This is a genomic window from Pedobacter cryophilus (assembly GCF_005116455.1).
GTDB classification, from domain to species: Bacteria; Bacteroidota; Bacteroidia; order Sphingobacteriales; family Sphingobacteriaceae; genus Pseudopedobacter; species Pseudopedobacter cryophilum.
In genome coordinates, this window is record NZ_SWBP01000005.1 from 230,686 (window position 1) to 288,356 (window position 57,671).

General features: G+C 33.3%; 49 protein-coding genes and 1 tRNA gene (2 of these 50 only partly in view). 20 read left to right on the top strand and 30 right to left on the bottom strand.

Going from position 1 to position 57,671, the window contains the following annotated elements; all coding sequences use genetic code 11:
* From FA046_RS14215 to recJ, 3 genes are all read right to left on the bottom strand, one after another.
* Positions 1-1,195, bottom strand: the 5' portion of a protein-coding gene (locus tag FA046_RS14215; protein WP_136827202.1) for a GH3 auxin-responsive promoter family protein. The gene continues 320 nt to the left of window position 1, outside the view; only the first 1,195 of its 1,515 coding nucleotides appear in the window; its start codon is at positions 1,193-1,195; its stop codon lies off the left edge, out of view.
* Between the two features lie 86 nt (positions 1,196-1,281).
* Positions 1,282-2,016, bottom strand: a complete 735-nt coding sequence (gene lptB / locus FA046_RS14220) for an LPS export ABC transporter ATP-binding protein (protein WP_136827203.1) — start codon at positions 2,014-2,016, stop codon at positions 1,282-1,284.
* A 6-nt stretch (positions 2,017-2,022) separates the two neighbouring features.
* Positions 2,023-3,723, bottom strand: coding sequence for a single-stranded-DNA-specific exonuclease RecJ (gene recJ / locus FA046_RS14225; RefSeq protein WP_136827204.1), 1,701 nt, complete (start codon positions 3,721-3,723; stop codon positions 2,023-2,025).
* Between the two features lie 104 nt (positions 3,724-3,827).
* Here recJ and FA046_RS14230 point away from each other — a divergent pair, with 104 nt between their 5' ends.
* Positions 3,828-4,601, top strand: a complete 774-nt coding sequence (locus tag FA046_RS14230; protein ID WP_136827205.1) for an MBL fold metallo-hydrolase — start codon at positions 3,828-3,830, stop codon at positions 4,599-4,601.
* Positions 4,602-4,603: 2 nt separating this feature from the next.
* On the opposite strand, the gene FA046_RS14235 is transcribed toward FA046_RS14230, so the two are convergent.
* The 16 genes from FA046_RS14235 to FA046_RS14310 all read right to left on the bottom strand — a co-directional run bounded on the left by FA046_RS14235 (position 4,604) and on the right by FA046_RS14310 (position 19,271).
* Positions 4,604-5,011, bottom strand: a complete 408-nt coding sequence (locus FA046_RS14235; protein ID WP_136827206.1) for a response regulator — start codon at positions 5,009-5,011, stop codon at positions 4,604-4,606.
* Positions 5,012-5,366: 355 nt separating this feature from the next.
* Positions 5,367-5,954 carry a YceI family protein gene (locus FA046_RS14240; RefSeq protein WP_136827207.1) on the bottom strand — a complete coding sequence of 196 codons (588 nt, stop codon included), beginning with the start codon at positions 5,952-5,954 and terminating at the stop codon, positions 5,367-5,369.
* A 110-nt stretch (positions 5,955-6,064) separates the two neighbouring features.
* Entirely contained in the window at positions 6,065-8,284 is a 2,220-nt protein-coding gene (locus FA046_RS14245) for an ABC transporter substrate-binding protein (RefSeq protein ID WP_136827208.1), read from the bottom strand.
* A 178-nt stretch (positions 8,285-8,462) separates the two neighbouring features.
* Positions 8,463-11,348: an aminomethyl-transferring glycine dehydrogenase gene (gene gcvP, locus FA046_RS14250; RefSeq protein WP_136827209.1), complete on the bottom strand. Its 2,886-nt coding sequence runs from the start codon at positions 11,346-11,348 to the stop codon at positions 8,463-8,465.
* A gap of 309 nt (positions 11,349-11,657) precedes the next feature.
* Positions 11,658-11,939, bottom strand: a complete 282-nt coding sequence (locus tag FA046_RS14255) for a Txe/YoeB family addiction module toxin (RefSeq protein WP_136827210.1) — start codon at positions 11,937-11,939, stop codon at positions 11,658-11,660.
* On the bottom strand, positions 11,921-12,175 hold the full coding sequence (locus FA046_RS14260) for a type II toxin-antitoxin system Phd/YefM family antitoxin (protein WP_136827211.1): 255 nt from the start codon (positions 12,173-12,175) through the stop codon (positions 11,921-11,923). The genes FA046_RS14255 and FA046_RS14260 overlap by 19 nt, the downstream gene beginning before the upstream one ends.
* 72 nt (positions 12,176-12,247) lie before the next feature.
* Positions 12,248-13,291, bottom strand: a complete 1,044-nt coding sequence (gene selD, locus FA046_RS14265; RefSeq protein ID WP_136827212.1) for a selenide, water dikinase SelD — start codon at positions 13,289-13,291, stop codon at positions 12,248-12,250.
* Positions 13,292-13,573: 282 nt separating this feature from the next.
* Positions 13,574-14,596: a tRNA 2-selenouridine(34) synthase MnmH gene (mnmH, locus tag FA046_RS14270; protein ID WP_136827213.1), complete on the bottom strand. Its 1,023-nt coding sequence runs from the start codon at positions 14,594-14,596 to the stop codon at positions 13,574-13,576.
* A 5-nt stretch (positions 14,597-14,601) separates the two neighbouring features.
* The gene (locus FA046_RS14275; protein ID WP_136827214.1) at positions 14,602-14,895 is read right to left on the bottom strand and encodes a type II toxin-antitoxin system RelE/ParE family toxin; all 294 of its coding nucleotides are present in this window, start codon (positions 14,893-14,895) and stop codon (positions 14,602-14,604) included.
* On the bottom strand, positions 14,882-15,136 hold the full coding sequence (locus FA046_RS14280; protein ID WP_136827215.1) for a hypothetical protein: 255 nt from the start codon (positions 15,134-15,136) through the stop codon (positions 14,882-14,884). The genes FA046_RS14275 and FA046_RS14280 overlap by 14 nt, the downstream gene beginning before the upstream one ends.
* A 29-nt stretch (positions 15,137-15,165) precedes the next feature.
* Positions 15,166-15,888 carry a pyridoxine 5'-phosphate synthase gene (locus FA046_RS14285; RefSeq protein ID WP_136827216.1) on the bottom strand — a complete coding sequence of 241 codons (723 nt, stop codon included), beginning with the start codon at positions 15,886-15,888 and terminating at the stop codon, positions 15,166-15,168.
* 52 nt (positions 15,889-15,940) lie between these two features.
* On the bottom strand, positions 15,941-16,279 hold the full coding sequence (locus FA046_RS14290; RefSeq protein WP_205943662.1) for a DUF6370 family protein: 339 nt from the start codon (positions 16,277-16,279) through the stop codon (positions 15,941-15,943).
* 114 nt (positions 16,280-16,393) lie between these two features.
* Positions 16,394-16,840 (bottom strand): KTSC domain-containing protein, encoded by a 447-nt coding sequence (locus tag FA046_RS14295; RefSeq protein ID WP_136827217.1) that lies wholly within the window; start codon positions 16,838-16,840, stop codon positions 16,394-16,396.
* A gap of 331 nt (positions 16,841-17,171) precedes the next feature.
* Positions 17,172-18,488: an adenosylhomocysteinase gene (gene ahcY / locus FA046_RS14300; protein ID WP_136827218.1), complete on the bottom strand. Its 1,317-nt coding sequence runs from the start codon at positions 18,486-18,488 to the stop codon at positions 17,172-17,174.
* A 176-nt stretch (positions 18,489-18,664) separates the two neighbouring features.
* A complete protein-coding gene (locus FA046_RS14305; RefSeq protein WP_136827219.1) occupies positions 18,665-18,982 on the bottom strand; it encodes a HigA family addiction module antitoxin in 318 nt (105 codons plus the stop codon).
* 10 nt (positions 18,983-18,992) lie between these two features.
* Positions 18,993-19,271 carry a type II toxin-antitoxin system RelE/ParE family toxin gene (locus tag FA046_RS14310; RefSeq protein ID WP_136827220.1) on the bottom strand — a complete coding sequence of 93 codons (279 nt, stop codon included), beginning with the start codon at positions 19,269-19,271 and terminating at the stop codon, positions 18,993-18,995.
* A gap of 173 nt (positions 19,272-19,444) precedes the next feature.
* Between FA046_RS14310 and FA046_RS14315 the strand changes: the two genes are divergently transcribed.
* Positions 19,445-19,855, top strand: coding sequence for a BrxA/BrxB family bacilliredoxin (locus FA046_RS14315; protein ID WP_136827262.1), 411 nt, complete (start codon positions 19,445-19,447; stop codon positions 19,853-19,855).
* A 71-nt stretch (positions 19,856-19,926) separates the two neighbouring features.
* On the opposite strand, the gene FA046_RS14320 is transcribed toward FA046_RS14315, so the two are convergent.
* Positions 19,927-21,900: a tetratricopeptide repeat-containing sensor histidine kinase gene (locus FA046_RS14320; protein WP_136827221.1), complete on the bottom strand. Its 1,974-nt coding sequence runs from the start codon at positions 21,898-21,900 to the stop codon at positions 19,927-19,929.
* A gap of 303 nt (positions 21,901-22,203) precedes the next feature.
* On the opposite strand from FA046_RS14320, the gene FA046_RS14325 reads away from it, so the two are divergent.
* The 3 genes from FA046_RS14325 (at position 22,204) to FA046_RS14335 (ending at position 26,749) form a co-directional block, all read left to right on the top strand.
* Entirely contained in the window at positions 22,204-24,717 is a 2,514-nt protein-coding gene (locus FA046_RS14325; RefSeq protein ID WP_136827222.1) for a M1 family metallopeptidase, read from the top strand.
* A 432-nt stretch (positions 24,718-25,149) separates the two neighbouring features.
* Positions 25,150-25,644 (top strand): hypothetical protein, encoded by a 495-nt coding sequence (locus tag FA046_RS14330; RefSeq protein WP_136827223.1) that lies wholly within the window; start codon positions 25,150-25,152, stop codon positions 25,642-25,644.
* Between the two features lie 148 nt (positions 25,645-25,792).
* Positions 25,793-26,749 carry an acetyl-CoA carboxylase carboxyltransferase subunit alpha gene (locus FA046_RS14335; RefSeq protein ID WP_136827224.1) on the top strand — a complete coding sequence of 319 codons (957 nt, stop codon included), beginning with the start codon at positions 25,793-25,795 and terminating at the stop codon, positions 26,747-26,749.
* Between the two features lie 76 nt (positions 26,750-26,825).
* Here FA046_RS14335 and FA046_RS14340 read toward each other — a convergent pair whose 3' ends face one another.
* The gene (locus tag FA046_RS14340) at positions 26,826-29,855 is read right to left on the bottom strand and encodes a glycosyltransferase family 117 protein (protein WP_136827225.1); all 3,030 of its coding nucleotides are present in this window, start codon (positions 29,853-29,855) and stop codon (positions 26,826-26,828) included.
* Between the two features lie 259 nt (positions 29,856-30,114).
* Here FA046_RS14340 and FA046_RS14345 point away from each other — a divergent pair.
* From FA046_RS14345 to FA046_RS14355, 3 genes are all read left to right on the top strand, one after another.
* Positions 30,115-30,185: transfer RNA gene (locus FA046_RS14345), tRNA-Gln, on the top strand.
* 70 nt (positions 30,186-30,255) lie between these two features.
* Complete coding sequence (locus tag FA046_RS14350) at positions 30,256-31,197, top strand: ribose-phosphate pyrophosphokinase (protein ID WP_136827226.1); 942 nt, start codon at positions 30,256-30,258, stop codon at positions 31,195-31,197.
* A gap of 31 nt (positions 31,198-31,228) precedes the next feature.
* Entirely contained in the window at positions 31,229-31,807 is a 579-nt protein-coding gene (locus tag FA046_RS14355) for a 50S ribosomal protein L25/general stress protein Ctc (RefSeq protein WP_136827227.1), read from the top strand.
* 81 nt (positions 31,808-31,888) lie between these two features.
* On the opposite strand, the gene recA is transcribed toward FA046_RS14355, so the two are convergent.
* The 5 genes from recA to FA046_RS14380 form a co-directional block, all read right to left on the bottom strand.
* A complete protein-coding gene (recA, locus tag FA046_RS14360) occupies positions 31,889-32,905 on the bottom strand; it encodes a recombinase RecA (protein ID WP_136827228.1) in 1,017 nt (338 codons plus the stop codon).
* Positions 32,906-33,040: 135 nt separating this feature from the next.
* Positions 33,041-33,793 (bottom strand): endonuclease III, encoded by a 753-nt coding sequence (gene nth / locus FA046_RS14365; RefSeq protein WP_136827229.1) that lies wholly within the window; start codon positions 33,791-33,793, stop codon positions 33,041-33,043.
* An 18-nt stretch (positions 33,794-33,811) separates the two neighbouring features.
* A complete protein-coding gene (locus FA046_RS14370; protein WP_136827230.1) occupies positions 33,812-34,147 on the bottom strand; it encodes a HepT-like ribonuclease domain-containing protein in 336 nt (111 codons plus the stop codon).
* Positions 34,137-34,442, bottom strand: a complete 306-nt coding sequence (locus FA046_RS14375) for a nucleotidyltransferase family protein (protein ID WP_205943663.1) — start codon at positions 34,440-34,442, stop codon at positions 34,137-34,139. Before FA046_RS14375 ends, FA046_RS14370 begins: the two co-directional genes overlap by 11 nt.
* Positions 34,443-34,581: 139 nt before the next feature.
* On the bottom strand, positions 34,582-35,508 hold the full coding sequence (locus tag FA046_RS14380) for a cobalamin-binding protein (RefSeq protein WP_136827231.1): 927 nt from the start codon (positions 35,506-35,508) through the stop codon (positions 34,582-34,584).
* An 88-nt stretch (positions 35,509-35,596) separates the two neighbouring features.
* Between FA046_RS14380 and FA046_RS14385 the strand changes: the two genes are divergently transcribed.
* The 4 genes from FA046_RS14385 to FA046_RS14400 all read left to right on the top strand — a co-directional run bounded on the left by FA046_RS14385 (position 35,597) and on the right by FA046_RS14400 (position 39,680).
* Complete coding sequence (locus FA046_RS14385) at positions 35,597-37,210, top strand: ABC transporter substrate-binding protein (protein ID WP_136827232.1); 1,614 nt, start codon at positions 35,597-35,599, stop codon at positions 37,208-37,210.
* A 175-nt stretch (positions 37,211-37,385) separates the two neighbouring features.
* The gene (lipA, locus tag FA046_RS14390) at positions 37,386-38,264 is read left to right on the top strand and encodes a lipoyl synthase (RefSeq protein ID WP_136827233.1); all 879 of its coding nucleotides are present in this window, start codon (positions 37,386-37,388) and stop codon (positions 38,262-38,264) included.
* Positions 38,265-38,290: 26 nt separating this feature from the next.
* Positions 38,291-38,842 carry an RNA polymerase sigma factor gene (locus FA046_RS14395; RefSeq protein ID WP_136827234.1) on the top strand — a complete coding sequence of 184 codons (552 nt, stop codon included), beginning with the start codon at positions 38,291-38,293 and terminating at the stop codon, positions 38,840-38,842.
* Position 38,843: 1 nt separating this feature from the next.
* On the top strand, positions 38,844-39,680 hold the full coding sequence (locus FA046_RS14400) for an anti-sigma factor (RefSeq protein WP_136827235.1): 837 nt from the start codon (positions 38,844-38,846) through the stop codon (positions 39,678-39,680).
* On the opposite strand, the gene FA046_RS14405 is transcribed toward FA046_RS14400, so the two are convergent.
* Together FA046_RS14405 and FA046_RS14410 are read right to left on the bottom strand one after the other, a co-directional pair.
* Positions 39,677-40,297 carry a PNPOx family protein gene (locus FA046_RS14405; RefSeq protein WP_136827236.1) on the bottom strand — a complete coding sequence of 207 codons (621 nt, stop codon included), beginning with the start codon at positions 40,295-40,297 and terminating at the stop codon, positions 39,677-39,679. The genes FA046_RS14400 and FA046_RS14405 overlap by 4 nt on opposite strands.
* 170 nt (positions 40,298-40,467) lie before the next feature.
* Positions 40,468-41,961 carry an NAD(P)H-hydrate dehydratase gene (locus tag FA046_RS14410; protein WP_136827237.1) on the bottom strand — a complete coding sequence of 498 codons (1,494 nt, stop codon included), beginning with the start codon at positions 41,959-41,961 and terminating at the stop codon, positions 40,468-40,470.
* A gap of 386 nt (positions 41,962-42,347) precedes the next feature.
* On the opposite strand from FA046_RS14410, the gene FA046_RS14415 reads away from it, so the two are divergent.
* The gene (locus FA046_RS14415) at positions 42,348-45,908 is read left to right on the top strand and encodes a PAS domain S-box protein (protein WP_136827238.1); all 3,561 of its coding nucleotides are present in this window, start codon (positions 42,348-42,350) and stop codon (positions 45,906-45,908) included.
* 45 nt (positions 45,909-45,953) lie between these two features.
* On the opposite strand, the gene ftsH is transcribed toward FA046_RS14415, so the two are convergent.
* The gene (ftsH, locus tag FA046_RS14420) at positions 45,954-47,906 is read right to left on the bottom strand and encodes an ATP-dependent zinc metalloprotease FtsH (RefSeq protein ID WP_136827239.1); all 1,953 of its coding nucleotides are present in this window, start codon (positions 47,904-47,906) and stop codon (positions 45,954-45,956) included.
* A gap of 180 nt (positions 47,907-48,086) precedes the next feature.
* Between ftsH and FA046_RS17305 the strand changes: the two genes are divergently transcribed.
* The 3 genes from FA046_RS17305 (at position 48,087) to FA046_RS14430 (ending at position 50,825) form a co-directional block, all read left to right on the top strand.
* A complete protein-coding gene (locus FA046_RS17305) occupies positions 48,087-48,263 on the top strand; it encodes a hypothetical protein (protein WP_169303379.1) in 177 nt (58 codons plus the stop codon).
* Positions 48,264-48,455: 192 nt separating this feature from the next.
* On the top strand, positions 48,456-48,923 hold the full coding sequence (locus tag FA046_RS14425; protein ID WP_136827240.1) for a hypothetical protein: 468 nt from the start codon (positions 48,456-48,458) through the stop codon (positions 48,921-48,923).
* A 489-nt stretch (positions 48,924-49,412) separates the two neighbouring features.
* Entirely contained in the window at positions 49,413-50,825 is a 1,413-nt protein-coding gene (locus tag FA046_RS14430; RefSeq protein WP_136827241.1) for a sugar MFS transporter, read from the top strand.
* Between the two features lie 61 nt (positions 50,826-50,886).
* Here the strand turns inward: FA046_RS14430 and FA046_RS14435 are convergent, their stop codons facing one another.
* The gene (locus tag FA046_RS14435) at positions 50,887-51,603 is read right to left on the bottom strand and encodes a GntR family transcriptional regulator (RefSeq protein ID WP_136827242.1); all 717 of its coding nucleotides are present in this window, start codon (positions 51,601-51,603) and stop codon (positions 50,887-50,889) included.
* Between the two features lie 176 nt (positions 51,604-51,779).
* Here FA046_RS14435 and FA046_RS14440 point away from each other — a divergent pair, with 176 nt between their 5' ends.
* The 4 genes from FA046_RS14440 to FA046_RS14455 all read left to right on the top strand — a co-directional run.
* Positions 51,780-52,898 carry a T9SS type A sorting domain-containing protein gene (locus tag FA046_RS14440; RefSeq protein ID WP_136827243.1) on the top strand — a complete coding sequence of 373 codons (1,119 nt, stop codon included), beginning with the start codon at positions 51,780-51,782 and terminating at the stop codon, positions 52,896-52,898.
* 69 nt (positions 52,899-52,967) lie between these two features.
* Positions 52,968-56,042 carry a SusC/RagA family TonB-linked outer membrane protein gene (locus FA046_RS14445; protein WP_169303380.1) on the top strand — a complete coding sequence of 1,025 codons (3,075 nt, stop codon included), beginning with the start codon at positions 52,968-52,970 and terminating at the stop codon, positions 56,040-56,042.
* A 10-nt stretch (positions 56,043-56,052) separates the two neighbouring features.
* Positions 56,053-57,582 (top strand): RagB/SusD family nutrient uptake outer membrane protein, encoded by a 1,530-nt coding sequence (locus FA046_RS14450; protein WP_136827245.1) that lies wholly within the window; start codon positions 56,053-56,055, stop codon positions 57,580-57,582.
* 9 nt (positions 57,583-57,591) lie between these two features.
* Positions 57,592-57,671, top strand: partial view of a hypothetical protein gene (locus tag FA046_RS14455; protein ID WP_136827246.1) — the 5' end (the start) only. It continues 1,357 nt past the right edge of the window; 80 of the gene's 1,437 nt are visible here — the first part of the coding sequence; it begins with the start codon at positions 57,592-57,594; its stop codon lies beyond the right edge, outside the window.

The following is a 57,671-nucleotide window of genomic DNA, read 5'->3' on the forward strand; positions in this document are numbered from 1 at the left end:
CTTTTATAAGCGCTCCAGTATCGGCGCAAGCCTTATTTAAAGCTTTTTCGGCATTGTCTATAATTACTTCTTCGCCAAAGGCATTAATAAAATGTTTGGTTCGGCCGGTAATTTTTAAACGGTAGGGGTTAAGTGAGGTGAATTTAACAGTATCACCAATCATGTATCGCCATAGGCCTGCATTGGTACTAATTACCATGGCGTAGTTTTTATCTAATTCTACTTCATGTAAAGAAAGGGTATCTGGAAATTCTTTATCCACTTCCTCCATCGGTATAAATTCATAGTAAATGCCGTAATCTAGCATCAATAATAAATCACTGCTATCACTTTGATCTTGTATTCCAAAAAAACCTTCAGATGCGTTATAAGTTTCTAAATAATACATTTCCTTATTAGGAATTAGTTTTTTAAACTGCTCTCTATAAGGGTCAAAATTTACAGCGCCATGTACGTATAACTCTAAATGTGGCCAAACTTCCATTAAGTTTTTTTTGCCGGTAAGTTCTAAAACACGTTTGGCTAAAACGATGGTCCAAGTGGGTACACCAGCAATATTAGTCACATTAATATCCATGGTGGCCCTAGCCATTTTTTCTATTTTTTCCTCATAATTATCCATAAGGGCAATAGACATATCTGGCGTACGCAGCATCTCGGCCCAAAAAGGCAGGTTTTTAAGAATTACTGCTGAAAGATCACCGTAAAAAGAATCGGGGCTGAGTTGATTAATTTGATGGCTGCCACCTAAAACTAAACTTTTGCCAGTAAACATTTTTGCATCAGGTCTATTATTACAATAGATGGCTAACATGTCTTTTCCGCCTTTAAAATGGCATTCTTCTAACGCCTCTTCACTAACCGGGATAAACTTACTACGGTCATTGGTGGTACCAGATGATTTTGCAAACCATTTAATTTCTGAAGGCCAAAGTATATTTTGTTCGCCATTGAGCATTTTTTCAATGTATGGCTTAAGTGAATCGTAGTTTTGTACCGGTACTCGTTCTTTAAACTGACGAATATTTTCTATAGACCTGTAATCGTGTTTCTTCCCCCATTCTGTACCAACAGCATCGCTAATGAGCGAGGAAAACCACTCTTCTTGTACCTCATTAGGATATTTCATAAAAAGCTCTATCTGGTGCATTCGCTTTTTCATGTACCAGTTAAGGAAAGAGTTTACTATGGTCATTTATTTAGTTTGTTAGGTTTTTGGTTGGTTAGTTTGTTAGCCTATAAATCTTCAAATCAAGACATCTTCAAATCAATAAATAGAGCTTAAAACCTTTTAATTTTTAATTCAAAATGCTGACCTAAATAAAATTTACGAGCCATTTCATCATCTGCAATTTGTTGGGGTGTGCCAGTTAGCATAATGTTTCCTTCTGCCAGTAAATAAGCCCTATCTGTGATAGATAAGGTTTCGTTCACATTATGATCGGTAATTAAAATGCCTATGTTTCTATGTTTTAAGCGGGCTACAATCATTTGAATTTCTTCTACCGCAATTGGATCTACTCCTGCAAAAGGTTCATCCAATAAAATAAATTTAGGATCGGCAGCTAAAGCCCTTGCTATCTCTGTTCTTCTTCTCTCGCCTCCTGAAAGTAAATCTCCTCTGTTTTTTCTTACTTTATGTAAGCTAAATTCATCTATAAGGGTTTCTAATTTCTCTCTTTGTTCGTCTTTTTTTAAGGTAGACATTTCTAGCACTGCTTTAATATTGTCTTCTACGCTTAATTTTCTAAATACCGAAGCTTCTTGTGCTAAATAGCCAATGCCTTTTTTTGCTCGGCGATACATAGGGTCAGCCGTAATGTCTTCATCATCTAAAAAAACTTTTCCTTCATTGGGTCTAATTAAACCTACAATCATGTAAAAAGAAGTGGTTTTTCCGGCTCCATTGGGGCCTAATAAACCTACAATTTCTCCTTGGTTTACATGGAAAGACACATTGTTTACAACAACTCTTTGCTTGTATTTTTTAATGAGGTTTTCTGCCTTTAAAATCATGAGCGATTAATATGTTTTTATGCCTTTAATATTTAACTGAATGTTTCTTTTTTCTTTCCAAACGTTTTCTTCTATGGTATAACAAATGTCAAATGGTTTTCCAATATTAATTTGCTCTAAGTGATTTCCAAAACCAAAACCAATGCAATCAAAAGTTGGACTATTTTGCTGTTTAATAGTCATTTTTAAATGATTGTTACCAACCATAGTGCCATAACCGTACGAAGATACATTTCTGCTCATAAACACAGGTGACATATTTTGTGGCCCAAAGGGTGCAAATTGATTTAATATTCTAAAAAATTTAGGATTAATTTGATTCAATTCTATTTCTGCTTCCATAGAAATTTCCTGTATCAGCAAATCATCTGTAATGGTTGCGCAAACTACTTCTTCAAATCGTTGGCTAAATGCGGCTACATTTTCTGTTTTCATGGTTAAACCTGCTGCATATTTATGGCCACCAAATTGCTCCAATAAATCACTGCATTCGCACAAAGCTTCATATAAATCATATCCTATAACAGATCTGGCAGAGCCTGCTACATGTCCGTTAGATTGAGTTAACACAATGGTTGGTCTGTAATATTTCTCGGTTAACCTTGAAGCTACAATTCCTATTACACCTTTATGCCAGCTTTCATGATAAACTACGGTAGATTTTCTGTGCTCCATTTCAGGGGAGTTTAAAATCATGTTTAAGGCTTGTTCGGTAATATTACTATCAAACTCTTTACGTTCGGCATTTTTTAGGTTGATGATAAAGCCTGCATCTTCGGCAATTTCTGTAGAAGCGGCAATTAATAATTGAACTGCTTTTTTTGCATCATCTATTCTGCCAGCGGCATTAATTCTTGGTCCAATGGCAAAAACAATATCGGTGATAGAAAAGTCATCGGTTTTACCAGAAAGTTCTATCAAAGCTTGTAAACCTTTGCATGGATTTTCGTTTAGTTTTTTTAATCCAAAATAGGCCAATGTTCTATTTTCGCCAGTAATAGGCACAATATCAGAGGCAATACTTACAGCTACTAAATCTAAATATTCTTCAACTGATGAAAATGGCAGGTTATTTTTATCGGCGTAAGCCTGAATTAATTTAAACCCTAAACCACAGCCCGAAAGTTCTTTATATGGATATTCGCAATCTTTTCTTTTTGGATCTAAAACAGCAACGGCAGCCGGAATTTCATCTCCCGGCAAATGGTGATCACAAATGATAAAATCTATTCCTTTTTCTGTTGCATAAGCAACTTTATCTACTGATTTAATGCCGCAATCTAAAGCGATAATAAGCGTATAATTATTTTCTGCGGCATATTCTATCCCTTGTGTAGATATTCCATAACCTTCTTTATACCTATCTGGTATGTAGTAATTTATATTGGGATGGATTTGCTTAAAAAACGAATAAGTTAAGGCTACCGAGGTGGTTCCATCAACATCATAATCTCCGTAAACTAGTATATGTTCTTCATTTTTGAGAGCCCTTTCTATTCTTTCAATAGCTTGTGGCATATCTTTCATTAAAAAAGGATCGTGAAGTAGACGTAAATCTGGTCTGAAAAAATCTTTTGCCTCTTCAAAAGAATGGATTCCTCTTTTTGCCATCATATTAGACAAAATCATATCTACATTTAATTCTTTTGAGAGTTTTTCAACTATTTGTGCATCAGCTTTTTCCTGCGCTACCCACCTTTTTTCCATATATTTGCTTCGTCTAACCCGTAAATATACATTTTATCAGTTTTGTTGTTATAACTAGCTAGGTAAAATATATTGGGTATTATTTATTCACAAATCTATTAAATTTGAAAGCTATTGCTCTGTACGAGGGGTCTTATTCTGTAGATGCTTCTAAAAAATTTATTCCGTTTGATCCTTCTGTTGATAAAGTTAGCGACCGACCAGCCTCCTTGTTTATTTTTATTCAGCCTTTTCTGATAAAAACAGATCGAGATTTAATATTGATTGATACCGGCTTAGGCTATAATGATGCGGATGGGAATTTAATTTTGCATGAAAACATTAAGAGAGCGGGTTATTTACCTGGTGATGTGACCAAGGTTTTGATGTCTCATTTGCATTTTGACCATAGCGGTGGAATGGTTTGGACAAAAGACGGTAAAATGGAGGTGAGTTTCCCAAATGCAGAATATTATATTCAACGTGGGGAATGGGAAACAGCTTATAGTAATATATCTAAATCCTATAAAACAGAAATATTTGATGTGGTTCAAAGATCAGGGCAAATTGTTTTTTTAGAGGGTGATGGATTTATTAATGATGAGATTAGTTATGAAATTACTGGCGGACATTGTGAATTTCACCAAGTCTTTCATATTCAAACAGGCGGAGAATATTATTTTTTTGGTGGCGATATTGTACCCGAACCAGAACAACTGCAAAGAAAGTTTATTGCTAAATATGATTTAGACGGTAAAAAAGCGATGGAACTTAGGGCAGTTTACGGAGAGAAAGCTGCTGAAAATAATTGGATTTGTTTATTTTATCACGCAAAATCAAGAGCTATAGGAAGAGTGAAAAAACAAGATCAAAACTTTTCTATTGATGCTATAGTTTAATTTTATATTTCTAAAGTTTGATATAAATCTTTTATTTTTTCTACTGTTAATGGTTTAGAAATAAATTTATTGACAGTAGTAAAAGTTTCTGCTTTACTAATGTCATCATTATAAACAGATGAGGATAGCATATTAATAACCACTTTCTTTTTTATGCTGTCTTTTATTAGCTCGTACTCTTCTAAAAAATCCCATCCATTCATTAAAGGCATATTAATGTCTAAGAATATGATATCAGGAAACTCATCTTGATTGGTAAGCTTAGATTTTACGTAATTTATGCCCTCCTGACCATTTAAACAAGTGTTTACTTTTGCTTGTGGCGGAATTTTGTCTATTAATTTAGCGGCTATAAAATTATTGATTTCATCATCATCAATAATTAAAATATGGAGCGGTTCCTTTATCATCTAAAACTTTTACGAATTAATATTTTTTAAGTTTCCAAAATTCCGAATTAAATTATTTTTTAATATTCGAGAATTTTTACGGTAATTAATAGCCTTATCTAATATCAATACGACTTTTTATGTTGCTTTGTGGGATAAAATTTATGATGTGCTTTTCTTATAATGTTGTATTACAATGATCTAATAAATTAGATTACCTCTAACGTGTTTTTGTTACTTTAAATATAAAATAAAAAAAAGAAAGATTGTAATTTTAAATAAAGAAGGGAGAATTGTATTTAAATAAAACAAACCTGAATACTTAGTATTCAGGTTTGTTTTATTTATCTCGGAAAATAAATACGAGTTTTAGAAATTATTTTTTTGCAACCAAATTGATATTTAATTCAAATTCATCATCAATAGCTTTGTCTCCAATACCAGCAATAAAGCTTTTTGAACCGTATTTAATATCAAATTGAGTTCTGTTAATTTTAACCCCTTTTGCTACTGCAACTATAAAGCTTCCTTGTTGTTTAACTGACGCTGGAAAAGAAACTGAATTTGTAATTCCTTTGATGGTTAAATCTCCAGTGATAGTTGCTTTTTCTGCACCGGCAGCTGTAATTTTGGTGATTACAAATTTAGAAGTTGGGTTTTTTTGAACAGAGAAAAAGTCGTCAGATTTTAAATGACCTAATAATTTTCCGCCATTTGTAGCGTCAAGATCTGTACAAGTCATGCTGGTCATATCCATTGCAAAAGTACCGCTAGCTAAAGCTTTTCCATTTGCATTTAAATTGCCCGAAGCAATTTTTATTTCTCCTGTATGTTGACCTGTCACTTTACGACCAATCCATTCAATTTTTGATTTAGCAACGTCTACCGTGTAAACATCTGCTTTTGGTTTAAATGCAAACAGTATCCCTGTTAATGCTAACAATACTAATAAATTCTTTTTCATAATTGAGTTTAAATTAACAATGCAAATGTATAACTAAATTTTAGATGTTTAAACACTTAATTAAATTATTAAATACTGTTACTTTAATATGACAGTTTGTGAAGTAAAATTTAAGCTTTATTTAGATTTTTAGAAAAATAGATGGTAAAAGTGGTGCTTTCATCCAGTTTACTGTCTACTTCAATTTTACCATTCATAGATTCTATGTGAGATTTAATGATAAATAAACCAATTCCTTTTCCATCTAAATGAGGCGTAAAACGCTGGTAAAGGCCAAATATTTTTGATTTATTTTTATCTAAATCAATTCCAATTCCATTGTCTTTTACTTTTAAAATAACATATTCATCGTTTTCTGATGTACTAATATGAATAGTTGAAGCCCTGTGCGGAGATTTATATTTTAAAGCGTTGGTAATTAAATTAATCAAAATACTTTCAAAGTATTTTTTAGAATAAATCATTGTTCTAACATCAAAAAGAGTAGTTATTTTAGCACCTGATGATACAAACTGATACTCTATAGAGGCAATAATTTGTTTTAATTCTGATTCAAAATCTATAACGGTTAAAGATTTATTTTCTGGCTTTTGGTGTGAAACAATTTCTATTAAATCATTTAATGTTTCCTCCAACTTATTTACTGATATTCCAATTTTATCACAAAAGATTTTGTTGTCATCAGACATGCTATCATGTTCAATCATATTAAAAAGGCTGGAAATGTTTACCACAGGGCCTCTTAAATTATGGGAAATGATGTAGGCAAATTTCTTTAATTCACTATTACTTTGCATCAATTCTTCTGAAATTTTTATTAATTCTTGTTCCTTTTTCTTGATTTCATTAATATCAATAATAACGCCTGATAGCTTTATAACTTTTTCGTTTTCTATGATAACTTTTGAGGATGATAAAATATAAATATATTCTCCATTGGCTTTAGCTATTCTAAATTGTAAAAGGTCATTTCCTCTTCCGCCACCCATATTTTGCTTAAATATTTTTCTTGATTTTTCCAAATCATCTGGATGGATAGCACTAAACGGATCAAAATCTAAACCTAAATTTTGAGGGTTAACTCCCAGCAAATTATACCACTGTTTACTAAAAGATTTTTGATTGGTTTTTAAATCCCAGTCCCATAAACAAATATTGGCACTTTGTAATATGAGTTCTATTTGTTCTTTACTTTCGTTAGCCACTGCTTCGGCTGTTTTACGTTGTTCTATTTCGTTTAAAAGGGCTTTAGTTTTTGTGTTAACAATTTTTCTAAGACGCCAGTTTAAAAACACCGTAACAATAAAAAGCAAGAAAATAATACCTAAAACAATAAGTGAGATGAAGATAATTCTTTGCCATTCATATTTGGTAGGTTTAAATATCAAACCATCAATGTTAGCATTTTGAGGAACTAATTTTAATTCTTTATAAACAGCTAGCATTTGTTGAAACCTACCTAGGTTAACATGCCCAACTTCTACAATATTAGATAAAACTAGTTTTTCTGTTTCATCTGCTTCAAAAAGCAAATTATTTTCAGTAATCCCTCTTTTTTTTACACCAGGTAACTTTAAAATATAGTTTATAATTTCTTGTTTATGACTGAGCGCATATTCCCAGCCTTCTATGCTTGCTTTATTAAATGCTTCTACGGTTTCAGAATTTTCTTGAGCGTAAGTTTCAGAAGTAAATATAAGATCGCCGTAAAAATCTAAACCATAATCAGAAGGTTTAATTAAAGAGGTTTGATAACCTAATTGTCTTAATTGTTCTGGTTCGGCAGTACTGTAAGCCGTAAATGCATCGGCTTTACCATTAATTAAATCTTCATTATTCCACGAGTGAGGAAGCAGTTGTGTAGATGCCAAGTCAATACCTTCTCTAAAAAACAAGGCTCTTAAAAGTAACCATCCTTGGTCCTCAGAAACCATTATTCTTTTTCCTACCAAGTCTGAAAGGGTACGAATATTACTTGTTTTAAGCGTCATTAAAACATAAGGAGAGTGTTGGAAAATTACAGACGTAACTTTCACTTTTTTACCTTTAATGTATTCGTATAAAATGTCTGAACCTGTTACTCCAAAATCTGCACTGCCACTTAAAACCTGTTTTAAAGGTGGTTTATTTATCCCACCTTCTATAATGTTTACATCTAAACCGTGTTTTTTATAAAATCCTTTAATTTGGGCAGCATAAAAACCGGCAAATTGAAATTGATGATGCCATTTTAGCTGTAAATTAATAGGTTTTAAATCTTCAGACTTAGCTATGCTTCGATTTGAAAAAAATAAAGAGAATACAAGAAAAGGTAAACATAGAAACCTCATTAAAGCTGTTTTTTCTAGAAGTTAAACAGTAAAATTAATTATTTTCACAATATAGCTATTTTTTTGAAAAATAATTACTCCGTTTAGGGTATTCAAAATGAGGTTAAATGATCCTAAAATTCAAAAAGTCTTGAACAAGAATGTCAAGACTTTTTGAATTGAAAATATAATGGAAATTTTAATTTACGGCATCCATTTCATATTCTTCTATTGGCGGACAGCTACAAATTAAAGTTCTATCACCAAAAGTATCATTTACTCTTCCTACTGAAGGCCAAAATTTATGTTCGGCAACGTAAGGTAAAGGAAAACCTGCTTTTTGACGGGTATAAGGTTTATCCCATTCGTTTCCGGTAATTACAGCGGCAGTATGAGGTGCATTTTTTAATGGATTATTTACTTTGTCTAATAAACCTGTTTCTACATCAGAAATTTCATTTCTGATGGCAATCATCGCATCGCAAAAACGGTCTAACTCATGTTTTGGTTCAGATTCTGTTGGTTCAACCATCAAAGTACCAGCAACCGGGAAAGAAACTGTTGGTGCATGGAAACCATAATCCATCAATCGTTTAGCAATATCTGTAACTTCTACACCAAAGTTTTTGAAACTTCTGCAATCTAAAATCATCTCATGCGCACATCTACCATTTGCACCGGCATATAACACTGGGTAATGGGCTTCTAATCTGGCCTTAATATAATTGGCATTTAAAATAGCAATTTTAGTAGCATTGGTTAATCCTTCTGCGCCCATCATAGCAATATAAGCATGAGAGATGAGTAGGATAGAGGCAGAACCCCAAGGCGCTGCCGAAACTGCTGATATTGATTTTTCTCCACCAATTTGTACAACTGTGTGGCCTGGTAAATAAGGTACTAAATGTTTTGCAACTCCAATTGGACCCATTCCGGGGCCACCACCACCGTGTGGAATACAAAAAGTCTTGTGTAAATTTAAATGACAAACATCAGCACCAATATTAGCTGGCGATGTTAAACCAACTTGTGCATTCATGTTAGCGCCATCCATATAAACTTGTCCACCATGTTGGTGAATGATATCACAAATCTCAATAATAGATTCTTCAAAAACACCATGTGTAGATGGATAAGTAACCATTAAGCAACTTAAATTTGCAGAGTGTTCTTCGGCTTTAGCCTTCAAATCTGCAACATCTATATTCCCTTTTTCATCACATTTGGTCACAATAATTTTCATTCCGGCCATTGCTGCCGAAGCTGGATTGGTGCCATGAGCAGATGAAGGAATTAAAGCAATATTTCTGTGGGAATCTCCTCTATCATGATGGTAAGCTCTAATTACCATTAAGCCAGTATATTCGCCTTGCGCACCTGCATTAGGTTGTAAACTCATAGCTGCAAAACCTGTAATTTCGCTTAACCAATCATTTAACTCGGCCATAATTTGCATGTAACCACCAGTCTGATCAACCGGAGCAAATGGATGTAAGTTTCCAAATTCTGGCCAAGTTACCGGAACCATTTCTGTGGTGGCATTCAATTTCATGGTGCAAGAACCCAAAGCAATCATAGAATGACAAAGCGATAAATCTTTTGCTTCTAATGATTTAATGTAACGCAACATTTCATGTTCTGAATGATGCTTGTTAAATATAGGGTGCGTTAAATAAGCTGATTGTCTTTGTAAAGAAGCCGGAATAACAGTTTCGATATTGCTTTTTAAAGAGTCAACATTAACATCATTTAAGTTTTTACCTTTTACTTTTCCAAAAACACGCACTAAAGTTTTAATATCTTCAACAGTGGTAGTTTCATTTAAAGAAATGGTAATAGACTCTCCATTATAGTGCAAATTCACTTCTTGGTTTAATGCTTCGGCATGAATAGGGTTTACCAAATTACCTACATTAAATCTTACGGTATCAAAAAATGTTTTGTTTTCCTGAGTAAAACCTAACTCAGCTAAAGATTTTGCTAACAATATAGCCTGACCATGAATTCTTTCGGCAATAGCTTTAATGCCTTTTGGACCATGATAAGTAGCATACATACCAGCCATAATAGCCAATAATGCTTGTGCTGTACAAATATTTGAAGTTGCTTTATCTCTACGGATATGTTGTTCTCTGGTTTGTAAAGCCATACGCAAAGCATAGTTTTCATGCGCATCTATGGTTACCCCAATAATTCTACCCGGCATAGAGCGTTTGTACTCTTCTTTTGTAGCAAAAAAAGCAGCATGTGGACCGCCAAATCCCATCGGAATTCCAAAACGTTGCGTGGTTCCAACTACAATATCAGCTCCCCACTCTCCCGGAGGAGTTAACAATGCTAAGCTCATAATATCAGCAGCAACCGTTAATTTGATGTTTTTTTGATGAGCAGCATCGGCGAAAGCCTGATAATTATAAACCTCTCCACTGCCAGCAGGGTATTGCACCAAAGCACCAAACATATTTTCGGTGAGTTCAATGGTTTCGTGGTTTCCAATCACCAAATCAATGCCGTAAGGTTGCGCTCTGGTTTTTAAAATATCTATAGTTTGAGGGAAAACTTCTTCAGAAACAAAATAGGTTTTAGCATTATCGTTTTTACGCAAACTGTATTGTAAAAACATGGCTTCGGCAGCAGCGGTTCCTTCGTCTAATAAAGAAGCATTGGCAATTTGCATTCCTGTTAAATCCAAAACCATAGTTTGAAAATTTAACAAAGCTTGTAAACGTCCTTGTGCAATTTCGGCCTGATAAGGCGTATATTGAGTGTACCAGCCTGGGTTTTCTAAAATATTTCTTTGAATTACACCCGGTACAATTACCCCATGATAACCCTGCCCGATGTATGATTTAAAAACTTTGTTTTTAGAAGCAACCTGTTTCAGATCATTTAAATACTGAAACTCACTTTTTGCAACAGGCAAATCCATTGGTTTGGCTAATCTGATGTTTTGTGGCACCGTTTGCGCAATCAATTCATCTAAAGAATTTACACCAACTGTTTTCAACATGGCTTGCGTATCCTGCTCATTTGGTGCGATATGCCTTTGCTCAAATTGCTCTTGATAATCTACATTTAATCTCATTCGGGGGCTATATTTTAAATCTTTATAATCGAATTTAAATGGCATTAACTCGATGGTTAATCAAGCGGCAAAAGTACTAAAATCAAACCGCTTCTTAAAGGTTTAACAAAGGGAATATTGTAAAGTTTTTGGGGTAAAAGAAATTGTTTTTTTGGGAAGGGTTTTGAAGCTTGTAAAATGAGTAAATGGTATGAAATTTTGGGCGTATCCCCGAAGAAAAATCGGGGTCGGGCTTTTTTGTTGCAATCTTTTTGTGAAAAACAAAAAGGATTTTCACGTCAATCCCTTACGCAGTAGAAACGAGTACAGCTATTTATCATCATAATGCCCTTTGGCAGAAATCACAAAAACAGTTACAATACTTTCTTCAATTTTATAAATTAATCTATCTCTTTGGTTGATTCTTCTTGACCATAGACCAGCATATTTATATTTCAACAATTCAGGTTTGCCAATTCCTTGAGCTGGTGTTTCGGATAATTCGTTAAAAATTTGCTCTACTTTTTGAATACTATTTTTATCCCCTGATTTTTGAATTGCCTTTAAATCTCTTTTGGTTTTTTCTGATAGATTTAAAGAATATTTTCCCATAAAGTTTTATCTGGGTCTAAAGTGGTAAATCTTCCAGCTTTTATATCTGCCAATCCTTCTTCTATAGCTTCAATATTTTTTGGATTATCAAAGTAATCATCTTCACTAATGCGTTCCTGCTTTCTCAATTCAAACATTTCAGATTTTCCTCGCTGAATAATAATTCTTTCTTTATCGGCTAAATCTAAATACTTTTTTAAATTCCCTCTTAACTCACTTGGACTAATCACTATCATGACAATTTTATTTAGTACATATAAATGTACACAATAATGTATTTAATTGTAAAATAAAAATGATTTTAAATTTTATTTCACCTCAATCCACTTACCATCACCTTTTACTTTCAACTCACCAAAACTCACACAATTCTCATCAGGAATTCCATTTTCTTTCAATAATGCTTCAAATTCTGTTACAAATTGAGGTTCTACGGCAACCAATAAACCTCCACTGGTTTGTGGGTCGGCGAGGATGTGTTTTTGTCTTTCGGTAATTTTACCAATTTTATGTCCGTAGCTTGCCCAATTTCTTAGGGTTCCGCCGGGGATTGATTTCTGTTCTAAATATTCATCAATTACGTTGAGTTTTGGAACTTTATCAAAATCAATGGTCGCTTGTAAATTACTGCCTTCGCACATTTCAGAAAGGTGACCAAGCAATCCAAAACCAGTAACATCTGTCATTGCGGTGATATAATCTAAATTGCCAAAAACTTCCCCAATTTTATTGAGTTTTGCCATAGATTTTGGAGCAATATCAGTATGTTCAGCTTTTAAAATTCCTTTCTTTTGAGCGGTGGTTAAAATACCAACTCCCAAAGCTTTAGTGAGGTATAATTTGCATCCCGCTTTAGCGGTAGAATTTTGTTTTAGGTTTTTGATGTCCACCATTCCGTTAACAGACAAACCAAAAACGGGTTCGGGGCAATCAATACTATGACCACCTGCAAGCGTTATTCCCGCTTCAGCACATATTGAACGAGCGCCTTCTAAAACTTTTTGTGCTACTTCTGGAGCGAGTTTATCAATTGGCCAACCCAGTATCGCAATCGCTAAAACTGGTTTCCCGCCCATGGCATACACATCAGAAATAGCATTTGCCGATGCAATTCTTCCAAAATCAAAAGCATCATCTACAATAGGCATAAAGAAATCGGTGGTAGAAATTAAAGCCATTCCGTTGCCTAAATCGTAAGCTGCGGCATCATCTCGGGTATCGTTACCAACTAATAGATTTTTATCTGCTTCATATTTGGTAGTGCTATGTAGAATTTTATCTAAAACGGCAGGAGAGATTTTACATCCGCAACCAGCGCCATGAGAATATTGAGTGAGTTTTATGTTTTCCATTTTATATTTTTTTTGTTGTCTCGAATACACGAAACATGCGGTTATTCTTTTGTTTTCATTAGTGCGTTGTTGGCGTTTTATAGTTCGTTTTTTGCCGCGAATACACGAATTTTCACGAATCTGTTCGTGTTGATTACATTGCTTTTATGTTTATTGTTGCGTAAGAGCTATTTTTTAAAATTATCTCGTTCAGATTTGTGCATTCGTGGCATTTCATTTTTATCACAATTTTTTTCCACGAATACACGAATTCTAAATTGAGAAATTTTGTTATTGGTGATTTTACTTGTCTATAAATTTCAAAATTGCTTTCGCATTTTCTTTTGGATTGATCTTTTCTAAACCTATTGTTTGAAGGTTTAAAACGGCTCTATTATTCAATCCCTTTTGATAAGTTTTATCATAGTAAACCAATACTTGATTAATGAAATCTTTCATTCTTCCTTCATCAATAGCCTGTAAAGTGAGTTTGGTTTCTAACGGACCTAATCTTTTAGCAATTCTTAAAACAGATTCTTTTAAGAAGTCTTTATCTAAACTTCCGTAATCTTCATTTAAAAAATTGACTCTTTCTTCTTTTGGAATCTCCATTTTAATAATAGGAGCTTTTCTCATTTGCTCCCAAATTGGCTTTGGAATTACTCTTTTTCCAATGGTTACGCTTTCATCTTCTAACCAAATTGGTTTAGATAAATCCATTCTTTGAAGTTCTAAACCCAATAAGTTTTCAAATTGTTCTTGTGAGGGCTGAATCATTTTTCCCATTGAGCCAAAAGAAGAACCTTGATGTTGCGCCAGATCTTCTAAGTCGATCACCTGCTCGCCCAATGCTTTCATTTCTTGCAAAGTTTTGGTTTTAGCACAACCAGTGCTTCCGCTCAAAATTGTAAAAGGGTAATTGTTAGAAAAAGCATCTATTCCTGATCTTCTGAAAGTTTTGTAGCCTCCTTTTAGCGTATAAACTTCAAAACCATATAAATCAAAAGCCCAAGCCATGGCGCCACTTCGCATTCCGCCTCGCCAACAATGAACCATTATTTTTTTATCAGGCGCTAATTTTTCGGCTTCTTTGATGAATTCAGCCCATTTTGGCCCGGTTAATTCAAAGCCTAATAATATGGCTGGTTGCCTGCCTTGTTGTTTATAGGCTGTTCCTACAATCACTCTTTCTTCGTTGGTGAAAATTGGAATGTTTAATGCTCCTGGAATATGACCTTGTTGGAATTCTAAAGGAGTACGGACATCTACAACTATAGTGGTTTTTGCTTTTTCTAAGAATTCTGAAAGGGAGAGTTGTTTGACCATTAATCCTATTTGAGTTTTGGATTTCTTTTTTCGTGGAAGATTGATGCAATTAGGATTTCATTATTTACTTCATCAATCTCATAAATAATCAAATATGGATAGTTTTTCATCACAAACTCTCTATACTTCGATGCCTTATTTGGATAGTGTTTAGGGTTTTTAGCAATGACTTGAAAATCAAGTTTTACTTGATTAATAAATTTCTCTCCAAGACCACTTTTTTGTTTTTCATACCATTCATAGGACTTTGATAATTCTCTTTGTGCCTTTAAGTATAAAACAGTTTTATAAGTGATCATTTTTTTGGGCTTTTAATTTTAGGATTTCTTCTTTTGCTTCTTCAAAAGTAAAACCTCTATCAAGTCCCTCTTTGTAACGTCTTCCTCTTTCATCCAATTCAGCTACAAATTCTTTATCCTCCCACCAATCTAAACTTTTATCAATATCACTTTCTACCAAAGTAAAAATGGCTTTAATCTTTTTATCATCAGCAGTCTTGATGTAATCTTGCAGTTTTTTTCTGATTGCTGTTATGGTCATGATCACTAATTTTTCTTATTCAAATATAATTATTTCAACTGGTACAAATAACGTTGAATAGTGTTTTCTAAACCTAAATATAAAGCATCACAAATTAAAGCATGGCCAATGCTTACTTCTAATAAACCCGGTATATTTTGGGCAAAATATTGGAGATTATGCAAATCTAAATCATGACCGGCATTAATTCCTAAGCCTACTTTATTAGCGGTTTGTACGGCTAAAATATAAGGTGCAATTGCTTTTTCTTTGTCTTGATGAAAGGTAGAGGCATATGCTTCTGTGTAGAGTTCAATTCTGTCTGTTCCGGTGGTTTTTGCAGCTTCTACCATTTCTGGGTTTGGATCTACAAATATGGAAACACGAATTTCATTTTCTTTAAAAACAGCAATGATATCTTGTAAATAGTTTTGGTTTTTGATGGTGTCCCAACCATGATTAGAAGTGATTTGCCCTAAAACATCTGGTACTAAAGTAACTTGAGCAGGTTGATTAGCTAAAACTAATTCAACAAATTTTTGCTCTTCGCAGTTTCCTTCAATGTTAAATTCTGTTTTAATGACTGATTTTAAATCGAAAGTGTCTTGATAGCGGATGTGTCTTTCATCTGGGCGAGGATGTACGGTGATTCCTTGTGCTCCAAAGCGTTCGCAATCTAAAGCGGTTTTTACTAAATCAGGATTGTTGCCGCCACGAGAATTACGTAATGTGGCTATTTTATTAATGTTGACAGATAATTTTGCTTGAGACATATACAAATATAGAAATGCTCAAAGGTTTAATTTAGTTTTAGACCGAAGAATATTATTCTTTCAATAATTTAAAACTAGTGGCTTTAAATCTGCCTTTCACAATTGTTCCTTTTACTTGAGCTTTTTTTATGGCATTACAAAAACCATCATCAGCATGGGCATCGCCGTGATCATCTATTTTTGTGCCGTCAACAAAGTAGGCTTTGCCATCAATTCTTACGGCTAAATCACAACCTTTTTGAGTTTTTAATTGGAAATTACATTGACCGCAAGAGACTTCTGCTACTTGGTTAATTTCTTTTTCTTTTGTTTTTTCTTGAGCAAATAAAAAGCTGGTGCTTAAAAAGAAAAGGAAGAATAATGTGGAAAAGATCTTGTTTGAAATAGTCATGATTAGTATCATTTAATATAGTTACTAAACTACATTTTTAACAAGGAAATTAGGAGAGAAATTTCAAAATATTCTATTTTTTCATTTGAAAAAATAGAATATTTTAGATTTTATTTAAGCTGTAGCCACTAATTTGCTGGTGCTTCTGTAAACGAAAGAGCTAAAAATGTGTCTTCTGGCAAATCTTCCTCTAGAATCAGCATTTACTAATTTAACGTAAACTGCTTTAGGCACATCAAAGTATTCGTAAATGTTGCCATCTAAAAATTCTACTTTTAAGACTTGAGATTTATACTCAAAATCTTGAATATTTGAATTAGTAATGGTTTCTGTATATTCTGGTAATGATTGCTGACGAGTTTCTGGCGCAATACTTACTAAAAAATGGTAAGCTTCAATCATTTTGGTAGTATTGGTTTCGGCATTGTGTTTTTCTACAGCATCCTGAAACTTATCTGGATGCCAAGTTTTCATTAAACTACGGTAAACCGATTTTAATTCAGCTAAAGTAGCATCTTCTGTAACCTCTAATAATTTTCTGTAATCAACAATTTTCTTCATAACATTTAATTTTATTGTTGAGCAGATGAGGACATTCTAAACATCTTTTCAAAATAATTTGGCGCAAAGGTAGGTTTTTAAAAATAAAAATCATCATGGAGGTGACTAATAGCTTTTTAAGTTTAACTTTTTTCGCACTGTACTGAATTTATAAACCCGATGGGAGCATTTGTTTGAGCTCTTTTTAATGCTTTTTTGGAGCATTAAAAAAGCGAGTGCGGACAGCGGGACTACCGGAACGGCAGAGCACAGAAACCTGCTTTTCTAAAATAAAAAAAAACCGCCCTGATAAACAGAGCGGTCTTGATACTTGATACTAATATCTTGATACTTAGTAACGGTAAGCGTCGTTTTTAAACGGACCCTCTACAGTTACGCCTATGTATTCTGCTTGATCTGATCTTAATGTTTCTAATTCTACACCAATTTTGGCTAAGTGTAAACGAGCAACTTTCTCATCTAAAGTTTTTGGCAATACATAAACCTTATTTTCATAAGCTGCAGTATTGGTCCATAATTCTAGTTGAGCCAAAGTTTGGTTAGTGAATGAGTTAGACATTACAAAACTTGGGTGACCAGTTGCGCAACCTAAATTCACTAAACGGCCTTCTGCCAATACAATTACATCGTTTCCATCAATAGTATATTTATCTACTTGAGGTTTGATTTCGATTTTAGTATCGCCATAAGTTGAATTTAACCAAGCCATATCAATTTCGTTATCAAAGTGACCGATGTTACAAACGATGGCTTTGTCTTTTAACGATTTAAAATGCTCGCCTCTTACGATGTCTTTATTACCAGTTGCGGTAACTACAATATCGGCTTCTTTAATGGCGGTATTTAATCTTTTTACTTCATAACCTTCCATTGCTGCTTGTAAAGCGCAAATTGGGTCAATTTCTGTGACAATAACTCTTACGCCTGCTCTACTTAAAGATTCTGCAGAACCTTTACCCACATCGCCATAACCACAAACAACGGCTACTTTACCAGCCATCATAATATCTGTTGCTCTACGAATTGCGTCAACTAAAGACTCACGACAACCGTATTTGTTATCAAATTTAGATTTTGTTACAGAATCGTTGATGTTGATTGCAGGCATTAATAAAGTTCCTTTTTTAACACGATCGTGTAAACGTAGAACGCCTGTAGTGGTTTCTTCTGAAATTCCTTTGATGCCAGCGGCTAATTCTGGGTATCTGTCTAAAACCATATTGGTTAAATCGCCACCATCATCTAAAATCATGTTTAATGGTTCGCGGTTTTCTCCGAAGAATAAAGTTTGCTCAATACACCAATCAAATTCTTCTTCGTTTAAGCCTTTCCAAGCGTAAACGGGAACACCAGCAGCAGCAATTGCAGCAGCAGCGTGATCTTGTGTGGAGAAAATGTTACAAGAAGACCAGGTTACATCTGCACCTAATTCTACCAAAGTTTCAATTAAAACTGCGGTTTGAATGGTCATGTGTAAACAGCCTGCAATTCTAGCTCCTTTTAAAGGTTTGCTTGCGCCAAACTCTTCTCTAAGTGCCATTAAACCTGGCATTTCTGCTTCGGCTAATCCAATTTCTTTTCTTCCCCATTCGGCTAGGGAAATGTCCTTTACTTTAAAAGGAACGTAATTTGTCTCTACTGATGACATAGTTTGTTTTTTAAGTGAGCTGCAAAGGTAGGGAATAGGGGTGTGAATTTCAAATGGTTAACAGTAAGTTAATGGGAGGGTTGATTTATGACAAACCCTTGATACGCTTTTTTATTAGTAAGCAGTTAAAAGCTTAATTCAATTTAGAAATAGAATTTTTCTTGATAATAGAAATGCTACAAAACTGCCACCGCTTTACGCCAAAACACTTTAACGTTATCAATATTGATTTTTTTTCTGGCCAAAGCTAAATCATAATTTTCTTGCGCCCTTAACCAAAAATCAGGACTCGTATCAAAAGCCTTAGCTAATTTTAAAGCCATTTCTGGACTTATACCTTGCTTTTGATTAATAATAGCTGATAAAGTTTTACGGCTAATTTCTAAACCAGCAGCAACTTCTTCTAAAGTCAGCTTGCTTTGCGTTTCTTCTTTAATACCGTCAATAGTTTCTTTTATTAGCTCACCGGGGTGTGCTGGTGCAAACATTGCCATAATTCTAGTTTTAATGATAATCTAAATAGTCAACGTCTAAAACATTTTCCTTATCAAATCTAAATATGATTCGATAATTTTTGTCAACTTTTACACTCCAAAAGGGATATAAATCTCCTGAAAGTTGATGGAGATGATAGCCAGGAACGTTCATGTCTTCAGCACTTAAAGCTGCATCTAAACGAGTTAATATCAGCCTAATCTTGCTAATATGCATAGGCTGTAATTTTGAACTATCTCCTTTGAGGTAAAAGGCTTTTAATCCTTTATGTTTGATGTTAAGTATCAATAATCAAATATACAATGTAACCCTTTAAGTTACAAACTAAAAAATAAGGAAGAATCATATTTATGACAAACCCTTGATAAGCTTTTTTAGTAGTAAACAGTTAAAAGCTTAATTTTGCAGTGTTAATTTTAAAACTTTCAACTTATTACTTTGAACTTTTAACTCAAATAGAAATGTATCCAGAATATTTAGTTGCCCCAATGAGAACCGACTTAACAAGTGTTGGTTTTGAAGAATTAAAAAACGCTGAAGAAGTGAAAAATGCTATTGAAGCAGAAGGAACAACGTTTGTAGTGGTAAATTCTGTTTGTGGTTGTGCAGCAGCAAATGCTCGTCCGGCTGCAAAATTAGCAGCTACTACAGGTAAAAAACCTGATAGATTAGTGACTGTTTTTGCAGGAATGGAAAAAGATGCGGTTGATGCAGCTCGTAACCATATGTTGCCTTATCCTCCATCATCTCCATCAATGGCTTTATTTAAAGATGGTAAATTGGTACATATTATAGAACGTCACCAAATTGAAGGCAGACCAGCGCAAATGATTGCCGATAACTTAATGGGTGCTTTTGAACAATATTGCTAATCAATAATTTTGATTAGACACAAAAAAAGCCAATCTGAACCCTCAGATTGGCTTTTTTTGTTGGAGATACTTTATCCTTTATCTAACACAAAGCAAAATTTAGAGCCTTTGCCTAATTCACTTTCGGTCCATATTTTGCCGCCGTTTAATTCAATAAATTCTTTACTAAGCATTAAACCTAATCCAGTTCCTTTTTCTTTAGAAGTGCCTAAAGTGCTTTTGCTATCCGTATTAAATATTTGATTGATTTGTTCTTTTGTCATTCCTATGCCGGTATCGGCTACGCAAAATTTTTGTTGATTTTGACCGTAATCTGAACAGGAGATTTTTATCGAACCGTTTTCTGGAGTGAATTTAATGGCGTTTGATAAAAGGTTTCTAATCACAAAATCAAAATGATTGACATCGGCTTTTATAGGAACATTGCACTGGTCAGAAATTTCTATAGAAATTTGTTTTGCCAGAAATTGATCTTTAAGAAAGGCTATGTTTTTTTGAACTTCAACTCCGGCTTCAAAAACGGCAGTAGTTATTTTAGTTCCTTTTATTTGAGAGTGCCCCCACATTAATAAATTATCTAAAGTTTCTAAAGCAGATTGAGATTGAGTAATTACTTTACCAATAAATAATTCTTCTTCTTCTTTGTTTAAATCGCCATCTTTTAAAAGATTTAAAAATCCTAAGGTACTGTTATAGGCACTTCTAAGATCATGCCCTATAATAGAAAAAAGCTTGTTTTTAATTTCGTTGCTATCTATTAACAAGGTTCTTTGTAAAGAAATTTCATGATGTAGTTTCTTTATCCTAAAATAATAAAATGCAAAAACCGACATGGAAAGAAAGCCCAATACAGTTAGTAAAATCATTAATTCTCTCTGATCAATTGCTTCTTGATTCAACTGATCTAATAGTTTTACCTGTTCTTGTGCTTTTTTTAAATCGTAGGTAGATTGTAAATCAGCTATTTCTTTATCTCTTTGTGCGTTTTTTAGCTTGTTTTCTTCTGCAAAAAACTCTTCATTATACTTTAATGCATTTTTATAATCATTTAATGATTTGTAGTTATGAGTAATCAGATCTAAAGTTTCGGTGACTAAATCTTGGAAAGATGCTTTTTTTGCTGATACTAAAGTTTTTAATGCGATATCATTACTGGCTTCAAATTTATTTTGATCAGTGTAAAGCAATGCAATGTTTAATTGATTTCTAATACGTTCGTTTGGTAAATTGCCTTTTTCTGCTTCTTCTGCAGATTTTTGAAGGTATTCTAAAGCCTTTTCATATTGGCCTTTTTCTTTGTAAACCAAACCAATATTCATTAAGCAATTTACTTTGCTTGATATAAAACTTAAGCCTCCTTTTTCGGCAATATCATACCCAGCCTGAAACATTTTTAAAGCATTATCAAAATCACCTTGCATGGCATAAAGAATTGCTTTATTGTTTAAAATGTCAATCTGATAGGCTTTATCTTTTAACTTTTTATTTATTTGTTCTGCTTTATCATTATGCGAGAAAGCCAACTTAAGGTCTCCATTTAATCTGGATATTACGCCTAGTTTTATATAACTAGATGTTTGCCCATCATTATCTTTTAAGTCTTCAAAAATCTTCAAAGACATTAAAACATTTTTCATAGCTAATTCATAATCACCTCTTTTGCCATAAACTACCCCCAAGTTATTAAGGATATTAGCCTTAAGGGATTTATTTTTTTTCTGATCTACGGTTTTTAAGGCTGCTAACAAATAGGTTTCAGCTTTTGAAAGTTCACCATGATTAACCGAATACTTTCCGGCGTTAAAATTTACGAGTGTTTCTCCTTGGTTATAATTGTTTTGTTTGGTATAAGTGAGTGCTTTGTTAAAGTAATTGGCAATGGAATCTGTTTGATTGGGATTAAAACTTTTGATAATTTTTAAATAGGCATCAACTACTAATGAATCGTTTGTAGCTTTCTTAATAATGTCTCTTTCTATTCTAAAATTTGGTTGTTGAAATAAAAGAATAGGAGCTATTAAAAGTGCAAATAAAAAATTAAGCATTAATTTTTCTGTTTAATATGGGTTGAATAAGTTTCTTCTGATATCAGTTTTCAAAATTAAAATTGAAAATTAGCTTTAATAAAAGCCACACCTAATATTACAAAAAATAAGTTTAGCTAAAATATTTTTTTAGTTTTTAAGAAAACGTTTTTTTTTATTGCTAAAAATAGCGTTTTTGTTCTTTTAAATTTTTTAAGTACTGATAATAATTAAGCTTAAAACATAATTTTATTTCAAAACGTTACTTTTGTAAAATACAGTCCCAATAGTTAAACAATAAATTAGATCAAATAAATTTATTCTATGTTAAAATTTAAAAACTCAACATTATGTTTTGCAGCATTAATGTTGGCATCTTCTTATTTATTCTCACAAGAAAAAGCTTCAATTCTTGATAAAAACTTAGTTCAGGTTTACAGAGCAAGCACTACTAAAATCAACGATTTAGTACATACAAAATTAGATGTAAAGTTTGATTACGCTAAAACCTATTTGTATGGAAAAGCTTGGATAACCTTAAAACCTCATTTTTATCCAACAGACTCCTTAACCTTAGATGCAAAAGGAATGGATATCAACACGGTAGCTTTGTTTGATGGAGTGAAGAATATCCCATTAAAGTTTATCTACGATAGTTTGTTCCTAAAAATTAATTTAGGGAAAACCTACAAAGCTGATAACAAGTACACTGTTTATATAGGCTATACTTCAAAACCAAATGAGTTTAAATCTAAAGGAAGTGCGGCAATTACAGATGCCAAAGGATTGTATTTTATTAATCCAGATAGCAGTGTAAAAGGAAAACCCGTTCAAATTTGGACACAAGGAGAAACTGAAGGGTCTTCAGTTTGGTTTCCAACCATAGATCGTCCAAATCAAAAAACCACACAAGAAATCACCATGACGGTGCCCGCCAAATACGTTACCCTTTCTAATGGCGCATTAATTAGCCAAAGGAAAAATAACGATGGTACCAGAAGCGATACCTGGAAAATGGATAAACCTCATGCGCCTTATTTATTTATGATGGCTGTTGGAAATTTTAAAATCTATCGTGATAAATGGAAAAATACGCCAGTAGATTATTATTTAGAGCCTGCTTTTGCACCTTATGCAAAAGATGTTTTTGGTAAAACACCAGCTATGATGGATTTTTTCTCTAAAAAGTTAGGAGTAGATTACCCTTGGAATAAATATGCGCAAATAGTAGTAAGAGATTTTGTAAGTGGCGCTATGGAAAACACAACCGCCACCTTACACGGAGATTATGTGCAGCAAACTTCTCGTCAGCTTTTAGATGGCAGCGGAGATGGCGAACCCACCATTGCTCATGAATTGTTTCATCAATGGTTTGGAGATTATGTTACTACAGAAAGCTGGAGCAATTTATCGGTAAACGAATCTTTTGCTGATTTTAGCGAAACCCTTTGGATAGAACATGCTTACGGAAAGGACGCCGGTGATGCGCATAATAACGATGCAATGAACGCTTATTTGGCAGATCCTACTTCAAAAGCTAAAAACCTTATTCGTTTCAATTATAAAGATAAGGAAGACATGTTTGATGTAGTTACCTATCAAAAAGGAGGAAGAATATTAAACATGCTGAGAAATTATTTAGGAGAAGATGCTTTCTTTAAAGGTCTTAATCTTTACCTAAAAACTTATGCGTTAAGCAATGGGGAAGCTCATCAATTAAGATTAGCTTTTGAGCAAGTGAGCGGAAAAGATTTAAACTGGTTTTTTAATCAGTGGTATTTTGGAGCCGGCAACCCAGAGTTAAATATAGATTATAAATGGGATCAAGCATCTAAAACACAAACCATTTACTTCAATCAAACTCAAAAGGATGACGCTTTTAAACTTCCAATTAAAATAGAGATTTATGTTAACGGTAAAAAAGAAACACGCAACTATTGGATGACCTCTAAAACCGATTCTGTAAGTTATTCTGTAGCTTCTAAGCCAAACTTGGTTAATGTAGATGCAGATAAAATTTTGTTGATCAAGAAAACAGATAACAAGTCTTTAGAAGAATTTGCATTTCAATATAAAAATGCGCCTTTATTTTTAGATAGGTTAGAAGCAATAGAAGCAGCCGCAAAAAGTAAAGAAATTAGCGCCCAACAAATTATAATTGCAGCTTTACAAGACCAATATTTTGAGCTTCGCATTAAGGCTATTAACGAGCTTAAATTAGATGATGAAGCTATAGTTAAACAAGCACTCCCAATTATTTTGAATCTCGCCAAAACAGATCCAAAAACATTGGTAAAAGCAGCCGCTTTAGATGCTTTAGCATCTTTAAAAGATCAAACCTATTTGCCTTTGTTTAAAGATGCCGTTAAAAATCAATCTTATGCGGTTGCAGGTGCTGCATTAGGTGGTGTTGCAGCTTTAGACGATACTGAGGGTATGAAAATCGCTAAATCTTTAGAGAAAGAAAGCGAAGGTCCATTAGCATTAGCCATTATCAATCTTTACACTACAAACGGCACCGATGCTGATTTTCCTTACGTTTCTAAAGCCTTTGGAGAATTAACAGTAGGAGAGAAGTTCCAAATCATACCTGGTTTCGCCTCCATGTTGTTTAAAGTAAACCAAACTTCTTATTTAATAGACGGAGTAAATCAGCTTAAACAATTAGGGGTTCAGTACAAAACTTACGGCGTAGATAAATATGTAACTGTAATGCTTAATAATTTATTGGGGAATAAAAAAGGTCAGTTAGAAAAAGCAGATTTAGCTACCAAATCAAATTTAGAAACACAAATAGCGTATATCCAAAAAACTATAGACGAATTAAAAAAGCTATAAGTTTATTTCAGTTTGTCACAAAAGCTCCTTTAAATTAAAGGGGCTTTTTTTGTTTTGGAAAAGCAATTGCAGTACATTTTAGTTAAGATAGTCCCGTTTTACGTTACAAGTCCGCCCAATACCTAGCCCAATACACTTCGGGCTTTTCTCTTCACCCGGGTTTATTTTACATAATACAGTGCAAATCAATCAGGTTCTTATAAAATTCATCTAAAATTAACCTCGTTTTAAAGAAAAAAAAGCGTTAAGACTTCCAATAAATTAGAAGATTCTTAAATAGTGTATTATTTACACACTAAAAATTTAAATTAGTGATGAAAAAGCTATTTTAATATAAAATTTTTATAAAAATTAAATATTATTTAGTAAAAACGCAAAGTATATCTATTTTTGTTGTGTAAATAATTTTTTAACAATTAAAAAAGAAAAATCATGAAAAAGTTAATCATATCATCACTATTTATTTTTTTAGCCACATCTGCTTCTATTAAAGCAAACACAAAAGTGGTTATTAAAGACAATGGCATTGAAAGTATAGCTTCAGATGTTTTAAGGCAATTTGGCTATTCATTTTACAGAGCCACAAACGTAAACTGGACAATCAATAATACTTATCAAAAAGCCACATTCTTATTAAATGGAAAAGTTACTTATGCTCTTTACGATTTAAATAACAGGTTTTTAGTAGCTACTCAATTAACAAATGTAAGCGAATTACCAGAGAGAGTAAAAGCTAGCTTAACATCAGAATATGCAGCTTATAAAGTAACCAATGTTTTAAAAGTGATAGAAAGACCGTCAGACTTTCAATATGATGATGATACCAATTCTTATTGGTTGGATCTTGTGAGTGAAAAGCAGCATCTTGTAGCAATAGCGGTAACCAACTCATCAATAAATATTGTAAAAAAAGAAAACGTACAATAAAAACTATAAAGCACAAATCAAATCTTAGAAAAGAGCCTCTTTCAGGCTCTTTTTTTATGCAGTAAAAATCCAAATCACCACTTAAGAGATAAGATATTTTCATTTTTAATAAGTAAATAATAACTTAGTCCCCTCGTAAAAAAAAAATATGAAAACATCTTTCGACTTTGATAAGCCCATTGCAGATTTACAGCATCAGGTAGAAAAAGTAAAGCAGATAGCAGAAAAAACAAAAGTTGATATGTCTGCCACTTTGAAAGAACTGGACGAAAAAATCGAAAAAGCAAAGCTAGATATCTACAGTAATCTTACTGGATGGCAACAAGTTCAAATCTCCAGACATCCAGAACGTCCTTACACTTTACAATATATAGAATCTATTTGTGATGATTTTATAGAAATGCATGGCGACAGAACTGTAAAAGATGACAAAGCAATTGTAGGTGGTTTTGGTTCAATTAATGGTCAAACTGTGATGTTTATTGGTCATCAAAAGGGAATTAATACCAAGATGCGCCAATACAGAAATTTTGGCATGGCTAATCCAGAAGGATACAGAAAAGCTTTACGCTTGATGAAATTGGCCGAAAAATTCAACAAACCAGTAGTTACTTTTATTGATACTCCAGGCGCTTTTCCAGGTTTAGAAGCCGAGGAAAGAGGTCAGGGCGAAGCCATTGCAAGAAATTTACTAGAGATGTCTGTACTTCGAGTTCCTATTATTTGTATGATAGTAGGAGAGGGAGCATCAGGTGGAGCTTTAGGAATTGGAATTGGCGATAGAGTTTATATGTTAGAGCATACTTGGTATTCTGTAATCTCTCCCGAATCTTGCTCTTCTATATTATGGAGAAGTTGGGATTTTAAAGAAAAAGCTGCTGAGTGTTTGAAATTAACGGCTGATGATATGTTAGCTAATAAGTTAATTGACGGCATTATTAAAGAGCCTATGGGTGGTGCACATCAAGATCCAGAAGCGATGAGTGCAACCATTAAAGAAAAAATCATTGCAGATTTAGCCGAATTAAGAAGCAAAAAAGTAGATACTTTAATTACTGAAAGAATTGATAAATTTTGCGCCATGGGCGTGGTAGTAGAAGAATAAGAATTTCTAAACATCATAAAAAGAGCCTTATCAATTTTACTTGATAAGGCTCTTTCTTTTTACAAGGTATTTTTTATTAACGGGTCATTCCAAACTGACTTTCATAAACTTTTAGCTTACTACTCACTTCTTTGTTAAGTGCAGTTTCGCCATATTTTTTGGTCATTTCATCAAACTGTGTTAACACAAAAAGATTTAATTGAATATCTCTACTTCCTAAGTTCTCTTTGTTCTGAATTAAACTTTGGTGGTAATCTAATTCTTCGCAAATTAAAGTAGTGCTTTGTTTTAAGAGGTCATTAGCCTCGTTTTTCATGCCTATTTGATACATAATACTAATCATCTCATATTTGCCTAAAGCAAAATTAGGGTCGTAAGTAGTTTTTACTGGTATCACATTTAAACACTGTTTCATTACCTTTCTTGCACTATCAACTTTGCCTTCAAAAATCAGATTTTTAGCTAATTCGTTGAATTTATTCACCGATAGAAAAACCATTTTTTGAGATTCGGGGTCTAAATATTTTGCAGTTTTAAGGTTGTCCCAATTAAATTTAGTCATTAAATTGGTGTACATCACATCAGTATTTACAGCTTCAGTTTCATTTATTGGGCTATCAGATGGTATTTTGTCTTTAATTTTAGGAATCAGTCTTAAAGCAAATCCTTCATTAAATAGATACTTGTCTAAGCCCATAAAATTGCTGTTAGGAACCGTAAACGCAAAATAAATAGGACGTTCCCAATTATTATGTAAAAGCATATCTAAAATAGCTAGTTGGCCTTTAGTTAAATAACCATTGCTAAAGCTCCATTCCATTTCTTTAACAATTTTGAAACCTTCTTCTTTGGTAATGGTATTGGTTTTTAATAGCTGAAAAGGATCAACAGTTAGCTTAAAGTTTTTGGTAGGCAAGAAGTTTTCTTTTTTACCACTTTGGTATTCTACTTTGGCTTCTGGATTATCAGAAGTAACAAACTCAAAAATATCTTTAAGATCTTGTGGGCCTGTTAAATTAAAATCTTGATAAAAGATCACATCTCTAACTCCACTTACATATTGCTCTGGCTTAAGCGACATGGGTAAAGGAGCCGAACCATTAAAAGGCCTTCTTAACTGGTTAATATACCAGTCAGTATCAAATAAACTTAAGTTTACAATTCTAACATCGGGTCTAAAATTTTCTACTTCCTGAACATACCATAATGGATAGGTGTCGTTATCTCCGTAAGTAAACAAAATTGCATTTGGAGCGCAACTATTTAAATAGTTTTTAGCAAAATCTCTGGCTGTAGTTTTCTCAGAACGATTATGATCATCCCATTCTTGACTAGCCATTAATATAGGTGCAGCAAATAAACAAATGGCTGTTGCGCCAATAGCAGCTGTTTTTGGAGTAATTACTTTTCTTAACCAATCCGTTACTGCAAAAACACCTAAGCCAATCCAAATGGCAAAAGCGTAAAAAGAGCCTACATACGCATAATCTCTTTCTCTGGGTTGACTAGGGGTTTGATTCAAGTAAATTACGATAGCTAATCCTGTAAAGAAAAAAAGTAACCCTACTATTCCAGCATCTTTCTGGCTATTTTTAAAGTGCCAAAATGCACCTAACAATCCAATAATTAAGGGCAAAAAGAAAAGTTGATTATTCGCTTTATTTTTGGTGATGCTTGATGGTAGTTTAGATTGATCACCTAATCTCCAGGCATCTAAAAATTTAATTCCACTTATCCAGTTTCCATCTGTGTAGTTTCCAATTCCCTGAGTATCATTTTGTTTGCCTGCAAAATTCCATAAGAAATAACGCATATACATAAAGCCAATTTGGTAAGTACCAAACCAGCCTAAGTTGGTGGCAAAAGTTGGACTCTCTTCCGGACCTAAATCCATCCAGTCTCTGTAAACTGCCGGATGATTAGAATCATCACTATACATTCTTGGAAAAAGTGTGTTTTTATCATATACATAAGATTGCTTTTGCCCAGCTATCTCATATTTTTGCTCTCCTTTTCTATAAATATTTCCATTTTGTTTAGACTCTACCGGTTTAGAATCAAAATTCTGACCATACAATAATGGTCTGTCGCCATATTGTTCTCTGTTTAAATAACTTAAAAAAGAAAATGCATCTGAAGGATCACTGTTGTTTAATGTTGGATTTGCTTTGGCTCTAATCACCACAAAGGCATAAGAACTATAACCAAATAAGATTAAAACAAAAGACAACATGGCTAAATTTAGAATAGGTTTTTTCTTTTTGATAGAATACATAATCAACCAAATGGTTGTGGCTGTTAACAATATGCCAAAGAAAATAACCCCGCTTCCAAATCCTAAACCAAAAGTGTTAACAAACAATAAATCAAAATTGGCGGCAATTTTAATCATGTATTGAATGATGCCGTATTGCACAAAACCTAAAATAAGGATACCAACAAAAAGGGCTATGAAAACGCCTCCTGTTGTTGTGGTTTTAGCTCTTCTAAAGTAGTAAACCACAGCCATTGCTGGGATTGCTAATAAGTTTAACAAATGGACGCCAATAGATAAACCCATTACATAAGCAATAAATAAAATCCATTTATCGGCTCTTGGTTCATCTGCATGAGCATCCCATTTTAAAATGGCCCAAAAAACTACCGCAGTAGATAAGGAAGACATGGCGTAAACTTCGGCCTCAACAGCAGAAAACCAAAATGAATCTGAAAAGGCATAAGCCAAGGCTCCAACTAATCCAGCTCCCATGATGCTGATCATTCTAAATTGATCAGGGGTTTCACCATATTTTAAAACTGCTTTTCTTCCTAAAGCGGTGATGGTCCAAAACAAAAACATAATAGTAGCAGCGCTAGAAAGTGCCGAACTCATGTTTACGCAATAAGCAACCATCTTAGGGTCATTAGCAAACAAACTAAAAACTTTGCCAACAATAAGAAATAATGGAGCACCCGGTTGGTGAACAATTTGAAGTTTATAAGCGGCAGAAATAAATTCACCACAATCCCAATAGCTGGCAGTAGGTTCTAATGTTAAAATATAAACTGTAGATGCAATTAGAAACGTTAGCCAGCCTAACAGGTTGTTAATTTTAGTATAGGTCATTTTTATTTTGATCTTTTAAACGCCGAAAATAACTATTTGAAATTAAAATCAAGCCAATTTAACATTTATTAACCCTAGTAGTAAATTCTAATAGTGTGGTTTGATCTTGATGATGAATAGTTTAGCACTTATAATTAACTCATATTGAGATTTTAAAGATAGATTTAGTATTTATTTGTAAAATAAATTTGCATCGTTTATTTAATGCCCTATATTTGCATTCCATTTCAGGAAAAGAATATTTTTTTTGAAATAAGATTGCCCGATAGTATAAAGGTAGTACAACGGTTTTTGGTACCGTTTGTCTAGGTTCGAATCCTGGTCGGGCAACTTCAAAAATTCGGATAGTAAATATACCATCCGAATTTTTTTTTAATTTTCTATTCGAATTCGAAAGATCATGCCATCAGCTTTTAATACAGTAAAACTTTTCTCTGGCTCAGGCACTACTGCCTTATCAGAAAGAATTTCAAAATCTTATGGTAAAGAATTAGGAAAAATCACCCTATCTCGTTTTTCTGATGGGGAGTTTCAACCTTCTTATGACGAGTCTATCCGTGGTTGCGATGTTTTTTTAATCCAATCCACCTGTCAACCCAACGATAATTTATTAGAGCTTTTGATGATGATTGACGCTGCTAAAAGAGCATCGGCACATTATATTACAGCTGTTATTCCTTATTTTGGTTTAGCCAGACAGGATAGAAAAGACAAACCAAGAGTAGCTATTGGAGCAAAATTAGTAGCTAACTTATTAGTAGCCGCCGGAATCCACCGTATTATGACTATGGATTTACATGCAGCACAAATCCAAGGTTTTTTTGATATACCGGTAGATCACTTAGATGCTTCAGTAATATTTGTTCCCTACATTAAAAGTTTAGGATTAGAGAATTTAACTATTGCATCACCAGATATGGGCGGTTCTTACCGAGCCAGAACTTTTGCAAAGTATTTTAATGCAGAGGTGGTTATTTGTGATAAAAGAAGAAAAAGAGCCAACGAAATAGAATCTATGTCTATTATTGGAGATGTAACAGGGCAAGATATTGTATTAATAGATGATATTATTGATACAGCGGGTACACTATCAAAAGCAGCCGGATTAATTATGGAAAAAGGGGCCAGAAGTGTGAGAGCAGTTTGTACCCACGCCGTATTATCAGGCAAAGCTTATGAAACCATTGAAAATTCGGCTTTAACAGAGTTAATTGTAACAGATACAATTCCTTTGAAACACGAGAGTCCAAAAATTAGGGTTTTATCAACTTCAGATCTTTTTGCAAAAGCAATTGCCAACGTAAATGAGCATGCTTCAATAAGTGATCTTTTTAAAATTTAATTAATTAAACAATACATATAATAATAAAAGCATGAAAACATTCGCTATTAGCGGTTCTCCTAGAGAGAACGTAGGGAAACGCGACGCAAAGGAATTGCGTTACGAAGGTAAAGTACCAGCTGTTTTATACGGTGGTAAAACGCAAACTCATTTTGCAATTGATGCTCCGGCATTAAAAGGTTTGGTTTACACAGATGAAGTAAACTTTGTAGAGTTGAGTATTGATGGCAAAAAATCTAAGGCCATTATGCAGGCTATCCAGTTTCACCCATTAACAGAAAAAATCTTACATATTGATTTTCTTCAATTATTTGATGATAAAGCTGTAACTATTGAGATTCCAGTGAAATTAACCGGAACTTCTCCAGGTGTTAAAGAAGGTGGTAAACTAGTTCAAAAATTACGTAAACTAAAGGTAAATGCATTACCTAAAGATATGCCACAGTTTGTAGAGGTTTCTTTAGAGCCTTTAGAAGTTGGTAAATCTGTTAGAGTACGTGATTTACAAGCTAAAGGTTATACTATCACTAACGTAGCAGAAGATACAGTTGTTTCTGTAATTATGTCTAGAGCATTAAAGCAAGCAGAGCAAGTAGCTGGTAAAAAGTAATTTTTACTGATCTTGACAAACCAAAAAAGGCTTCGAATTTTCGAAGCCTTTTTTGGTTAAATATGATTTTAAGAATGTTATTTATTCCGGCTCTACTGGTAAAGTAACTCCAGAAACAGCATTTTTAATTTTTAATTCTATTTCATCACTTAACTCTGGGTTATCTTTTAATAAGTTTTTTACCCCATCTCTTCCCTGACCTAGTTTGGTATCGCCATAGCTAAACCAAGAACCTGCTTTTTTAACAATTCCGTATTCTACCCCTAAATCTATAATTTCTCCAACTTTAGAAATTCCTTCCCCAAACATAATGTCAAATTCGGCAATTCTAAAAGGTGGTGCTACTTTGTTTTTAACGATTTTTACTTTTACACGGTTACCAGAAACCTCATCGCTATCCTTAATTTGTGCAATTCTTCTAATATCCAAACGAACAGATGCGTAAAATTTTAATGCATTACCACCGGTTGTAGTTTCGGGGTTACCAAACATTACACCAATTTTCTCTCTCAACTGATTGATGAAAATACAAGTACAATTGGTTTTGCTAATGGTACCAGTCAATTTTCTTAAGGCTTGAGACATTAAACGAGCTTGTAAACCCATTTTAGAATCTCCCATTTCACCTTCAATCTCACTTTTTGGAACTAAAGCTGCAACAGAGTCAATAACGATGACATCTATGGCTCCAGAACGGATTAAATTATCTGCAATTTCTAAAGCTTGTTCGCCATTATCAGGTTGAGAGATTAATAAGTTTTCAATATCAACACCTAATTTTTTAGCGTAAAACTGATCAAAAGCATGTTCTGCATCAATAAATGCTGCAATTCCACCTTTTTTCTGAGCTTCAGCAATAATGTGAGTAGCTAAAGTAGTTTTACCAGAAGATTCTGGGCCGTAAATTTCAACCACTCTTCCTCTTGGCACACCACCAATACCTAAAGCAATATCTAAACCCAAAGAACCGGTAGAGATAAACTCCATAGCTTCAACAGGGGCATCGCCTAGTTTCATTACAGCACCTTTACCATAAGATTTTTCTAATTTATCTAAGGTTAATTGAAGGGCTTTTAGTTTTTCGTTACTTACGCTCATGTATAATATTTTTAGTATTTGGCTTTAAAATCAATTTCGAACTGCAAAAATTGCTAATATTTTTGGCATTTTAAAATTTATTATTTTAAACTTAATTAAGATGATTCAATTTTCAAATTAATGTGAGTAAAAAGCCTATTTAACGGCTCTTTTGTTTAATTCTTTAGCAATTTTATCTTTCTTTAATTTTTGTGCTTTTTGCTTTTTTAGTTTGATTTGTGCTTTTTCTGCTCTTTTTAAAGCTGCTGGAGTGTTTTGCGCTTCATAATATTTGCAAAAATGACTAATTGGGCAAATCTCACATTTTGGACTTCGGGCTAAACAAATATAGCGACCATGTAATATGAGCCAATGGTGCGCAATATGAATTTTCTCTTCAGGAAGATATTTTACCAATTGCTTTTCTACGGCTAATGGGGTTTTTGCAGCAGTGGTTAAGCCTAATCTGTTAGAAACTCTAAACACATGCGTATCTACCGCCATGGTAGGGGCGTTGTATATCACAGATGCAATCACATTAGCCGTTTTTCTGCCTACACCAGGCATTTTTTGTAAATCGTTAATGTCTTCTGGTACTATGCCTTTAAATTCTTCCACCAAAATTTTTGCCATGCCTACTAAATGCTTGGCTTTATTATTAGGATAACTTACTGAACGTATATAAGTGAAAACTTCATCAGAGGTTGCCGCAGCTAATGATTCTGGTGTTGGAAAGCGTTCGAATAGTTTAGGGGTAATTTGATTGATGCGTTTATCAGTGCATTGAGCCGAAAGAATAACTGCAATTAATAATTCAAACGGATTGGTATAATGTAATTCGGTTTCTGCTATTGGTTGATGGGTTGAAAAATAATCAACAAAGGCTTTGTAACGATCTGTTTTTAACATGAATAATTTTGTAAATGATTATTTGATTAACGCAATAATCTCGATTTTTAATTGAGGAATATGTTTTATAACTAATCCCCAAATTACATCATCAGAAACGGAATCATAACCATGAATTATTCTATTTCTTACATCTACCAGCTTTCTTGAGTTTGAAATTAAAATTAAAGAATCTTTTTTTAATATTCTATTCATTGCCTCTCCAATGATCTCTACATTTCTTTCTACAGCTCTTTTTGTTCTAATATCTGCTTGATAATTTTTAAAGATTTTTGGTTGGTTTAAGAAGAAAGAGTCTATTTCATCAATGGCATTTAACATATCATAAAGCCATGTATTTACATCATTGTCCATAAACAAGCTGTTTGTTTTGGTTTATTGATTGTCTTAGATAAGGGTTTTTAATGGCTTTTTCTTCCAACAGGTCAATTGGTCTTTTAAGTATATCTTGTAATGAGAACTTAAAATCAAAGTAATTATCTGCATAATCCTCTACCTCAATATTAGAGAAATCAACAATTAGGTCAATATCACTAGATTCGTTGAAGTTGTCATTTAAAACAGAGCCGAAAGCGTACAGACTTTTAACTTTATATTTTTTACAAAGATTTACAATATCCGCAGTATATTTTTCTAATCTATACATCATAATCAATTATAAATTTAAGAATTTTATTTTTTGACTAAACATATTTTAGTAATTATAAAGTTAAATAGTTGGTTAATTGATGTTTATTTCTTTTCAAATTCAACTTATTACTTTAAACTCTTTACTTTCAACTTTTAGCTTAACTCTCAAACTTAATCCAACCTTCCCCTTCATAACCAAAAACCAAATATTTAGGAGTAATCATCTCGGCAAGCATTTCTATGGTATCAACCACTCTTGGGCCGCTGCGATTAAAATAGGCGTTACCATCGGCAATGTAAATCATGTTGTTTTTTACGGCTGTTAAATCTCTCCAGCCGGGTAAGTTTATTAACAAATCAATTTCTCTTAATGTTCTGTCAATAGTAAAGCCGCAAGGTGAAACAACCATAACATCGGGGTTTTCATCATAAATTTGTTCCCAAGTTACAAAGGGAGAATGTTTGCCGTTTTCGGTTAATATGGGCATTCCGCCAGCTATTTCTATCAATTCTGGAATCCAATTGCCTGCTATCATCATCGGCGAAAGCCATTCTATACAAGCTACTTTAGGCTTACTTGGGAAAAATTTAAGCTTGTGTTTTACTAAATCAATTCGTTCTTGTAAGTCTTCTATAAGTTGATTCCCAGTTTCTTCAATCTCTAAAATTACGGCAGTTTCTTTTATTTCCCTAAAAATATCAGTTAAAGTATTGGGCTGTAAAGAAATTAATCGGGTGTTGTTTTTAAGTAAATCACTCAGGGCTTCTTCCACATCTTTTTCAGAAACCGCACACACTTCACATTGTGCTTGGGTGATGATAATATCTGGTTTTAAAGATTCTATGAGTGCTTTGTCAATTTTGTAGATAGATAAAGCGTCTGATAAAATTTCCTTCACTTGGCGGTCTATTTCTACACTGCTGTTGCCAGATACAAATTTAGCATCAGAACAAACAGGCAATTCTTTTACACTTAAAGGGAAATCACATTCGTGAGAACGGCCAACTAAGTTGTCTTCTAAACCTAAAGCACAAATAATTTCTGTAGCTGCAGGTAATAAGGAAATGATTCTTTTCTTGTGCATTTATGAGTATTTTGGCAAATATAAAAATTTGAATGGTCTAATGAGCTTATTCCGCTTTTCTAAATCCCTTTTTGGTATCCAAAATAACATGATTTGCTTTGTTATTGTTTCGTTTTTGATGGCTTGCCATTCGGGATCAAAAAAAGAAGATAAAAAAGTGTTTACCCTTAATTTAGATCAGGGTTTAACATCTTTAGATCCCGCTTTTGCTCGTAACCAAAATGTACTTTGGATGACCAACCAAATTTTTAATGGTTTGGTTCAAATTGATGATAGCTTACAAATAAAACCTTGTGTGGCTAAAAGTTGGGAAATATCAGCAGATGGAAAGCAATATATTTTTCATTTAAGAAACGATGTTTATTTTCATGATGATGCTTTGTTCCCAAACAAAAAAGGCAGAAAAGTAAATGCAGGTGATTTTAAATATAGTTTTTCTAGAATTATAGATCCCAAAACAGCTTCTTCCGGTTCTTGGATTTTTAGCGATAAAGTTGATGGAGAGGAAGCTTTTATTGCAACCAATGATTCTACCTTAATTATTCAATTAAATAAACCTTTTCCTCCATTTTTAGCGATGCTATCTGGGCAATATTGTTCGGTTATTCCATTTGAAGTGGCTGAACATTATGGTAAAGAGTTTAGAAATCATCCTATTGGTACAGGTCCGTTTAAATTTAAATACTGGAAAGAAGGCGAAGTTTTAGTCTTATTAAAGAATGAAAATTATTTTGAAAGGGATGCTGATGGGGTTCAATTACCTTATTTAGATGCCGTAAAAGCTACTTTTATTCCAGATAAGCAAACTGCTTTTATGGAATTTATTAAAAAGAAATTAGATTTTTTTAACAGTATAGATGGGAGCTATCGCGATGATATTCTCACTAAAAGTGGAAAAATGACGAGTAAGTATGAAGGAAAATTTCAGATGGTGAAAGGCCCTTATCTCAATACCGAGTATTTAGGCATTTTGGTAGACAGCAATTTAGCAATTGTGAAAAATTCGCCACTTAAATATAAAAAAATAAGACAGGCCATTAATTACGCTATTAATAAAGAGCGATTGGTTAAATACTTAAGAAACAGTATTGGAATACCAGGATCATCGGGTTTTATTCCCGCTGGAATGCCAGGTTTTGACGCTAAAGCGGTAAAAGGTTATAGTTATAATCCTGCAAAAGCGAGACAATTGTTGAAAGAGGCAGGTTTCCCAAATGGAAAAGGAATGAGCGAGATTACTTTAAGCACCACCACCACTTACAAAGATTTGATAGAATTTATTCAAGGCGAGTTAAACAATGTAGGCATTAAAACAAAAATTGAAGTAAACCAAAGCGCTTCATTAAGAGAAGTAATTGCCAAGCGCCAAGTGAATTTTTTTAGAGGAAGTTGGATTGCCGATTATGCTGATGGAGAAATTTATCTTTCTATGTTTTATTCTAAAAATTACGTTCCTATTGGTCCAAACTATACTAGTTTTAATCATAAGGAGTTTGATGTGCTTTTTGAGCAGTTAAATTTTGTGAAAGACGATGAAGAAAGGTTTAAACTTTATCAAAAAATGGATCAGTTGGTGATGGATGAAGCGCCTGTGGTGGTTTTGTTTTACGATGAATTTATTAATATGTATCAAAACAATATTAGTGGTTTTAGTAAGAATGCTCAAAATTTGGTAGTTTTAAAAAAGGTGAAAAAGGATTGAAAAATATGTTTATCTCCAAATTATTGGGATAAAAATCACAAAAAGATTAACCTTTATAATAGTAGAAATAAATGCAGGTTGACATTTTTAAACTATTTTGAATACTAGATGTTACCTTTAAACTTTACAGTATATCCACATAAAAATTAATTAAAGTATCTGTATTTTTGCGACTATGATAGACTTACCCGTAATTTCGGCAAGCCAGTTACAACGAAAACCCGATTGGTTAAGGGTTAAACTCCCAATTGGAAAAGAGTACGCACACGTACGTGGCTTGGTTGATGAGCATAAATTACACACCATCTGCGAAAGCGGAAATTGCCCTAATATGGGCGAATGTTGGGGTGCAGGAACTGCCACTTTCATGATTTTAGGTAACATTTGTACCCGTTCATGCTCTTTTTGTGCCGTAGCTACAGGTAGGCCATTAGCGGTTGATTTGGATGAGCCTAATCGGGTGGCAAACTCTATTAAATTAATGAGCGTGAAACATGCGGTAATTACTTCTGTAGATAGAGATGATTTAAAAGATGGCGGTTCTATTATTTGGGCCGAAACCATTAGTGCCATTCGCAGAGAAAGTCCGGGGACTACCATGGAAACCTTAATTCCGGATTTTAAAGGAGTTTGGGATAATTTATACAGAGTTTGCGAAGAAAGACCAGAAGTGGTTTCTCATAACATAGAAACCGTTAGAAGGTTAACTAAAGAAGTAAGGGTACAAGCTAAATACGATAGAAGTATGGAATGCTTAAAACGTATTTCGGAATTTGGTTTAAGAACAAAATCAGGAATTATGCTGGGTTTGGGCGAAACTGAATCTGACGTTTTAGAAACCATGCAAGATTTACTTGAAGCAGGGGTTCATGTTTTAACTATTGGCCAATACATGCAACCAACAAAAAATCATCATCCGGTAATAGATTGGGTACATCCAGATCAATTTGCTTTTTACAAACAAGCAGGAAAAGAGATGGGTTTCAAATATGTAGAAAGTGGACCTTTGGTAAGATCTTCTTATCATGCCGAAAAGCATTTATTTGATTTTTAAATTATCCTCTATATATTAGTCTGATTGTGATTAAAACAAAAAAAATATTTTTAGAAGAGCCTGAGTTGGTAGCGGCGCTACAGCAAAGGAAAAAAATTGGGGCCGATGCCTTGTACGAAATGTACTCGGCATCTCTAATGGGTATTATCAGCAGGGTAATAGTTGATCAAGAGATTGCCGAAGATGTTTTGCAAGAAGCTTTGGTGAAAATTTGGAATTCTATACCGCAATATGATCCCACAAAAGGTCGTTTATTTACTTGGATGGTGAATGTTGCTCGTAATTTAGCAATAGACAAGGTAAGATCTAAAGATTATCGTAACCATTCTAAAAACCAAGATTTAGAAAACCACGTAAATTCAATTGATGAACAGAGGAACTCGGTTTACAAGCCAGAACACATTGGTTTAAAAGATCTTATCCAAAAACTTAGACCAGAGCAACAAGTAATTGTTGATATGATTTATTTTAAAGGTTATACCCATGTTGAGGTTTCAGAAGAACTCGAAATTCCTTTAGGAACAGTTAAAACCCGTTTAAGAATGGGCATTATTGAATTGAGAAATTATTTTAAATAAGGTGGAAAGCGTTAAAACATATATTGAATCGGGCATTTTAGAACTTTACGTTTTAGGAGACCTTAGTGCTGAAGAAAGATCAGACGTAGAGGCGATGTCTAAGCTACATCCAGAGGTAAAAACCGAATTGGATGAGATTGAAAAGGTAATGAGTGCGGTTGCAGAAAACTTTGCTACAGTACCTTCAAATAAAGTAAAAGAGCAGTTTTTTAATCAACTTTCATTTTCTGACGAAGATGAGGGTGATGTTGATGAAACAAAAGCAGAAGCTAAAGTTATCCCTTTAAATAACTCTAATTTAAATTTTTATAAATTATCATTAGCTGCCTGTGTTGCTTTATTATTGGTAAGTGTTGTGGCTATTGTAAATTTAAACAACAGTTTAAAAGACTCAAAACAGCAAATTGCGCAATTACAAACTAGCAATCAAAGTTTTGCTAATAGAGTAAATTATTTAGACCAAAAAGTTACCGTAAGTGATGAAGCATTAAATATTTTTACGAATGCTGATTTTAAAATGGTAAAGCTTAATGGAACTGCAAATTCTCCTGAATCTAATATTTTAGTAGCTTGGAATCCGAAGCAACAAAAAGTAATGATTGATATGCGCAGCATGAAAATGCCGATAAATGATCAAGATCATCAATACCAATTATGGGCTTTAGTAGATGGTAAACCGGTTGATTTAGGTGTTTTTGATGCCGAAAACAAAACAGCAGGATTAATAACAATGAAAGCAATAGGGGTAGCACAAGCATTTGCGGTTACATTAGAACCAAGAGGCGGAAGCGTGAATCCTACGATGGATAAAATGATGGTAATGGGTGCTACTATTTAAGGTAGCATCCATTCCTTTTTAACCTCATTTTCTTCATAAAGAAACTGGGCTCTTCTATGTCCAACATGATTTAAAAAAAGCCAATCTATACTTGTTACTTTGGTTTTTACGACTACAAAATTCTGAAACCCTTCTGCAACATTTTCTTCGGTAAGATCCTTAACTTCTAAGTTCTTTGGTAATCCGTCTTCAGGGAAATCTATTAATACAGAAGGAGCGGGGGTTACTAAATAACATCTTCTGCTTTCTAATCTCGAATCTTTCCATCGGCTTAAGGCAATATCATCTAAATGATGTATGGTGGCTTTTGCTTTTAATCTGATTTGTATTCTTGATTTTTCATCATAAAATAACCAGCTGATTTTATTGTTCTTTCTAATTTGATCAATTTTTGGTGAGCGCTCATCAGAGTGGAAAATCAAAGTTCTTTCTGCAGGAATTATTTTGCGTAAAACAACCGTTCTCAATTCCACCTCATCATTATTAACAGTTCCTAAAGTAGGGCAATGGAAAGGATGTTTGGATGATTTTACTCCGTTTATTAATCTATGCCAGCAATCGGCTAAAATTCCATCTAAATTATAAGGGATGTCGTTAATGATGACAGTATTTTGCATGTTTTATTAACAGCGTATTTGTAAAAGAGTTTAAAGAGATTTTAATTTGGGCGTTTAAAAGATTTGTCAACTCTCTTGCCAATTTATTAGAGCGTTGACAAATCTAAAATCAAATTAAAAGGATGTCTCTTCAATCTTTAGCGCATCAAAAAAATAAAAACTAGTTAACCTTATTTAGGCAATAACTCTCTTAACACAAAAGGAATTTGTTTAATTAAATTGGTTGCCGGTACCACGTACATTTTTTGCGCTAATTGCTCACCAGCATAACCATGACTAAAAACGGCTAATTGAACTGCTTTTTCTACGCTGTATCTTTGCGCTAGTAAGCTGGTAATCATTCCGGTTAAAACATCGCCCATGCCGCCACTAGCCATAGCTGGCGAACCTGATGAATTGAAATAACAAATGCCATCAGGAGTAAAAATCATAGTGGATCTGTTTTTTAAAACAATAAACACTTTTAATTTAGTTGCTTGTTTAAAGGCGTTTTCAATTCTTTGCCACCAACTTTCTTGCTCTCCAAAAAGTCGGTCAAATTCTTTCATGTGTGGGGTAAGCACAGAATTTTGAGGAATAAGCGTTATTAAATCTTGATGTTTTGCTAAAATATTTAAAGCATCGGCATCAATTACTATTGGTTTTTTAAAATGGGTTAATACCATCTTCAAGAGTTCAACGGCTTTTTCTGATATTCCTAAGCCGGGCCCTATACCAATCACTTTATATTTCTCTAAATCAGCTTCTAAAAAAGAGAGCTTAGAGCAATACATAGCCTCGGGCACACGAGTATTTAGAGCTCTTAAGCCACTTTCTGGAATAAGAGCGGTTGTTAAGCCGGCTCCGCTTCTGTGGCAAGCTTCGGTACACAATAAAGCGGCTCCCATGGTTTCATCTGCGCCAGCAATAATTAAAGCATGTCCTAAAAGCCCTTTATGCTCAAAAGGCTGACGAGCTTTGATGTAATTTTGAACATCGCCTTTCCAAAACCAATAATAGGGAGAGGAAGTACTTTGAATAAAATTCTCATTTAAACCAATATTAACCACTTTCCATTCCTTAATATATGGGCTAGAAATAGGTAATAAGAAATTTAGTTTTGGGCGTTGAAAAGTAATGGTCCAATCAGATTTGATGATGCTATCATTAAATAGTTCGCCTTCGCAGGGCATCCCGGTAGGAACATCTACACTGATTTTATAACCTGGGAATTGATTGATTTTTTTAACAAGTTTTTCCCATTCGGCAGTTAAAGGTTTGTTTAAGCCTGAGCCTAATAAAGCATCAATAATTACGTCAGCTTGTTGAATATCAATATCATTAGATGATCTTAAATTAGAAATAGCAGCTTCTTTTAGCTGTAAACGATCTAAGTTATGTTCAAAATCTTCGGTAGATTTTTCAGTAAAATCTGCAATAAAAACCTGAATTAAAGTATAACCTTCGTCTAATAATAATCGGGCTATAGCCAAACCATCACCGCCATTATTCCCTTTGCCACAAAAAATGATAATGGAGTTTTTACGATCCATAAATTTCTCTATAAAAACTTTGGTGAAAGCTTTGGCTGCTCTTTCCATTAAATCAGAAGAGCGAATGGGTTCATTTATGATGGTGTATTGATCAACTTGGTGAGTTTGCTGTGCAGTAAGTAGCTTTAACATAGAAGAGTATTATTAGCTATGAAAATTTCATTTTTAAATTTAGAATTATTCTTGTTTAAAACAACATATTAAAATTTAGGTAAGTATTTAATAAAAAGCAATGTAATGCGTTAAATAAACCTTATTGAAACGGATACCGGCCATAAAAGGGCTATTGAAAGGGGGGAGAGCTTAATGCCTTGTGGCGTATGAGTGGAAAGAAGGTAGCCAGAAGTTAAGAAAGATGGAAATGCTTTTCTAATTATTATTTTCTTTATTTTTTGGTGATAAAAATGATACTCATTCTGTCTAAAACAGTATATATTTACAAAATCACAACTTTTGCTATACGTTTAACGTAGAGAAATAAGTATTACAACTATCATTTATTTTATTAAACCGTTTTAATGTCCATTCTTTCTAACGAACAAGATAGATTAAAAGCGCTGTTAAATTACAAGATTCTGGATACTTTGCCAGAAAAGGAATTTGACAGGCTTACTACTTTGGCGTCGGCTATTTGCGAAACTAATGTTTCTTTGATTTGTCTGTTAGATGATCATCGTCAGTGGTTTAAGTCAAAAACAGGGATTGATATTAGTGAAACACCTAAAGAACTTGCTTTTTGTAGTTATACAATTTTAGGGAACGAATTAATGGAGGTAGAAGATGCCTCTAAAGATGAGCGGTTTAAATATAATCCTTTAGTAGTTTCAGATCCTCAGATTAGGTTTTATGCGGGTTACCCATTAATTGATCAGTTAGGAAATGCTTTAGGGACAATTTGTGTAATAGATACAGTACCAAAAAAGTTAAATGCCCACCAAAAGCAAGCTTTAAAGTTGTTGGCAGATTTTGCAATAGAACTGATTCAAGAACGCAGAAATAGTCAGGAATTTAAATATTTTAATAAGCTTTTTAAATTAACCAACGATTTAATTTGTGTTGCCGGGACCGATGGTTTTTTTAAAAAAGTGAATCCTGCTTTTAACGAGTTATTGGGTTGGGATGAAAGTTATTTACTTAAAATTTCTTTTCTAGATCTTACCCATCCTGATGATGTGGTGAAGACTAAATTAGAGATAGACCAGTTAGAAAAAGGAATTGTGGCAGTGAGTTTTATCAATCGTTTAAGATGTAATGATGGGACTTATAAATACATACAGTGGGCTACCGCCCCAGAGGTTTCTACAGGCTATTTGTTTTCAATAGGCAGAGACCTCACCTTAGAAAAGCAGAAGGAAATTTTACTCACTAATTCTGAACATAAATTAAGGTCGTTTTTTGAAAATTCGCAGGGCTTTATGTGTACACATGATGTTGCTGGAAATTTTTTAACCGTAAATAGTTCTGGAGCCGAATCTTTAGGCTATTTGCCAGAAGAGATGACTAAAATGAGTCTTTTTGATGTAGTACCAGCCAGCCATCACCAAGAATTGGAACGCTATTTAGCCCTTATACTTGAAAAGGGTATAGCTAAAGGAATAATGCATACCAAGAATAAGAACGGTAGTTTAATGATTTGGTTATTTAGTAATGTGGTTGAGGAGGATGCAGACGGAAATAAATATATTATAGGTAATTCTATTGATATAACAGAAAGGCACAGGTTAGAAGCTGATTTAAAATGGACCAAAGAAATGATGGAGCATACTAATGAAGCTGCCAGAATTGGAAGTTGGAACATTAACTTACAAAGCAATAAAATATATTGGTCTGATATGACCAAATCTATCCATGGCGTTTCACTTGATTATGTACCAACTTATGAGACGGCTATTTCTTTTTTTGAAGGGACTAGTATAGATTTAATAAATTGTGCTGTAGAAAAGGCCATAAATAAGGGTATTGCTTACGATTTAGAGTTAAAAATTAAAACAGCCAATGGCGAGCTATTGTGGGTGAGAACAATTGGTACTCCAGAGTTTAAGGATGGTGTTTGCAAAAGATTATACGGTACTTTTCAGGATATTAATGATAAAAAGAAAGTAGAGGAAGCTTTGCTTAATCAAAAATCAAGGTTAAGAGCTTTTGTAGATCATGCCCCTGCGGCCGTAGCCATGTTTGATACTGACATGAAATATATAGCGGTAAGTAAACGATGGATAGAAGATTATCATTTAAAAGATAAAGAGATTATTGGAGTTTCTCATTTTGAGGTATTTCCACATATTACTGATGAGTGGAAAGCGGTTTTTGCAAGATGCCTTAAAGGTGATATAGAAAAAGATGATGAATACTTGAGAAAGGTTGAAGGAGCGGATGACCAATATTTACAATTTGAAATAAGACCTTGGTATAAATTTGATGCCACAGTAGGTGGTGTAATGATATTTACTCAGGATATTACCGAATCTATTGCTCATAGAGAAGAATTAGAAAAGGCAAAAATTTTAGCCGAAGATGCAAGTATTGCTAAATCAGAATTTTTGGCCAATATGAGTCATGAAATTCGTACCCCTTTAAATGGCGTGATTGGGTTTACAGATTTGGTACTGAAAACAAATTTAAATAGCACACAGCATCAATATCTTTCTATTGTTAATCAATCTGCTAATTCTTTATTACTAATTATTAATGATATTCTTGATTTTTCTAAAATAGAGGCAGGAAAATTAGAGTTAGATGTTGATAAAACCGATTTGTACGAAATTAGTAGTCAGGCTATTGATATTATAAGCTATCAAGTACAAAATAAGGGATTAGAGTTATTGCTTAATATTTCGGTTAATTTACCAAGGTTTATTTGGGTAGATGCGGTAAGGTTAAAGCAAGTTTTAGTAAATCTTTTAGGAAATGCAGTGAAATTCACTGATAAAGGAGAGATAGAATTAAAAATAACAGCGTTAGATGATCCTTCAGCTAATGAAATTAACCTTAGGTTTGAAGTAAGAGATACCGGAATTGGGATTCAGGAAGATAAGCAGAGTAAGATATTTGAGGCTTTTTCTCAGGAAGACGCTTCTACCACAAAAAAATATGGTGGCACAGGATTAGGACTCACCATTTCTAACAAGTTGTTAGGCTTAATGAATAGTCAATTACAGCTTAAAAGCGAGCCAGAGCAGGGCAGTACTTTTTTCTTTGATTTAAAATTAAAAACAGAACATGGCTTGCCTATGGTTTGGGAAAATATAAATCAAATTAAAAAAGAAGCAATTCTTTCAGAAAGTGAGTCTATCAATATCTTTAAAATGTTAGCGCAAAGGTTAAAGGTATTGGTGGTAGAAGATAATTTAGTGAACAAGCTTTTGGCTAAAACTATTATCCAAAGAATTGTCCCTCTTGCAGAAATTATAGAAGCTAATGATGGATTAGAAGCCGTTAGATTGTTTTCTGCCTTACGGCCTGATATTGTTTTTATGGATATTCAAATGCCAGTAATGAATGGCTATGAAGCCACCCAAAAAATAAGGGCTTTAGCAAATGGCAAGCATATCCCAATTATTGCCTTAACTGCGGCCAATATAAAAGGAGAAAAAGAAAAATGCTTAGCTGCCGGAATGGACGATTTTTTATCTAAGCCTTTTGTTGAAGATGATATTGCAGCTTTACTTGTTAAATGGAATAATGATTTAGAAGACACTACTCTAATTAGTATGGAAAATGAAAATAATGTAGAAGTTGACCCCCATTTTGATGCCGAAATGGTAAAAGAATTTGTTGATAACGATAAAGAATCATTAATAGAGATATTAAATCTTGTTTTAAAATCGATACAAGATTCTTTAACAATGATGGAACAACAACTTGCCAACCAAGATTTAGCAGCATTAAACGCCAGTGGGCATAAACTTTTTGGTACCGCCGCTGGAACAGGAATGAATGTTTTATCTAAAATAGCCCGCGAATTTGAATATTTAGATCATTTAGAGATCACCCAAACTAACGATTTGTTAGAAAGAGTAACAGAAGAAATAAAGCTTGTAACTTTCTTAATTAATGATTTTTTACAGAAGTTGGATTAAGGCTTTCAGCGCCTTTTTTAAAATAAAACTCAACAAAGCAGAATCTTAGACTTCAATAGATTCTGTTTTATTCTTTTTTGGTGTTGATAAATTAGCGGTTCTGTCACCTAAGATTTTTTCTAAATCTTCTTTAAAAATGATTTCTTTTTTGAGCAATAATTCTGCAACAGCTTTTAAATTTTCTTTATTTTCTTTGAGGATATTTTTACTTCGTTCATAAACTTCGGCTACCAGTTTTCTTACTTCTTCATCAATTAATTTACCGGTTTCTTCGCTAAATGGTTTTTGTATTCCGCTATCTCTTTGCCCTGTAGAATCATAATAGCTAATATTACCTAACTTTTGGTTAAACCCATAATAAGTTACCATCATATAGGCTTCTTTAGTTACTTTTTCTAAATCGTCTAAAGCACCAGAAGTGGTTTCATTAAAAATTATTTCTTCTGCAGCTCTTCCTCCCAAGGTGGCGCATAAACTGTCTATAAAAGCAGCTTTACTTTTTAATTGTTTTTCTTCGGGCAAATACCAAGCAGAACCTAAAGATTTGCCCCTTGGAATGATGGAAACTTTAACTAAAGGATCTACATTTTTTAATAACCAGCTTACTACCGCATGGCCAGCTTCATGGTAAGCAATTATTTTTTTCTCATCGGGCGAGATAATTTTACTCCTTTTTTCTAATCCGGCAACTACACGGTCTATGGCATCTAAAAAATCAGATTTATTTACATATTCATTCTTTTTTCTGGCGGCTATTAAGGCAGCTTCATTACAAATATTGGCAATATCAGCACCCGAGAAACCAGGAGTTTGACTGGCTAGGAAATTAATATCTACTTTACCATCTGTTACCAAGGGCTTTAAGTGTACTGCAAAAATCTCTTCTCTTTCTTTTTTATTTGGAAGTTCTAAATAAATGTGCCTATCAAACCTGCCGGGCCTCAAAAGGGCAGCGTCTAATAAATCAGCCCGGTTAGTTGCGGCCAACACAATTACGCCACTATTGGTCCCAAAGCCATCCATTTCGGTAAGTAATTGATTGAGGGTACTTTCTCTTTCATCATTTGCGCCACTTAAAAAAGTGCCTTTCCCTCTTGATCTTCCTATGGCATCAATCTCATCAATAAATATAATGCAGGGGGCTTTTTCCTTAGCTCTTTTAAATAAATCTCTTACTCTAGAAGCACCAACACCCACAAACATTTCTACAAATTCCGATCCTGATAAGGTAAAAAAAGGAACTTGTGCTTCGCCAGCAACAGCTTTGGCTAAAAGGGTTTTGCCGGTTCCGGGTGGGCCAACCAGTACAACTCCTTTTGGTATTTTTGCGCCTAATTTGGTAAATACTGTTGGGTTTTTTAAAAAACTAACAATTTCTATAATCTCTACTTTTGCTTCTTCTAAGCCGGCTACATCTTTAAAAGTAAGGTCGCTTTTTTTCTTTTCTATTAAGGTTGCGGTAGATTTTCCAAAATTAAAAACCGAATTTCCTTCTGCGGCACTACTACTCCATCTTCTAATAAAATAGGCCCAAAAAGCGATGATTAAAATAAGCGGTAAAATCCAGCCTAAGCTGTTTAAAAACCAATTGGTATATTTTACATAAGTCACCGGAATTTTATCTTTGGGTAAAAAATCTTTTTCGGCCAATTCCATTTTATGTTCAAAAGATTCTAAAGAACCAATACTAAAGGAGTATTGAGGCTGCCCACTAGTACTCACTCTAGAAAATGGGTCTTTTGCTGGTTTCTCTTTAAGGTAAACTTCAACCTTTTCATTATTAATGACCACCAGTTTTTCGACTATTTTTTTACTCAATATATTTTGCTCAAAATACTGCCAAGTAATTTCTTTTCCGGGTGTAGCAGTAAAGTAGGGAAGAAAGAATAATAAGCCAAAAACTACAAGATAAAGAAACCACCATTTAAATCGTTTTTCAACAGGTTGATTTTCTTTGGAACTCTGCCGAAGGGTAGTTTTTTTTGGCTTGGGATTCATCCTGTAAAGTTTAAGAAATTAGGAGGATAAAGTAATGATAGCAATCAGTTAAAAGCCTGATTGAGTTGATCATCGCTTGAATTTTAAAGCGATAAATTTAAATGGTTTTAACTTAGGCTTAAGTTTTGTTGATAGAAAAAGGGTGGCAAAACGTTAGCATAAATTCTTAAGAAAAACATCATGAAAGAACTATTTAACGACTTTGGTTTAGAATTAAACGATTTAAATTCAATGGTAAAAGAAAGAGCAATAGAAATTGCTAACCAATTATTAGAAGAAGAAGGTTGGTTAAAAGAAGAGGCTTTAAAAGAAGGAATTAAACAGGCCCAAGAATGGTTTTTAGATTTGGAGGGATGATTATTTTAAAAACAGCACTTTACTCTCATAAATTGAATGCTGGCAGATTTTTGCATTAATTTTCTTATTCTTCATCCTTTTTATTTAACAGCAAATGAGATGTTATATTCTCAAAATCTGCATCTTTATCTTGGTGCAAAGCCTAAAGAGCCGGGTGAAAGTACTTGAGCCGAGTTAAGAGAGGCTCAATCTATGGCTCTTGCTTTACCAAATACAGGTATGGCGGTCACTCATGATATTGGACAATGGAATGATATTCACCCGCTTAATAAAATGGATGTGGGCAAACGATTAGCACTATCAGCACAAAAAGTAGCCTACGGAGATGAAAATGTTGTTGCTTTTGGTCCTACTTTTAAGTCTATGGAAATTATCAAAAACCAATGTGTAATTACATTTGATAATATAGGAAGCGGACTAAAGATAAACAGTGATGGAAATTTAAACCAGTTTACTATTGCTGGGGCTGATCATAAATTTTTAAAAGCCAATATTCGTATTGAAAACAATAAAATATTTATTTGGAATGATACCCTTGATCAACCTGTTGCAGTAAGATATGCTTGGGCAAATAACCCAGAAGGAGATAATTTGTATAATAAGGAAGGATTGCCAGCATCATCTTTCCGTACGGATGATTGGAAGGGAATTACTCAGTAGATTAATTTTTTATGCTGATTAATTCGTTTCTTCTGATAAAAAACTTAAATTTTATGAAATAGGGTATTAAATTTATTTCACTTTGTAAACAAAAAAAGTCCTGCAAATCATTTGATTTGCAGGACTTTTTTTGTTTAAGTTGCGGAGAAAGAGGGATTCGAACTTTAATTTTAACTAGTTGTTAATTAGCTGTTTAAAGTTTGTGTTTTCTCTTAGTTCTCGATTTGCTCTACTTTATATTGATTTTACTTTCTGCAATTTATAGTATAAATATATAAAATATTAGTTGAGCTTCTTGAAAAAGAAATCATTTTTAGGTTATTGCTATGTTAATTTTAGGGATATTAAGTTACCCTTTACTAATTTCAGGTGGATGAGTCATACTTTTTTATTTTGTGAGAATTATCTAATAAAAATACTTAAACTTGTGTATACAAGTTTAAGTATTTTTATTATTTTTGATCTTAAACCAATAGAATAAACTAAATTATGAATAATACCGTAAGCCCAGAGCAACCTAGGTATACCATTCCTTTTGCTACTTTAACTACCTTGTTTTTTATGTGGGGTTTTATTACCTGCATGAATGATGTACTTATTCCACACCTTAAAGAGCTGTTTAATCTCAGTTATTTACAGTCTATGTTGGTGCAATTCTGTTTTTTTGGGGCATACTTTACAGGTTCTGTTATTTACTTTATCACATCTTATTTATGGGGAGATCCTATTAATAAAATAGGGTATAAAAACGGTATGTTACTTGGACTATTGACTGCGGCTATTGGGTGTTTTTTATTTTATCCTGCGGCGGTATTTTCTGTTTACGGTCTTTTTTTAAGCGCACTATTCATTTTAGGATTAGGTTTTACTTTGTTACAGATTGCAGCTAATCCTTATGTTTCTTTATTGGGCAAACCAGAAGGAGCTTCTAGCCGCTTAAACCTTGCGCAGGCATTTAACTCTTTAGGAACCACCATTGCACCTATAATAGGTGGCTTTCTTATTTTTGAATTTTTCGCCGTAAATGGAGAAATTACTGCAGCAGCAACAGAAATTCCATATATAATTTTTACAGGGGTATTTTTGCTGTTAGCAATACTTCTGTATAAAATAAAATTGCCTGAATTTAAAACAGAAGAATCTTTACCAGAAGGTTTAGGGGCATTGCAATTTTCACATTTAAAATTGGGTATTTTGGGTATCTTTTTTTATGTCGGAGCAGAAGTGTGCATAGGAAGTTTTGTTATCAATTTTTTGGCTTTACCAGAAATTATGGGTATTCCAGAATCGGTAAGTAAAAATTATTTGGCGTTGTATTGGGGAGGAGCGATGATAGGCAGATTTATAGGAGCCATATCTTTAAGTCAGGGATTGTCAGGAAGTAAAAAAATAAGCTACATGGTTATTGCTGCTTTGCTGGTTTTTGGGGTAATATTTGCTATTGTTGATCTCAGTTTTTCGCAAATTTCTACCTTTTTAATATTTATGATCATCAATCTTATTGGTTTTTTTATTGGGAAATCTGCGCCAGCAAAAACATTAGCTCTTTTTGCTTTAGTTAATGTGGTATTGGTGTTCATTACAATTTTTACTAACGGTTCTATTGCTATGTGGACGGTTTTAAGTGCCGGACTTTTTAATTCTATTATGTGGTCTAATATTTTTACGCTTTCTATACACGGTTTGGGTAAATATACTAGTCAAGGATCTTCATTATTGGTGATGGCTATTCTTGGAGGAGCGATATTACCACTTGTTCAAGGTGCGTTAGCAGATTCCTTAGGGTTACAATATTCTTTTATTGTACCTGTTTTTTGTTACCTATATATTGCCTTTTTTGGTTTTTATTGCAGCCGAAAATTAGGAGATGTAAAGGTGGAAAGTATAAGTGGAGGTCACTAATTTTTTTATATTTTGCGGAGATAAAACAGGCTGTTTTCCTAAAAAAAACAGCCTGTTTTAATTAAAAATAATCTTGTAAGAAGTATTCTTCTGTATTACAATACAGCGAAGAATAAATATTTAAACCTTGAATGTTTGTTTGTAATCTTCTTTTCATATGAACAAGAGGATGACTGGTTTTAATATCTAGTAATTTACTGATCTTTTTATCACCATGTATAGCCCATATTTTCTGTTCACCTTCTTTTACTTCAACTTGATATTGTTCGTTAAGTAATTTAAACAACGAACGGTTTTCCAAGTTTTTTGAAGAAAATCTAGGCAGGTGTTGGTTGGTAATAAAAGTCTCTTCATATAAAACCGGAACTTGGTCTATAAACCTCAACCTAGTTAAAAAAATGCAACCTTTCTTTTGCTCTTCTTCGTCCAAATCATAAAAAAAATCTACTGGCCAATCCTGTTTTATTTGTTTTTGCAATATAGAGGTCACTAAATCTTGATCTCCCACACCTGCAGTTACACCACTTAAAGAAAGAATTCCCAAGCCTTTTTTAGGTTCAGAAACAATACTGCCTTTACCATGCCTACGGGTAATATAGCCCATATTTATAAGGCCAGATAATGCTTGCCTTACGGTAACTCTGGTGGTGTTATAAGTTTTACATAAATCATTTTCAGAAGGTAGCAAGTCGCCTTTTTTATAATCGCCTTTGTCTATTAAAGCTTTAAGGTCATCTATTACCTTTTTATATAAAGGAGTGTTGTCTTTCTTAATCATTTCATTTAAAAAAATAGGTTTCTTTTGCAAATGTAGTTATTGTTATGCTTATCAGATGTATATACAAGGCAAAAAATATTTCATTTTTATCTTGTATATACAAGTTATTCTTTTTATGTTTGATATGTAACATCATCCAGATGTTCAAAACCAATTAAAACTAAAATATAAATCAGATGAAAAGAAAAATTTACTTATCTATTTTACTTTTTTTTATTCTAAAAGGAGTAAATTCTCAAACTATCCAAACATTAGACAATTGCGAAAGTGTTACTGGTTGGTCTACCGAGTGGACTAATAATGGAATCAGTTTAGACGCTACTAACTTTAAAGAAGGCGCAAATTCTATACAAACAGCAAATAATACAGCAACTAATTATGTTCTTGCTTCTAAAACATATACTGTCCCATTTAATACGGGAGTTGATAAAGCAACAGGGTATTTGTCATTTTGGTTATATGTATCGGATGTGGTTGCCTTAAATCCGTTAGATTGGACTGGGGCAATAGAAATCACAAGTTCAGGTGGTGCTGATGTAAATGAATGGGCTTGGAATATTAATAGCTCCTTAAATTTACATAACGGATGGAATAATGTGATTTTGAAGTTAAGTGATGCTAATACATCTGGAGGAGAAGCTAATATTGCCGCAATAAATTTTTTCAGAATTTATAAAGAAGTAACCGGACCTGTAAGTCTCAAAATAGATGATATAAAATTTTCTTCTACTTATTCGGTTTTGCCAGTAAGCTTAACTAGTTTTTCAGCAGATTATTATGGTGAAAAATCAAGAATTCAATGGACTACTATTACGGAGAATAATAACTCTCATTTTGAAATTCAAAAATCAAATAATGGCATTGATTTTATAAAATTAACTGATTTACCTGCAAAAGCAAATAGTGAAGAAAAACACCTATATGTAGCATATGATAATTCTCCAAGCTTGGGGGTTAATTATTACAAATTACTTCAATTTGATTTAAATGGCAAGTTTCAAGATTTTGGTGTTAAAGCCGTAAATATTGCTATAAGAAATAATGATGGTTTTACTGTATATCCTAACCCGAGTAACGGGGAGTTTAATCTGATAATCCCTAGTTTGGCAGATAAAAATTTCAATGTTACAATAACTGATTTATCAGGCAAAAAAATACTTTCCGATAAAATAAAGTACAGTACAGATAATACAAATTATAATTTTAGGTATTCTGAAAAATTAAACAAAGGATCATATATACTAACCATTAATTCAGTAGGTATGAGCAAAACATCTATTATTATAATAAATTAATAATACAAATTAACTTAATCAATTATATAATTTATGAAATCAATTGTATTTAATAGTAAATCCTTAGGATTGAAAGTATACTTATTGAATATCATTTTTCTATTTTTTTCTGTCCCTCTTAATATTTTCGCTAATAATAATGTGGAGATATTAAAAGGTGTAGATATTAGAATTAGTGGTGTTGTAAAAGGAGATAATGGAGAAACTCTGCCGGGGGCATCTGTAACAATAAAGGGGACATCTAAGGGTGCTATCACTGATGTTGAAGGGAGGTTTGTTATAAATGTTCCTTCAGAGCAGTCTATTTTGGTTATAAGTTTTGCCGGTATGGAGCTTAAAGAGGTTGTTGTTGGGCAAAATGTTAATCTTGAAATTCAATTAAAAAGTAGTAATAAAAATTTAGATGAAGTAATTGTTGTAGGTTATGGAACTGTTAAAAAAGGTGATTTAACAGGTAGTGTAGCTTCTATAAAAGGGGATAAAATAACACAAGTTTCATCTGGGTCTTTCGAGACGTTATTGCAGGGGCGTGTATCTGGTTTAACAGTGATAAATAACAATAATGATAATCCTCAAGGTGGTTCTACAGTTAGAATACGAGGTGTTAGTTCTATAAATGGATCTAATGCCCCACTAGTTGTATTAGATGGGATTCCTTTAGGTGATGCAGGTAATCTAAATGCAATTAACCCAAATATTATTTCATCTATTGAAGTATTAAAAGATGCATCTGCTACTGCTATTTATGGTTCTAGAGGCGCAAATGGTGTAATTATGATAACCACTAAGCGTGGTACAGAGGGTACTTCAAATGTGTGGTTTAATCAAAAAAATAGTTTTGGTTTTTTTAGCAATGAACTTGATTATTGGCGAAATCCTCTTGATATGGCTATTCTTGAAAATGAGTCGTATGAAAATGCGGGTGTAGAACCCCGTTATATTGGTAAAAAAGATCAATTAGGAACTTATTATCCTTCTATAACGGAATTGAAGAACAATGACTGGCCGTATCAAACTAATTGGTCAGATTATATATTTAGAAAAGCATCTGTTACTCAGGATTATAACTTAGGAGTTGAAGGTGGGTCGCAAAAAGATCATTATTATGTTAGTTTAGGTTATTATAAAGGACAAGGAATGCAGATTGACGATGATTATAATAAGTTATCTCTTGATTTATCTTATGATCATAATGTCGCTAAAACATTAGTAATAAGAAGTCGTACTGGATTTTATAGAGGTAAAAGAAACGTGAATTATGGCATGGACTATACTAGAAATCCTTTATTTCCTGTACTTAATGGGGATGGGTCTTATTATAAAATGTTTGATACAGATTATGGAAATCCCTTGGCTTTAACCAATGAGCGAACAAATAAAGGGGAGAATTTAGATGGATATGCACAATTACAAGCTGATTGGGATATTTTACCAGATTTGAAATTTGTTTTACGAGGAAATGCTAGATCTGGTATGGGAAATACATATTATTTTAATCCTGTTAAGTACACCGTAAGCGGAGATAGATTTAACGGCGATGGTGGAATAGGAGCATCCAATTATCTTAATGTCACATCAGACGCATATCTTACTTATACAAAAAAACTGAAAGGATCACATGATTTTAGTGTAATGCTTGGGTCTACTATAGAAAATTCAGTTTCTAAAGGGGTAAGTACTGTTGGACAAGGATTTTCTAATACAGTTTTACGAGAAGAGAATTTAGGTGGTGCTGATAAGCAGATTGTTGGAAGTTATAGGACTGAATCCGTATTGATGTCGGGTTTTGCCCGTCTTAATTATACATTTAAAAACAAATATCTTTTTACGTTTACAGGTCGGGCAGATGGGAGTTCTAAATTTGGAACAAATAATAAATGGGGTTTTTTCCCATCAGGTGCGCTTAGCTGGAAATTAATTGAAGAAGATTTTATAAAAAATTTAAATGTTTTTGATCAGTTAAAAATCCGTACTAGTTATGGTATATCTGGTAATCAAGGTATTTCACCCTACCAATCTATTTCTCAATATGGACAGGATTTTTATTATCTAAACGGCGAAGAGTATATTATTTATGGTGTAGGCAGAGAGATTGGAAGAGAGGGAGAAGGTAACAGATATGTACAATGGGGAGGAATGGCTAGTAAAGATTTACGTTGGGAGAAAACTGCTCAGTTAGATTTAGGTTTAGATATGTCGTTCTTTAAAAGTAGGCTTAATTTGGTTTTTGATTATTATCATAAAATAACTACAGATCTTTTAAGAAGACAGTTTTTGAATCCAAGTACAGGGTTTGATCGCGTTTGGACAAATGATGGAGAAATTTTGAATAAAGGGATAGAACTATCTCTAGACGCAAACGTGATCACAAAAGGCGATCTTAAATTTAACGCAGGCCTTGTATTTAATGCAAATCGTAATAAAGTAGTCAGTATAGGCTCTAAATCTAGTTCAGGATATAGTGAAGTTAATGGATTAAAGTACGAAGCTTATGGTTCAGGTGTACTTAATGATGCTTTTTTAAATGTATTGGCTATTGGTTATCCTGTTAATTCTTTTTATGGCTATCAAGTAAACGGAATTATACAAGATATGCCTGATAATCCCACAAAAACTAATAGACCAGGAGAATTTAATTATGTTGGTTTAAAAGCAGATGGAACATTAGATCCTAATGCTAGAACAATTATTGGTGATCCTAATCCAGATTTTACAGCTGGCCTTAATCTGCAATTTACTTATAAAAAAGGTTTAGATCTTGCTATACAATTTTATACAGTGTATGGTAATGATATCTTTTCGACAAGAAAATTAAATGGTATTGCTTATACAGCAGATAGATGGACTCCTGAGAATCCTAATAATCTGCGTCCTTCATTACGAGCAGATAGGCAATATTATGCTTCATCTTGGTTTGTAGAAGATGGCTCTTTTTTAAGAGTACAAAATGTCACTTTAGGATATACTTTTTCTCCAAAACAGATAAGAAAACTTCAGGGAGCAAGGCTCTATTTCAATATCAATAATCCATTTACATTTTCAAATGTTAGTGAATTTGATCCGGAAACTAGTGAAGATGGCCGTGGATCGGCTCCTTATTCCAGAATTTCAACATTTACAACAGGTTTAGAAATTAAATTCTAAGAATAAAAATATGAAATCAAAACACATTATAATCCTTATGTTGATTGTTTTTAGCATAAGTTCTTGTAAGAAACTTTTAGAAGAAAAACCATATGGTACTTTTTCAGAAAATAATTATTATACAACTGAAAAGGATGCATTCAATGCACTTCTATATGCTTACGATCCAATCAATAACATTGAATATGGCTCTCGCTTCTTATTTAATATAGCAGACGTTCCTACTAATCAATATAATGATTATGGAAGAGGTTTCCCTAATACATTTTATTCTTGGGACGTTAATTCAAATACCGAGGAGTTTTTGTATTTCTTCAAGTATGCTTATTTAGGTATAAGCAGAGCGAATTCTGTTTTAGCAAATGTTAGTGCAATGAATAATATTTCACAAACTAGCAGGAAACAATTTTTAGGAGAGGCACATTTTTTAAGAGCGTTCCATTATTTTAATTTGGTGCGTACTTATGGTAGTGTTCCTCTCCATTCTAAAGTGGTGGAGAGTATAGAAGATGCTGGAGCTCCTTATGCTTCAATTCCAGATATTTATGCATTTATAGTAAAAGATTTAGAGGATGCAATTTTACTTTTAGGTATCTCAAAACAGCAAGGAAGAGCAGATAAAGTAGCGGCACAAGCAACATTAGCTAAAGTTTATCTAACGTTGGCATCTTCAAAATTAACAGGTGCTTCAGGCTATGAGTGGGTACAAAATGCAGAAGAAATGTATACTCTTTCTACAAAATATGCTGGAGATGTACTTTATAATCAAAGTGTTTATGCTTTGGATTCAGACTTACTAAATGTATATGATGTGAAACATCAGGCAGATAGTAAAGAGCATATTTTTATTACTTCAATGTATAGAGATGCAAAAGGAGAAGAAGGTAATTTTTCTCAATTGCCGCAATTATTTGGCATAGGCCTTCCTCAAATTTATGTTTCATCATCTATATCAGGTGGAGCAGGTGTAAATAAGTTTATAAATAACACAGCATGTTGGAGTTATTACAGAGTTGATAAAGACTTTTATAATTCATATGCGAGTAATGATCGACGTAAGAAATTAATGGTTTCTACCATTTACAATGCAAACGGAAGTGTTCTTGCAAATTGGATACCGACAAATGTCACTAGTTCTAATCCTACAGAAAATGCATTCTTTTATCCTTTTTGTAGAAAATATACTGACCCAGAATCTTTAGGAACAAGAACTAGTGCAAATTTATATCTCATCAGATTTGCAGAAGTAGCCTTAACCTACGCAGAAGCTGTAGGTCCTACATTAGGTTATGAGTGGGTAAATAAAATAAGGCAAAGAGCTAATGCAGATCCGCTTACACCGGGTTTAAATATTTCAGACTTTAGAAAAGCAATATGGAAAGAAAAATCTTTTGAATTGGCTTTTGAAGGTCATGGTATTTATGAATTACGAAGAACAAATCGTGTAATTGAAGAAATAACCAATAAAACTGTAAAAACAGAATATGCATATTTCTATCCAATTCCTCAAAGAGAAACTGATATTAATCCTAAAAAATAATTAAAGGTTATGAAAAATATTAAAACTATATATTTTGCTGTTTTTACGGGAATATTCCTTTTTGTAGTTACTGGTTGTAGCAAGGTAGA

Coding starts and splice junctions, on each gene's coding strand:
- FA046_RS14440 (WP_136827243.1), top strand. CDS start 51,780: ATGAAAAGAAAAATTTACTTATCTATTTTACTTTTTTTTATTCTAAAA.
- FA046_RS14305 (WP_136827219.1), bottom strand. CDS start 18,982: ATGGCAATGTTTGCACCAGCACACCCCGGTGAGCTAATAAAAGAAACT.
- FA046_RS14240 (WP_136827207.1), bottom strand. CDS start 5,954: ATGAAAAAGAATTTATTAGTATTGTTAGCATTAACAGGGATACTGTTT.
- FA046_RS14385 (WP_136827232.1), top strand. CDS start 35,597: ATGATTTGCTTTGTTATTGTTTCGTTTTTGATGGCTTGCCATTCGGGA.
- FA046_RS14430 (WP_136827241.1), top strand. CDS start 49,413: ATGAATAATACCGTAAGCCCAGAGCAACCTAGGTATACCATTCCTTTT.
- lptB (WP_136827203.1), bottom strand. CDS start 2,016: ATGATTTTAAAGGCAGAAAACCTCATTAAAAAATACAAGCAAAGAGTT.
- FA046_RS14280 (WP_136827215.1), bottom strand. CDS start 15,136: ATGACCATAACAGCAATCAGAAAAAAACTGCAAGATTACATCAAGACT.
- FA046_RS14355 (WP_136827227.1), top strand. CDS start 31,229: ATGAAAACATTCGCTATTAGCGGTTCTCCTAGAGAGAACGTAGGGAAA.
- FA046_RS14405 (WP_136827236.1), bottom strand. CDS start 40,297: ATGCAAAATACTGTCATCATTAACGACATCCCTTATAATTTAGATGGA.
- FA046_RS14285 (WP_136827216.1), bottom strand. CDS start 15,888: ATGTCTCAAGCAAAATTATCTGTCAACATTAATAAAATAGCCACATTA.
- FA046_RS14290 (WP_205943662.1), bottom strand. CDS start 16,279: ATGACTATTTCAAACAAGATCTTTTCCACATTATTCTTCCTTTTCTTT.
- FA046_RS14325 (WP_136827222.1), top strand. CDS start 22,204: ATGTTAAAATTTAAAAACTCAACATTATGTTTTGCAGCATTAATGTTG.
- FA046_RS14275 (WP_136827214.1), bottom strand. CDS start 14,895: ATGATCACTTATAAAACTGTTTTATACTTAAAGGCACAAAGAGAATTA.
- FA046_RS14330 (WP_136827223.1), top strand. CDS start 25,150: ATGAAAAAGTTAATCATATCATCACTATTTATTTTTTTAGCCACATCT.
- FA046_RS14375 (WP_205943663.1), bottom strand. CDS start 34,442: ATGATGTATAGATTAGAAAAATATACTGCGGATATTGTAAATCTTTGT.
- FA046_RS14320 (WP_136827221.1), bottom strand. CDS start 21,900: ATGCTTAATTTTTTATTTGCACTTTTAATAGCTCCTATTCTTTTATTT.
- nth (WP_136827229.1), bottom strand. CDS start 33,793: ATGTTAAAAACAGATCGTTACAAAGCCTTTGTTGATTATTTTTCAACC.
- FA046_RS14255 (WP_136827210.1), bottom strand. CDS start 11,939: ATGGGAAAATATTCTTTAAATCTATCAGAAAAAACCAAAAGAGATTTA.
- FA046_RS14410 (WP_136827237.1), bottom strand. CDS start 41,961: ATGTTAAAGCTACTTACTGCACAGCAAACTCACCAAGTTGATCAATAC.
- FA046_RS14335 (WP_136827224.1), top strand. CDS start 25,793: ATGAAAACATCTTTCGACTTTGATAAGCCCATTGCAGATTTACAGCAT.
- FA046_RS14425 (WP_136827240.1), top strand. CDS start 48,456: ATGGCTCTTGCTTTACCAAATACAGGTATGGCGGTCACTCATGATATT.
- FA046_RS14260 (WP_136827211.1), bottom strand. CDS start 12,175: ATGATAGTGATTAGTCCAAGTGAGTTAAGAGGGAATTTAAAAAAGTAT.
- recJ (WP_136827204.1), bottom strand. CDS start 3,723: ATGGAAAAAAGGTGGGTAGCGCAGGAAAAAGCTGATGCACAAATAGTT.
- selD (WP_136827212.1), bottom strand. CDS start 13,291: ATGGAAAACATAAAACTCACTCAATATTCTCATGGCGCTGGTTGCGGA.
- FA046_RS14415 (WP_136827238.1), top strand. CDS start 42,348: ATGTCCATTCTTTCTAACGAACAAGATAGATTAAAAGCGCTGTTAAAT.
- FA046_RS14235 (WP_136827206.1), bottom strand. CDS start 5,011: ATGATAAAGGAACCGCTCCATATTTTAATTATTGATGATGATGAAATC.
- mnmH (WP_136827213.1), bottom strand. CDS start 14,596: ATGGTCAAACAACTCTCCCTTTCAGAATTCTTAGAAAAAGCAAAAACC.
- FA046_RS14350 (WP_136827226.1), top strand. CDS start 30,256: ATGCCATCAGCTTTTAATACAGTAAAACTTTTCTCTGGCTCAGGCACT.
- FA046_RS14295 (WP_136827217.1), bottom strand. CDS start 16,840: ATGAAGAAAATTGTTGATTACAGAAAATTATTAGAGGTTACAGAAGAT.
- ftsH (WP_136827239.1), bottom strand. CDS start 47,906: ATGAATCCCAAGCCAAAAAAAACTACCCTTCGGCAGAGTTCCAAAGAA.
- FA046_RS14380 (WP_136827231.1), bottom strand. CDS start 35,508: ATGCACAAGAAAAGAATCATTTCCTTATTACCTGCAGCTACAGAAATT.
- lipA (WP_136827233.1), top strand. CDS start 37,386: ATGATAGACTTACCCGTAATTTCGGCAAGCCAGTTACAACGAAAACCC.
- FA046_RS14245 (WP_136827208.1), bottom strand. CDS start 8,284: ATGAGGTTTCTATGTTTACCTTTTCTTGTATTCTCTTTATTTTTTTCA.
- FA046_RS14340 (WP_136827225.1), bottom strand. CDS start 29,855: ATGACCTATACTAAAATTAACAACCTGTTAGGCTGGCTAACGTTTCTA.
- gcvP (WP_136827209.1), bottom strand. CDS start 11,348: ATGAGATTAAATGTAGATTATCAAGAGCAATTTGAGCAAAGGCATATC.
- FA046_RS14435 (WP_136827242.1), bottom strand. CDS start 51,603: ATGATTAAGAAAGACAACACTCCTTTATATAAAAAGGTAATAGATGAC.
- recA (WP_136827228.1), bottom strand. CDS start 32,905: ATGAGCGTAAGTAACGAAAAACTAAAAGCCCTTCAATTAACCTTAGAT.
- FA046_RS17305 (WP_169303379.1), top strand. CDS start 48,087: ATGAAAGAACTATTTAACGACTTTGGTTTAGAATTAAACGATTTAAAT.
- FA046_RS14450 (WP_136827245.1), top strand. CDS start 56,053: ATGAAATCAAAACACATTATAATCCTTATGTTGATTGTTTTTAGCATA.
- FA046_RS14370 (WP_136827230.1), bottom strand. CDS start 34,147: ATGGACAATGATGTAAATACATGGCTTTATGATATGTTAAATGCCATT.
- ahcY (WP_136827218.1), bottom strand. CDS start 18,488: ATGTCATCAGTAGAGACAAATTACGTTCCTTTTAAAGTAAAGGACATT.
- FA046_RS14315 (WP_136827262.1), top strand. CDS start 19,445: ATGTATCCAGAATATTTAGTTGCCCCAATGAGAACCGACTTAACAAGT.